A 57,671-nucleotide genomic window follows, 5' to 3' on the forward strand; every position below is an offset into this window, starting at 1 on the left:
CATGTTAGCTGTTCGATACTCGGCATATTGCTCTCTTCTACCCTGTAACACTCTCAAAAAAACACACTTACCTATCTTAATAATAGATAGATACTAACTACAAAGCATCAATAATATGTTTAATATACTTATCAGCACAAACAACAACCCATTGAGAAGTAAGCTAGGAGAACATCGTGGTGAAGGAGATAGCTGATAATACGACGGCCCAAGCGGCCAACACAGCATCTGAGGGAATCGTTACCCGTAGCCGTTTGGACAGGCTGCGTTACACCCTGCTATTTGAAATTTTACTGGTGAGTAGCTCTACGGCTGTGATTGCCTTTATTCTGCAGCGTGACTTTCTGGATATAGGCTATTTAGCACTGATTCTCAGCGGCATCGCCATGTTAACTAACTACTTTTATAACTACGCTTATGATTATTTTGATATCCGCAAGGGTCGCATTCCAACCGAGCGCGCCATAACACAGAGAATTTATCATGCGCTTGGATTTGAGTTGATTTTACTTTTTTTCACTCTGCCATTAATCATGTGGTGGCTAGAACTCAGTTTAATTAATACGCTGCTATTAGATATCGGCATGATGGCAGCTGTCGTGGTTTATACATTCCTTTTCGGGCTGGGTTATGATCGAGCATTCCCGATCAAACAACCAGAACAGCTAATAATAAGCGAAGCTTAAAAATAGGCTGTAAAAGCAGCACTTCGCTACAGCCCTTATATGACGGGGTATAGAAAAGATGTGCAGATGAAACACAGAGACTTATCCACAGATTGTGTGAGTAACTATTTTTTGTTTTATGTCTTGATTTTCTTGACTGAGTAACTATCTACCACATTCTTTGCAAGGCCAAAACTCATTTGAATCTTATTGGTGTATGTAGTTTTCTATTTTGAATAGAGTGTTTCAGAGAACGCTGAATAAAAAAATGCTCGATTTAGATATACAAACCACTTAGATTAAGTACCTCTTTAGATTCTTGATATGAGTATCACACCGGATGAACTATCAACGCAATGCTCAACATGAATTCTGAAAAAAAACACCTGCTACTGGTAATGATCCTACTAGGGATGAGTTTAATCCCCGTAGGAGATTCTGCCGGTAAGCTATTGACAGAAGTGGGTGTTTCACCGGTATTTATTGCCTGGAGTCGGCTGTTAGTCGGCTTTCTATTTATTCTTCCCTTTAGTGGTCTGGTACGTTCAGAACTAAAGCTGCTATATGACTGGCGGCTATTAATACGTGCTGTTCTTTTTAGCAGTGCCATTTTTTGCATGCTCTCTGCCCTCAAAACTGAGCCCATTGCTAACGCCTTTGGTATCTTTTTTATCGGCCCGATTGTTGCCTATTTTCTAGCAGCCGCTGTACTTAAAGAGCGTATAACCGTACTGCGCTCTTTATTATTATTTATTGGCTTTGGTGGTGTGCTGTTGGTGGTCAAACCAGGCTTTGGTATCACAACAGGGATGCTGTTTGCGCTTGTTGCCGGTGTTTGTTATGGCTGTATGTTAGTCGCTAACCGCTGGCTTGCAGGTTTCTTTCGACCACGCCTGATCCTTATATCCACATTGCTGGCCGGGAGCATCGCATTAGCACCTGCTGGTATCAACGCCATTCCACAGGCAATCGATAGCCACATTATCTGGCTGGTATTGATGTCGTCTATTGCATCAGCCTTGGGTAATCTTATTATTATCGAGGCTGGTCGTCGCTTGGATGCCAATATAGTGGCTCCATTCGTGTATTCTCAGTTAGTGGCGGCTGCCGTATTAGGTGTTGTATTATTCAATGACTGGCCAGACACATACAGTTTATTAGGATTGGCAATTATTTTCATATCCGGAGTATTGTCCTTTGTACTTTCAAACCGAAAAACAAAAATAAAACAGGCGCTTTCAAATTAAGTGCTTCGAATTATGTGCTTCGCATTAATAGCATCAGAAAAGGGATCGTTATGGCTGGCCGGCAATTGGATTTCTACTTCGACTATCTGTCTCCATACGCCTATTTTAGTTGGCGCTGGGTACAACCCATGTGCAAAAAATATGGCTTAACTTTGAATGCACATCCCGTCGTGTTTGGAAAATTGCTCGATCACTGGGGGCAACTTGGGCCTGCAGAAGTACCGCCTAAAAAAACAGCGCTCTATAAATACTGCTATCGCTATGCCCAGCTCAATGGCTTTGACTTTGATCCGCCCCGCAGCCACCCATACAACCCATTACCGGCATTACGCTTATCCCTGCCTGATATTGCAGGGGATGCTCAACATCAGGTCATTAGCGCCATCTTTGAAGCAGGCTGGTCTCGCGGAATTGACCTTGCCTCTGAAGCAGATCTTGCCAACGTACTCAACTCACTCGGTTTAAATAGCGGAGCAATGCTCAGTGCGATTAAAACACCTGAGGTAAAAGACCAACTCCAGCAAGAAACTACACACGCCATTACGCGAGGCGTCTTTGGTGTACCCACTTTCATCCTGGACGAAGAGCTTTTCTGGGGAAATGATCAACAAGAGCATTTAGAAATCTACTTACAAGGCAATGATCCGCTGGACCAACAAAAAGTAGAAGAGATGCTTGCCCGTCACCGTGGCATCGACCGAAAGACTTTTGCGCTGCGCAATAAAGAAAAGCGCGTTCAAGAAAAATAGTTATATCTATCTCGGCTTCTTCCGGTTAATCCTTGAAGCATACCTGAGTTGCCGACTATCTTAGTAATGGCAGTCAGGAATATTCTGATTTAACTAGCCGATTAACCAGCGATAGCCCCATAAAAAAATCATTCCGCCCAAAATAGGCCACAGCAGACTTTTAAAATACTTCGCCAGTACCACGGCCACACATCCCGCCAGAATCTGCGCCAGCTCTACCTGTAAACCTTCGGCTTGCTTGCTATACACAATAGGAGGTATGCATAAAGCAGCCAAAATCGCAGGAGGAAGCAATAAGAGCACAGGCTGGCTACGCCTCAGTAACGGCCCGGATTTCCCATGTAACTGGATAAACGAAAGGCGAATCAAGTAAGTGGCCAAACCACACAGAAAAAATAATACCCACAAGTTCAGATCATTCATGTGGCCGCCCCATTATTGAATTAAAAGAGCGCCCTGTTATTCGCGGCAAGAGCAAACCCGTCATAACCCCTATCACGATCGCTAAAATAAAGCCCAGATTGTATGGCAGTCCCTGCAAGAAAATGGCGGCTAACCCTGAAGCTACGGCTACGATCAGCAATAATCGATTGGTAATGGTGGACATTAACATGGCAAGAAACGCGAGTGGGATAGTGAAGCCCAGCATCCATTCAGGCGGAATACTCGCCCCCACCGCAATACCGAGCATGACCGACAGAACCCAGCTCACCCACAATGCCAATACTGTGCCTAAGTAATAGCTGATACGTTCGGCATCGGAGCGTTGTTGTTGGTCAGGCGCACTACACAGGCCATATGCCTGGTCAGATAAGATATATGCCATCGACATCCGGTAACGTTTTTTCAAGGGATAAAACAGAGGAGCGAAGGTCGCGCTATAAATAGCAAAGCGTAAATTAATAACAATGGTGGTTAACACAATCACAACAAACGCCGCATTTTCCTGAATAAGCTGCATTGCGGCTAACTGCGCCGATCCAGCAAAAAACAACAAGGTCATCCCCATGATCAACTCGGGACTCATATCCAAAGCGATACCGTTTGCGCCCACAATCAAACCAAAAGGCAGCACACCCGACACCAAAGGCATAAGATCTCGCACTCCTTGCCAAAACTGCGATCGGCAATCCCTGATATTCATAACGGACTCATACCCTTAATGATACTGAACAAACCTGAGAAGGTTACGCCCCTTGAATACCACACTCAATAACTGAACCAAATAGACGTTAACGAATCGAAACAAAACACTGTTGCGTAAGATTGCGTAAAGAGACAAATGATAAGATAAGGAGATCCACCATGATCAACCATTACCTTAAACTCTCAGTACCCAGAACACTACTCGCCATCACTTTAGGTAGTTTACTGAGCCTGACGGCACAGGCAGATTGGCAACTGGACAATACCCAATCGTCACTTAACTTTATTTCAGTTAAAAATATCAATGCTGCAGAAGTATTCCATATCACACAACTGCAAGGCAGTTTAAGCGATAGCGGTGCACTGGAAATTAAGCTGGATTTAGACAGTATCAAAACCCAGATCGACATCCGCGATGAACGTCTACGTGAACACCTGTTCGATACCGCAAAATTCAAAATGGCAACGCTAAGCACCCAACTATCTGCTGAGACGTTAAGCGTTATTAAACAAGGCGGCGTACTCAACACCAGCATAGAGGGCATGTTGGACTTTCACGGATTACAGCAACCCATTATGGCTGATGTAACCCTACTTTCTGATGGAACAACGGTTCTGGCATCCACCACACAACCTATCATTATAAAGGCCGCTGATTTTGGCTTAGGTGGCGGGATCGAAAAACTACGTGAGCTGGCGGGGCTATCGAATATTGGTCACTCAGTGCCGGTAAGTTTTAACCTAGTCCTGAAGTGATAAAGGGTATGTGAAAAACGTAAGAAATATTATGACGAGGTTAGTATTAGCCTCGTCATCTAATTAATAAAGCTGTACCACTAATTGAGCTTTGAGCATTTTATTATTTGATTTTATCGCCTTACCTCGTTATAAGTCTGCACCTAAGGTGCTTGCAATAAATATTACTGCGCAGCCTGCTAACTGAAGGAAAAAAGGATTTTTAGCTTGCGGCCAATAAAAAATTAAAAATATTAGCGCTACAGGGTACAATAAAAAACAACCTACCCCCCACAAAATACTTGTTTGAAAAGCGGCTATTAAAGTTCCTATCCCACCAAGAATAAAAACACCTACTCCGATATAAACTAAAACTTCCATAATATATTTATCCTTGTTGATTGCCTGTATCGGGTAGATCACAGGACCTCTATGTTAACAGCCTCATCGTACGTTGACCTCCTGATTTCGTTTCATTCACACTAAAAACAGTTGTGTCTTATCCAAAAATAGCTACAGTAATATTTTCATATAGCCAGTACTCTGTAATCTAATTATGCGAACAACTGTTACTCCCATCCTTAAGAAAAAACCCAAAAAACTTTCTCGTCAAGAAAAAAAGTTTCAACACACCTGGCGAAAAATCTCTCTACTTAAAGCTGAAAATACCACGCTGGCAGCCCAACTGGATGATCTCATCCGCTTAACGGATGAAAAGGTTGCACCTATAGAGCACTCTCTGTCGCTTGAATACCATGAATTGATTGATAAAAAGCTGCGTTTTTTAACCATGAAGTCACTCAACCAATGGCAACGCTTTGAGCTTGCCGAATGGATTGAGCAATCCTTCGATACACTGCAGCTATTCAGCCAGGCAGATTTACTGCGTTTTCAGCAACAGGTTAAACGCTATAATGAGATTATTAATCCTGCTGATGAATTTGATAGCGATGATGTGACAAATCATGCCGAACAGCTTGAGTCAGGCCGTACTCAAGAGGCATCGCCCGACGCTGCTTTGCAACAAATGCTGGATGCCTTCATCGCCAAACAAACACAACAGCTGCAAAGTTTCGAGCAACAACAGCAAGCCTCTGGTCAGATCGATTTTATCGCCGACGATGCGCTGGAGCAGTTCACCTGCCAACAGACTGATGAGCTTATCGCATTTAAACAGTTACTGGATAAAATGCGCGATCAGGCGGAAGATGCCACCCCCTTTAGTTCCGAGCATGTAGATGATTCCCGATTTGACCAGGATGATGCTCAAGAACCCTATACTCCGGCAAACCAAGCCCGCCTGAAAACACTCTTTCGCGATGCCAGTCTGAAAGATATTTTCCGCCAGCTCGCCAGGGTTTTGCATCCCGACCGAGAACAAGACCCTGAACGCGCACGCCATAAACAAGTGCTGATGAGTGATGCATTAAAGGCCCGGGATGAGGGCGACATTCTGACGTTATTTGCCATGTATAGCGAACATGTGAGCCAGGATAGTCTCTGCTTTAACGAGTCTGAGCTGGAGGCTCTGAATCAACTACTCATACACCAGGTCACACAACTGCAGGATGAAAAACATCAAATCATCGGACAAAGTCCTGCCCACCGTAAGGCTTTTGAATGTTTCTACGACACTAATAATAAAAAAATTAATAGTAAAATAACTCATTATATTCAGGAAATAGAAGCAGAGAAGACGCTTATCCAAGAGCTGACCGTCTGTCTTTCCAGCCTGAAAAGCCTTAAACCCTTTCTGGAAGAGCGTCGCGAATCCAGCCCCAATAACTTTTATCAAGACTTTAACGAATTCTTCTAAGCGGCGGGTCCGGCACAGGAGCACCCATCAGCTAACGGGTATAAACCTTGATCTACCAGACGATACCCGTCCAATGTGTTAGGTAGTGCTCATTGTCTCCTCTAGCCGCCTGTCGGACTTAACGCTGATTAACGCAATTCCAAACCATTGCCAACAATTTTAACCGCTGAGCCCACCCCAAGACCTTGGGTACTAGCAAGCCTCATAGTACGCTCCCCCCCCTGTTCCATACCTATCAAAAAATCAAAATAGGACACAGAATTTCTCTGCTTTTCAATCTCATTGCCCGCCACAGCACCACCTACAAGGCCCACAATGGTAGCAACATCTTTACCTTTCCCATCACCTACCCCATTACCTAAAAGCCCACCGACCACAGCACCGATGGCACCGCCCGCCCCTGTGCTATTACCCTTAACAGCGACGGACGTAATTGAAATAACGGTACCGCAATTATCGCATTTAGGCGCTTCTTTAGGCTGTACCTTCGGCTTTTCTTGAGTAGCAACAGCGGAATTAGCTGCTGAAGAAGAATTATCAGTACTGCCTGATTCGTTTTTTTCATCACAGGCAGTCAAAGCAAACATGAAGAAGGGAATTATCAATAACATCTTGTGCTTATTCATAAAAAGAATCCTGGTTTATGTATGAAAAATAATGGATTAACGAAAACGTCACTAAGGCGCTTGCTAGTAGAGCACAAGCCTTATGCTAGACACTAGCGAAAAAAAATCATAAGCAACATCCAACCCAGACTTGTCGCCATGGCGATAATTGTGCAGCTTAACCACCCAATCGTTAACTTTTTCTTTTTAGCAGGCACTAAAAAGTACGCCCAAAAAACCGCACCCCATAAACACTTTGACCTAAACGGCTACGGCATTTTCATCAGCATCGACCCTAATTGCGCCCATTTGATATGCACTGTAAAGTAAGTGAAAAATCTTGTAGTGGTATGACGACACTCTATGCGATCAATCAATCTAAAAGGCAAACCCTGGCATGACGAATAAAGAGAGCGCTGCAAACTTGTTTAAAATGGCCGATGAGTTTATTGATGTAGCCAATCGCTTAGTAACATCAGAAAATAAAGAGTTGGAAGATGTAGGGGCGGCATTACGCTATGCGGCTGCACGTTTTAGTGCTCATGAAACAGCGTATAAATCGAAGGATTTAGCCGCAGAACGCAATGACGCACTTGCCTGGTTCTCAAATCAGTATTCTGAAATGCTCGAAGAAAACTTAGATCAACATATTGAGAGCTTTGAAACACTTAACAATAAGACAGAAAGTCATTAACAGCCATTGCTCACTACGCTCGACAAAGATCTGACAGGACGTTAGATCTCAGCCTCTTTTCCGATGAAAAATTACTCAAATTAATATTTAAATAATTGAATTTAAATATATTTTTATAAAATGCGGAAATAATCTTGAGCTCATGGGGAATCATAATTCTATTTTAACGCGATAGTAAACTCTGCTATAGGAACAGGCTTACCAAAAAGATATCCCTGGAACGTTTTACACCCTTTACTTTTAAGTAACTTCAGCTGTTCTTCAGTTTCTACGCCTTCTGCAATAACATCCAGTCCCAGACTGGTAGCCATGGCGATAATAGTACGAACAATCGTTCTATCGTTGCTATCAAAAGCAAGGTCACGCACAAATGACTGGTCAATTTTGAGCTGATCGAGAGGCAAACATTTAAGATATTGCAAAGAAGAGTAGCCAGTACCAAAATCATCTATCGAAAAATTAACGCCTCTGGCTTTTAGACTGATCATTTTTTCTACAATATCTTCCATATTTTCTAACAATATACTTTCTGTAATTTCCAATTTGAGTTTTGTGGGGTTGGCACCGGTACTGTCCAGCAGTGCCAGCACCTCGTCTACGAAGCTAGGCATTCTTATTTGTTTTGCACTGAGATTAACCGCCAGTGTCAAATGAGATGTTTCCGGTTGTTGTGCCCAATCGACCAACTGTTGACAGGCAGTACTCAGCACCCAATAGCCGATAGGTTCAATCAGGCCAGATTCTTCGGCGATACTTATGAAATCCAGAGGAGAAACCATACCCCGCGTGGGTGACATCCAACGAATTAATGCTTCAGCACCGATCACCCGATCACATGAGTCGACCTGTGCTTGATAAAAAAGTTGAAATTGATCTTTCTCAGCAATGGCTTGTCGCAGATCCAAGTCCAGACTAGCTCTGTCCATTATGGTTTGTTGCATACTGTGATCAAAAAAGTACAGTGTTTTTCCACCTGCTTTTTTTGCCTGATACATGGCGATATCGGCTTGTTTCATTAACTCATCGGTATCTCGTAGTGTGTCGTCGAATGAGATAGCGCCTATGCTAGGGTAGATAGTATAACGGCATAGAGAAAGCTGATAAGGCTGACAGAGTGCGGCTAATATTTTTTTGCCAATATGTTCGGTCTGGGTGGCGGTGACTATCGCTTTATCATCCAGATTTGTCAGTAAAACTACAAACTCATCACCGCTTAGCCTTGATACTGTATCACTTTCACGAACACTGGCACTCAAACGTTGTGCTACCTGTTTTAATAGTTGGTCTCCCATTTCATGCCCGTATGAATCATTGAGCGTTTTAAACTTATCCAAATCTATAAACAGTAACGAAGCACCCTTTTTATTATGAGCCATAGAGGCTACTGTCTGCTTCAACCGGTCTAACAATAGTCGCCTATTGGGTAAGAGTGTGAGTGAATCGTAAAAGGCGAGGTTATTAATTTCTTCTTCTATCTGCTTGTGCTCAATAGCGATGCTGGCCAGTCGGGCAGATTGCTCAATAACGTCTAAATCAGATTCAGTGGGCACGCTAATCGCACGATGATAGATAGCAAAAGTACCTAATACCTGACCCGTTGAAGAAAATATAGGCTGCGACCAACAGGATCGTAATTCGGCACTCTGCGCAAGTTCCTGATAATCGGCCCAATAGAGATGCGTTTGAATATCTTCAACAATGACGCGTTGTTTCATAAATGCAGCCGTTCCACAGGAACCTACAGCCACACCTATTTCAATCCCGTCAATTGCGGCATTATAAAATTCAGGCAGACTGGGAGCTGCACCAACACCCAGGTGCTGGCCTTCCTTATCCAGCAATAAAATACTGCATAGTATTTTAGGCTTGAGTAATTCTACACCTTCAACAATAGTGTGAAGAATAATGCCTAACGGTTCCTTTTTCGCCACGAGCTCCAAAGCGTAACTACGATACTTTTCATAACGTTCGATCTTTTCCCGCTCGAATACTTCTTGATTTAACACCTTGTTTTGTTCATTTAAATCGTTCAGCTGATTCAGAATATGAGCCTGCATTTTGCCGATACTACCGGCCAGCAACCCAATCTCATCTTTACTATTAACAGCTATCGGCGTTAGTTTTTGATTATCTGTAAATTGTTGTACGGCTCGCACTAATTGTTTAATAGGCCGGATAACTATTTTGGCTAATACTCCAAACAGGATAATAGCCAGGCAACTAAAAGCGCCGACTATAAGGCTTCCGTTTCTATACAAAATATTGGTTTCAGCCAGTATAAAGTCTAGTGGGGCAGTTAAGCCCAAAATAACAAATCGATTATTCTCAGCTTCACCGAAAACGACCTGAGTAAAGCCACCAATAACTTTTTGGTGTATGTCGGGATCTTCACCTTGCACTGCAACCGCTTGAGATTCTTTAGAAACAATGTCAAGCGTGGATATAAAGTCATCCTGAACCCGATGTTTGAGACCTAAATCAAAACCAAACGTTCGGGATTTGTCAGGATGAATAAGATAATCACCGGCTTGATTCGTTAGATAGAGTTGATGTTGCGAGGATAAATCTGACTTGAGCACTTTAAACATTTGATTCAGATTGACATTAATAACAATTAAGCCAAGAGCGATTCCATCTTTTCCAATAACAGGGGTTGCGACTTGCAATGTAGGCTGATCGTAACCTGTATGAGCCCCCTTTTCATGGTTGATAAATATCTCCGAAAAATAGGTTTTACCCTTTTCTAGTTTGAGTGTTTTGTAGACATAGGAGTAATGTTTTTTTTCCTGTAAATGCTTACCCGTGATGATAGTAAGCTTATCCTCATCACGATCTACCCGAACGAGCTCAATACCGTGTTTTTTAGCACTGATCAGCCGAACCTGAAAATATTCAGAATGCACTGATAACAAGCTGATGAACTCATCTGCCAGAGAGGCCCTTAATAAATCAACATCCTTTATGTCATCGGCGGCTTGTTGAACCAGACTTGTCTGAGCGAAAAACAGAGCATCGTCTGACACGTGTTGCCCCATACTAGAGAATCTCTCTCCGAGAACCTGCGCTGACGTAATCATATTCTGCGTGGCTTTTTTTAACAAAATATCGCGCGTGGTATTAAAAGTGTAATAACCGGTAAGCCCGCTGGTTAGAATCCCGAATAGAGCCAGCAAAATGCCGAGCTTGAGGCCGATGCCCAACGTAAAGTGCTTATCCGATTTAAGAGATGATTGAACCATCGCTAAAACTCACTCAGTGTTTCACCAGACATGATTTTGTCCCACAGCAATTTACGCTTGAGAGAGTTCTCCACCTGCTGCAACCATATGATTTTGTCAGCTTTATTCAAAGTCGGCGGATCCTGGAGGGTATTGGGTAAACCTTGCCGAAGCGTCAGGGCTTGGCTGACCTGTGCTTCAAGTGTGTAATTTATCCATGATTCAGCCAGATCGACATTTTTAGAAAAGCGTGTAACCGACCAGCAGTCCAGCCAGGCCAATGCACCTTCTTTTGGAATAACATAGCCGATATCGGCACCTGCATCTTGTAAGAGGGTTAGCTGTTGTGAACCATAATTAGCAAACAGCAGTGCGATGTTGTTTTGCATAAAAAGAGTAGTCGCCTCTTCTGGTTTTTCATAATAAGTCCGTACATTACGGCGTAGTTCAACCAGATATCCACTAAGGCGATTGAAGTCAGTATCTGGAATATGAAATGGGTTCTTCAGCCCTAACGTAAGGGCCGCCAAAGAAAAATTATGTTCGCTATTCTCATACATTAAAACCCTTCCCTGAAATCGCTTATCCCACATTAATGCAAAGGAATCAGGAGGGATTGGAAACACTTTACGATCGTAGATCAGACCCATTTCCGAATAGGTGTACGGAATGGCATATTCATAACCATTGCGAATCAAGCCTGGTATTTCTGCCCTGTTACGAAAACGCGGAAGTTGCTTTTTAGTATTAGGGATATTCGAAAGCGTGAGAGGAATACTGATACCCACATCAATGTAGCGCTGTAATTGAGCAGTATTAACGGCAAACACATCGAACTTAACGTCTTCCCCCGCTGTCATCCGCTTCCACATAGTATCGTCAGAGTCAATTAACGTCACTTCAACCTTAACCTTGTAACGTTCTTCAAAAGTCTGCACCAGATCAGCATCAGCATAACCAGGCCATGCCAGAATATGCAGTGTTTCCTGGGCAAGAACTGAAACAGAATTCGAGACCAGCAACATAAAGATAAAAAGCTGATGTGTGAATTTAAAGATTTTACACATATTCAAAGATACTCCAGAGCATTTACATCTGACCTAATAAAGTATAGCTAGCAATTGCAAAGAAACTAGGACGACCCTCAATTTATTCATAGCCGGAGTTGTGAAGTCTGCAGGTTTACACATACGTGTGAGTAGCCACTGAGTTTCTCCTGTTAAGTGTACGACCAAAGAGAATAAATAATGCTTATACAGTATTGCAGAATGCATAAATTGAGATTACTTTTCTTACCTATTCGCCACCTTGTAGGCGTCTAAAAAAGGAGTACTCAATGCACACAAAATTTACCGTTCAAATTGGTTCTTTTCGTAAAATCAACCAGATTCCAAATGCATGGTCTAACGAGGATTATCACGCCCTCATGGCCATTATGAATCTTGACGATGGCTTAGAAGAAATGGACGCCTCTGAACTGAGAGAAATGTGCATGATGTCTCTGAATGATATGGAGCCCCATGAAGCCGCCAACGTGGTATTAACCCGTTTATTTTCAAATGAACTACCAGAGGGAAAGATCGATCAATTAAGCCACGATATGCCAGATGACCGCTTATGGGAGGAGCATTCCGATTGCTTATTGCATGAACGCTTTTTTAGTGCGTATGCGTTATTACGAGAAGCCTTTAATGGTATTTTCGCACAACCGACCGGTGTGCAGCTTACCCTTGATGTCACGGCCAAAAGTAGTGAAGATATGGCGATTTTTGATGAGTCACCAGACTCCTCTATGGTACGTTTATTGGCGAGTGGACTCAGTGAAGACGCTCTCATCAATCGTCTATATGAAGATCAAATCCAGGGTGAACAATTTCCTCAGGCCCCCGGTATCGTATGGCAGTTAGAGCAGATAGAGGATAACGGATTAACACGTCAATTTAGCTTAGTCAGTTCATTCTTCTGGTTTGAGCAACTAGGACAGCTTGATGAGTTTGAAGCGACATCTCATGCCGACGTAACGGATGAAGGCGAATAATTCCTAACCGCCAAACAAAAAAAGGGCGATCAATGATCGCCCTTTTTTATTTTCTACAACAGCTCCGCAGGTGTCAAAAAAATCTCTGCGGGTGTCAAAAATAGCTCAGTAGAATTTACATCTTACCGATACTGAAAAACAGAGTTTCGCCGGAGCTATCATCCACACCGTCGTTATCTGTAATGGCAAAACCATTACCCGCAGCATCCACCGTAAAGCCTTCAATCTTATCCTGCACATAACCGTTCAACGACTTCAGGTCAGGCATAAAGTCATGAACCAATACCTTCTTCACCAAAGGTAAATCAGAACCGATAGCCGCGGGCTTCAGCTGATCTTGAGAAACGCTGTAAAGACGCTTCACAACAGCAGACTCACCCAGCTGGTTATCACGTTCGATGATGTAAACCTGATCTCCATGACTCACGATTTCAGACAAACCCACCCAACCAGTGGCTGCGCTCTCCAGTGGATAACGTACAGCGCCCCAGCTGTTTGTCTTGAGGTTATAAGCTAACAGTTTAACCTGATCCGCAGGGTCGTCTTTCCATGGTCGTTGAATCGCGATCCATAAAGTGTCACCGATTAGCGTTATGCCTTCTGCACCATACTTCTTCTCATTAGCCAGCAACGCTTTCGGAAAATCGATAGTACGATCAATCTCACCAGTACTGTTCACATGATGAATAGCATGAGGAATCTCTTTTGACGTTTTACCTTCAGACGCCAGCCAGAAGCCCCCTTGTCCATCTGCGGCAATACCTTCGAGATCCAATTTTTTAGCTGTTTTACCGTCACGCAGAACCAGAGTAGCCGCCGTAATTTTTGCCGGAGTCTGGTTCGCATCAATGGTGAATATAGTGGGCTGGTTAGCATAGAAGCTATCATTCACGGCATACAGCATACCCGGCTTAGCAGGATCTGCAGTAAGGCCGGATAATGCGCCCCAGCCAATGGGCGTCCCTTCGCTAGTGCGTGTAGAGATTATCTGTGGGTAAGCAGCAGGTGCGTCGGTCAGGCTATACAGCATGACGTGAGCACGCGGGCCTTTGTCTTCAATCAGATCTTTCTCGTTAGCGCTCACCAACAGGTTACGCTGAGGGATCACCACGGCAGATTCAGGCGCCATACCCGATGGCAACAACTGAACAAATTCTGGAGCATCACCGGTATCACGGTAAACACCAATCACAGAAGCACGTTCAGAAAGGATAAAGATGTAAGTCTCCCCATCAAACTGACCGATAGCCACACCTTCTGGCTCGCTACCTTTTTTGCCAGAACGCTTTTCAGGATAGTGCCCGGCTAAAATGACCTGATGCTCAAAAGAGGCACCGGATTCAAACAGCATACGACCATCTTTATGGAAGATAGTGAAGCCACGCGCACCACCGTTCATATCGCCTTCATTGGCGATAACAAAACGGTTATCGTCAAGCCATTTAACGGAATCAGGCTCCCGCAGACGGGTCTGGCTGTCGGTGAAATCCAGCATCTTATCTTTCTTAGTATCAATTCCTTGCAGCTCTACACTTCCGGCAGAGAAATGGTTCACAAGCTTACCGCTGGCCGCATCGATAATCGCCAGATAGTTGTTTTCCTGCAGCGTAACTACAATTTCGTTACGGCTATTAAAATCAACAAACTCCGGCTCAGGATCAGTAGCGCCAATCTCCGCCAGACCCGTCATATCTACTTTGGTCATTTTATCGCACTGAAGCTGACCATTTTCAACCGGCACGATAGTGACCCAACCCGCGGGTAACTGTGGCATTTCACCGTCATTCAGGTCTTCATCACGCTCATTCTCGATGGCCACTGCAACATAACGACCATCTTTTGATACCGCTACAGAGTCAGGCTGACCACCCAAGTCACAACGCACCAATTCATCTCGTTCTTGCAAACCCAGCGCCATCAGATAGCCTGAAGGTTGCGTATAGCTTTTAGAGGTATTAACCGCGGTAAAAACTGTCTTGCCACCAATGGCAACAGAAGTAGGCTCACCATCCAACTTAACGATACCACCCGCAACCGGGTTTTTCGCATCACTGATGTCAACAAACCCAAGTGCTTCAAACGGGCTATCAGAATAAACCAGCGTGTTACCATCTTCACTGGCAGCAATGATCTCTGGCGACGTTTCCTGACTCTGCTCAGTTCCTTCGGGCAGATTGTGGATAACACCAAAACTGGCAATACGGTTGAAGGACTCAGCATGGGCAACCGTTGCTGAAGCAGCAATGGACAGTACCAAAAGTGATTTTTTGAAACGGCGGACGAGCATAGCAAACTTCCAGGATTAGTTTTAAAGATCCAAGATGCTATAGCCTGACAATGGCAGAAACATGACGATAATATGACGAATAAAAGTCGCCGCAGGCACTTTATGGCTTCACTTCTACTTTCAACATCCCGGTTAAAAATGGAATGAGTACCAAACAGTGGGTGTGGAACAGATGTGTTTGTAGGCAGGGGGTGCCAGATATTGGAGCTTGTTGGCACTGAGGGCTAGAACCCTCAGTGCCCGATGAGCTACATTGAGCTAGGATCGCTTAACGATACTGATTATATACAACAAGATAATAGCGCCCACAGTGGCTGTAACGATAGAGCCTATTAAACCACCTGCCGATAAGCCCAGCAAACTGAAGACAAAGCCACCCAATACCGCACCAACAATACCCACAAGAATATTACCGATGACGCCAAACCCTCTTCCTTTCATTATGTTGCCGGCCAGCCACCCGGCTAGCGCGCCAATGGCTAAAAAGATTACTAAGCTAGTTATATCCATGATGCCTCCAGTCTTACTTTTTTGTGAAAAGGTATAAGCCAATAAAAAAACTAACAGCACCCGTAATGTAGAAAGTCATTACTTTGTCTGTATCTGAGCCTGTAACCGCTTGTGTTAGTTGTGATTCGACAGAATCCGATAACTGAAATCCCCATAGTGCAAAGCCAATGCCTATAACCACGAGGGCAATGCCAATAATTTTCATCATACTCTTTTCTCAAACCTCAGCTGTATTTACTTGTTATGTAGTGTTTGAAACTACGTTACGAATTTAACTCGGATCTTTCATAACCCAGCGTGGGAACATTGACTTTAGCACACCATCTTTGAGCACGTAGTAATGAAAGAGACCCGCGACCGCATGCGCATCTGCGAGCCATACAATGGCACAGCAAAAAGAAGAAATAGAGCACGAATTGCATAACCTTGGCAGTCAGCCAATGCAGGGTTTGCGCTATTACGCTATACCTGAGGGGGGCGTTACGTTCCATAGTTAATTCTCTAATATCTATCAATGTGTACCAGAACCGTGAGGTCTGGTGTTTTTTCATTTCTTTCGTAGCCATGGCCTGAACGACTGCGCCCATACCCGTATGATAAATACCTTCTATTACATCATGCTCAAGCTCGATTAGATGCTTAAAATTTAAGCTACCCAGCTCATAGTTTAGAGACGCTTTAGATTGCAGCACACACCTGTTTATCGCTCATTTGCTGGAATGACCTTAATGCCAGCAGCAAAATTTTTATGCGCTTTTACATCCACCGGCCTGTATTTAACAATGATTGACGCGGGGTCATTGCCGAGATAATTATTATTTATTAGATTATGTTTCGGTCTTATCGGTCTGGAGACAAAACCACCACCGCAATTCGGACAGACATTTTCTAGGAGTTGTTCTACGCAACCTCTGCAAAAGGTGCACTCATATGTACAAATCATGGCCTCGGTAGAATCAGGAGGCAAACTCTTATTGCAGTTCTCACACGTTGGTCTTAATTCGAGCACAGTACACTCCAGCCTCCGCAGTAGCGGGAAGGTGCTAAACTAACAAAGGAGAAAACTCATCAATTTATACATTATCACTTATCTTCATTTTTGTAGAATCGATGCACTCTTTAAATCAGGGGCTTCTGTATTTTTTCTGATGTGTGGATAAGCCTTTTCTTAACTCTATCGAGATGAATAGCATAGCCATTACCACCAATCCCATTAAACACCTCATCGGTAAACACAATAACCTCATTGTTATAAAATGTTACCGCCTCTTTTTGAGTCACTATACCAAGATCAATCTGATACGCATCCCCAGAAAAAAAATCATCACCCTTCCAGTTTTCAAATAGCCACAAGCGCTCTGAATCAAGTAACACAAGCTTGGTTCTATCAGGGCTAAGAGCAGCAGACGTGACCCAACACAATTCTTTGATGGTGGCGCAGGTTGAAAACTCATTAATGTATTCAGCTTGAAAGTTGGCAGCATGATCGCCTATGCGATAAAGCCGCGTTTTGCCATCAAAAGGGCTGGAACGATTTTTGCTAAAAAGGTAAAGGCCGCGTTTATAGTAAATAAACGCTTCAACATCGTAATGAGCATTTTTACTAATTTTTATGCCCTTTACTGATTTGAATTCAGGATTGGTAAATTTGATTATTTCTGCGCGGGTTTTATCAGATTTAATATCGATGGGGTTTTCAATTTTGTAGATAGTTAGCCATTCGCGATCGTTATCATTATTACCAAAATCACCAATAAAAAAATGGCCGAAATCATCTTGGGTCATGTCTTCCCAATCCCAATTTTTGGCATTTTCAATTTCGATACTGCGCTCAATTTTTCCTGTTGCGCCTAACTGATATAGCCTGGGTGAATCACCCCCGTCATTGATGGCCCATAGCTGCTGTTTTTTATCAAATTCAATACCTGAGATTTCTTCTAATTGCGTATCAAAACTGATGAATTTAGTGCTATTAAGCAGCCATGTTCTGTAGGCCAGCATACCAAAAAAAGCAACGAAGCAGATAAGTACAAGACGAGAGATTGATTTTTTGGTTAGCATCAAGAGTACGACATATACATCTGAGAAATAAGCATGCCATTCTAACGTAAAAAAGCAATGGATAAGCGTGCAACCATGAAATCAGCAACAACGCTAACCTTTATGCGTCCGAATAAGAGCCCGTGCTATGTTTATTTTTTATCCCAGGAAATAACAACTTTTTGTTTCCCCCATTCTTTGGCGGCCTCGATGTCTGTTCCCATATAAATATCAATTTTTTTCTTCCACCTCTTATTCATTTTATCAAGTACCGTATATTCCCCCTTCAGCCCCTCTATGGAAACATTAACGCCATGCGACAAGCCCTTTTTTATCAAATCCCGTGATACTGAAATTGCCTTCATTTCTGGACTAAGAGTATCTCCCCATGCAGCCAGAAAAGGGGTGGAATCTGTTTCATCGACGTGTGAAGTATATGCCGTAGCCGTTACTTCCAATGAATGCGTGTTTTTATCGCAGCCAATTATTGACATAATTCCCACAAACAAAATAAACCGACTTACCACTCTCATCCCTCCCCCGATTTTTTTATCATAGCGCCTTGTTGGTAAGAAACTGCCTTAACTCCCGTATTTCCTGGCGCAACAGCTTCAATTCCCCCTGCAGGTCATTATCTAGCACGTTGACCGCATCGATGGTTTCTTTGCGCTCTTCTTCATTAAAGCTTTGCATGGCATTGACGATAATCGCAATGAATAAATTCAGCATGGTAAAGGTTGCGACTAAAATGAACGGAATAAAAAAAGCCCACGCGTAGGGAAAGGTTTCCATAACGGGCCGCGCTATGCCCATAGACCAGCTTTCAAGCGTCATGATTTGAAACAGGGTATATAACGAAAGGCCTAGACTACCAAACCATTGCGGATATTGTTCAGCGAACAAGTTCGTGGAGATTACCGCAAAGACATAGTAAATAATCAGTAACACCATGGCGATTGAGATAAGGCCCGGAACGGCACTGAGCAAAGCCCCCACCACTCGACGCATAGAAGGTACCATCGTAAGCAGACGCAAAACACGTAATACACGCAGCGCACGCAATACGGAAAACGCGCCGCTCGAAGGAACAATCGCAATGGACACTACCGCAAAATCAAACAGGCTCCAGGGGTCTTTCCAGAAATTGAGCCGGTAGATATATATGCGGCTCACAATTTCTACTACAAACACACCTAGGATTGCCTTATCAAGCAATACAATATACGTACCCGCTGCAGCCATAATCGCGCCGGAGGTCTCCAACCCCAAAAGGACGGCGTTTATGACGATCAGAGAAATGATAATTCTTTGCGTTACCGGATTTTCGATGAGTAACTTTAGCTTTGCGTGCAAAGGTGATTCTCCAATACGCGAAATATTAAGGCCTGGGTATTGTAGCTAAGCTCCCTCCTTAAATATAAAGAAAACACCAAGGGTCCCCAAACCAGCCTCGATGTTTAATCGAGGCTAAAAGTCAGGAAAATGTAATCATTTTTATTTAGCATTCGCTTACCCACACACCTACATCAAGCTTGGACTCAGCCGAACCAGCGTAAGACCCAGAGATGGGAGGGACGGATACCGCCAATCGCGATACGGCTACGGGTATATGATCCGTGCCGACAATATCGCCTATCGTCGGGTCAAATCCTTTCCAGCCTCCGCCGGGCAAATAAACCTCAGCCCAGGCATGAGTGGATCCAACCTGACTCGACATCAGCGGCGCATGTAAATATCCACTGACGAAACGGGAGGCAAGGCCCAGGCACTTTACGGCCTCCATAAAGAGTAAGGCAAAATCACGACAAGACCCAGAACCGAGCGACAGTGTTTCCTCGGCAGATTGGACTCCGGGTTCTTCTCTCACCTTGTAAACCAATGTTTTGTAGATAGTGGCAGCAAGCCGCTGTAATAGCGTATAGGTTTGAACCTGTTCGCCAGACTTCCATACTTGAAATATCCAGTTATTTAAAAGCTCTCTGGTCTTTTGATCGGGTAACACACGATAAGGTGACAATGAAAACTGATCTCCCTCGTTATAAGCAAAAGGATAGTTAATAGCGTAATCCTCAACGATAAAATCCAATGGAGATTCATTATATTGCTGAATGATGACTTCACTTTCAACCGTAAGCTGTTGCGTTGGACGAGTAAAATTAGCGATAGCCACTGAATTGTCTTCAACATCGCGATGCCAATATATTTTTGCATCGGGTGTAATTTTCAGCACAAAAGACTCGATACGGAGGTCATGACCTTCCCGTGGACGCAACAGTAAATGATGCGCCCCAAGCGTCACAGTCTCCGTATAATTGTAATAGGTACGATGAATAATTTTATAACGTTTCATGATTACCCCGAAATGGAAGTTTCTCAAGCATCATATCCTAGGCGCACTTCGTAGGGAAAAAAAACACACAAAGAGCCATATATGGTTAGTCTCACGATTAACAATAATCAACGTACCGCAACTCAAACCCTACTGCTATACTGCGCTCTACTTTCCTTTTGACGACCTATCCGAGCCTCTATGACATTTTCAAATCTAGGATTGTGTAATCCTATTCTACAAGCTATTGAAGACTCGGGTTATACAACCCCTACCCCGATCCAGAAACAAGCCATTCCCATCATTCTTTCTGGTAAAGACCTCATTGCCACGGCTCAAACCGGTACCGGCAAAACTGCCGCATTTGTTCTGCCGATTTTAGAGATATTTAATAAAGAACGAACATTACGTGGTAAACGCATACGCGCACTTATTCTTACCCCGACACGCGAATTAGCGGTGCAGGTTGCTGCCAATGTTACTGCGTACAGTAAACATCTGAACCTTAGCTCTCTGGCTGTTTATGGGGGTGTTGATTCTGAGGCTCAAAAACAGCGTTTAATAGAAGGCGTTGATATTTTAGTCGCTACGCCGGGCAGATTGCTTGATTTGGCTCATCAGCGGGCACTGCATTTTGATGAACTTGAAGTACTGGTATTAGACGAAGCAGACAGAATGGTAGATATGGGTTTTGTTGATGATATCTATAAGATCATTGACCGCTTACCCAAAGCCCGTCAAAACCTATTGTTTTCGGCCACGATGACAGACGACGTTCGCGCCCTCGCCTTTGAATTTTCTGATAGCAAAACGAGCAATCCAGCCGTTGAGATATCGACTTCGCCAATATCCACAACGGCACCCACTATAGACCAGTGGTTAATCACGGTAGATAAAGACACCAAGTCCGCCTTGCTGAGTCATTTAATTAACGACCAACAGTGGAATCAGGCGCTCATTTTTATCGAGAAAAAACACGGTGCCGCCAAACTGGTCGCACAGCTTGCAAAACGCGGTATTGAAGCGGATGCCATTCATGGTGATAAAAGCCAAGCCATGCGTGAAAAGATTCTGGCCGATTTCAAATCGGGTAAACTAAAATATTTAGTCGCCACAGGGGTTGCCGCCCGCGGTTTAGATATTGGTGATCTCAGTCGCGTTGTTAATTACGACCTGCCTTTTAAACCAGAAGAATACATCCACCGCATTGGCCGAACCGGTCGTGCGGGTGCGACAGGTGAAGCCATTTCGTTTGTTGCCATGGGCGATTTTAAAAATCTATGCGCCATTGAAAGCCGTTTAGACCATATAATCACCCGAAAAGAAGTTGAAGGCTTTCCGGTGAGAAAAGTGGTGCCCGTTTCAATTTTGAACTATGTTCGCAAAAGCGAACGGTAATCTAAAGTCGCATCAAAACCTAAACAAACTAAAAGGGTCAGGTAAGCAGTGATTAGCAAACTGATTAGCAAACTATGAAAGATTGTAATCAATGTGGTAAATGCTGCATCAAATATGGCGGTGGTGATTTAGCGGCGACTAAAGAAGAAATTGGCCTATGGGAGTTATTTAACCCGGATATCTTCGAATACGTTAGAAACAACGAAATATGGTTCGATCCTGAATCCGGTGAGAGACTTAAAAGATGTCCATTTCTCGAAGTTGTTCCAAAAAAAACTCCTCTGGCACCCGATAAATACACATGTAGTATTTACTTAAATAGACCGCAAGACTGTCGTCATTATCCTAGCCTAATCGATGAAATGGTTCGGGATGAATGTGAAATGATTGAAATAATAGATTTAAAGAACCCTAAAAAAGCCCAGAAAAATCTGGATTTATTGATGAAAGATAGTCGATATTCAAGTTTCTGATAGGGTAAATTAGTGATTGTATACAACGTATGCAAATCACCGACGGTTAGCGGCGAACTGTAACATAGTGAAAGCCGCGCCCTTCATTGCAAGACCATCGCATTACGTTTTCGAGTAAACTAGCGGAATTTTTGTATCAAATTAAGTAGGAACTCATAATTTTGCATACACTTTCTCAGCTTAGATCTGGCGAACTATCTGGCATTCGGCACTTAACATTATCAGAAAATTTAACATCATTCCCTTTGGATATTTTATCACTCGCTGATAGCTTAGAAATTCTTGATTTATCAAATAACCAGTTAACGTCATTGCCAAAAGAAATCATAAAGTTACACAACCTTAAAATATTTTTTGCCTCAAACAACCATTTCGAAACAGTACCAGAAGCACTTGGCCAATGTATCAACTTAGAAATGGTTGGTTTTAAATCAAATAAAATTAATCATGTCCCTGAAAATTCATTGCCACCAAAATTACGCTGGCTCATTTTAACTGATAACCAGATTAGCGCACTGCCTGACTCTTTGGGCGAGCGACCCAGACTACAAAAATTAGCGTTAGCGGGTAATCGCTTAACACACCTACCTCAAACCTTAGCTCAATCGAAAAATCTGGAGTTAGTGCGCATTTCAGCCAACCAACTGGTTGAATGCCCTGAACAATTGCTAAGCTTACCTAAACTTGCCTGGTTTGCTTTTTCTGGCAATCCATTTAGCCAGTCCGATGCTGATATCCGGTCAGTTCCGGAAATGCCATCATCGAGCTTCACATTACAAAAAGTACTTGGACAAGGTGCCTCTGGTGTTATTTCAAAGGCGCATTGGAACCAACCTCAAGCACTATTTCCTGATGATATTGCTGTTAAAGTATTTAAGGGCGAAGTCACCAGCGATGGTTATCCAAAAGACGAATTACAGGCGTGCCTGAAAGTAGGCCAGCATGCAAATCTAGTGACGTCTTTGGCCCAGGTGAATGAGAATGGATACCTGGCATTAATCATGAGCTTGATACCCGCTCACTATAATAATTTAGGCTTACCACCCTGCTTTCAAAGCTGTACACGTGATACCTTCCCACCTGATTTTACGTTATCAATTGAGAAGATTGAAAAGATAGTTACTCAAATGGAAGCTGTGTTTACACATTTACATGCGAACCAAGTATGCCATGGCGACTTATACGCGCATAACGCCCTGTTTGATGATGAAGCCAATCTCATTGTTGGCGACTTTGGTGCAGCAACCATGTACCACATGCTTAATCAAAAACAACAAGCGCAAATCAAGCAGATTGAACATCGGGCACTGCACCATTTCATTGACGACTTATTAAGTATTTGCACAGAAGAAGATAAACTCAGCACAAAATTTATGCTTCTCAAACAGCAAATTACTCATTAGTACATCAAGAGAAAACAGGCATTGTTATCGTTTCTAACGTTGCCTGGCTCAATCAATAAAAAATACTCCAAGTCCATATATTCCGTAGTTCTGAAAGGCCTAGACACTTAATTCCGGCAAACAAAGCTCCCATGTTTGCATCAGCTGCGCAAACACTTCTATTCCGTCAAGTTCGCTACACAAAATTTTCCAACGAGCCAGATCGAACGAATCCAGATACAAGAAAGCGATCCAATCCGCCAGTAGCACTGCTGCATAAGTCTCTGTATCACTCCTATTGCAGAGCAAAAGTCCTGCGCTGTGCTGGTATCCGGCGACAATGATCGCCTCGTCATAACCCCAGCGATGCAGTGCAATCGCAGCCGTTCCTGCACGAAATGTTATATCCTCGGGTAGGTTCAATTCGGCATCCGAGGCAATAGGGTTCAGTGCGGCCGGTAACTCTGAGAAATGCAGGTTGGCAAACAGGGTTTGAAGGTGCGCCGCAAGCTCGACTGTATTCGCCACATGCCAGAAATTGAAGACGACTGTTTGTCGCGGCTGGGAAACCTCAGTGACACCATGATATGACTCCGCGTGAAGCGCAAAACCAAACGCTGCGTTGTATTCAGGATCAAGTCTGAAAGACGCTGCACTCTCTGGTGATGAAAATAGTTCCAGAACACCGCCGTGATCAGGCTGCCATTCCTTATTGAGTTGTACCACCAGTCGAACAAACTCATAGCCCAACAGCGGCCGGTCGCTATGTAACCCAATCACGTGTCCGGGCAGCATGCGTTGAGTCGTGACCAAAACACGGTTTACGAGTGGCAATCCAGTAATCTCGCGCATTCTAACGAGCACTTCGGTCTGAAACGTTGCTGGAATATTTTCGGTAACATCCTTAAGGGCACAGCGGTAAAAATCACCATCATGATGCTGCCACTCACCGGCTTGCACAAATAGACATTCAAGCGCGGCACACTGTTCTTCGGAAAATGCAGAAGCTACAGAAAAAAAGGAAAACGGCTTATCGTGATGCTTGGGCTGCAAGAGCAACGGCTAAACTCCTATATTAATAACTCAGTGTACTTATTGAAGTGCGATGGATGCCATTTTCATAGTACTTTCAAATGATTCTGCACCTGCAATAAATAAACCATTATGACAGAACATGGCATCATCAATACCTGTTAAGTCTTGAAGCGCTTGACCGGATAATCCGCCCCATTGTTTAGGCAGCGATTTTTTATCTTCGAAGGAACCTAGCTCAACAGGTACTGCTTGAATTCTCCATTGGCCAGACGGCGATGGAAAAATAATAAATAAAGCCTTTTCGGATAAGGCGTGAACCGTTGTTTTCCACGGTGTATATTTTTCTAATACGATCACTCTTGGATCTTCTGCATTATCAATAGCGTTAGCCACAATGGCTTTCGCACTAATACCACCGTTCGCTGATGCAATAAAGCGTGTTAAAACGCGTGATGCAAAATCAACGGCCTCATCAAAACAGCTATCAAAGCCACTCTCTTCTTGCCACGTAGGATTAAACATTGAAATAGTTCGGCTAAGGCTAATACCTTTAGAAACACCTTCCACATGACCACAATCGATGGCATCAATCGTTGATACCAGACCAGTATCAACAGCATTGGCTACCTCTTGGTTACCCTGACATATTTCTACGCCATATTTCTGCCACATTAAACCAAATGACGAATAGGGAATACCATTGTCGCGTGCACCTGCACCACCACGTTGATGATGATCAAAACGGCCTGCATCCGGGTCATATTCACCACCGACATCAATCACAATATCAGCCTTACCGATAAGCTCTAAATCACGTGTGCGTATGAGTTTAAAAGAAGGGTAAATGCTCTTAAGCGCAGCGATACTGAAAACATCATCAGCATGAAAATTACCGTTATGAGTTGCTATAGTTTTATCATTCATTGTTTTTGAGTCATTTCAGAAAGAGATAAGAAGGTGTCGCTGGTTAATTTTAACAACAACGGAGGACAGATGAAACTTATGCGCCTTCATCATCGCTACATCGCAGTTATTTTACGGGATGGTTACTGCGTGAGTTAGAGTAAGGCTAGTAAGGCGCCGACTAAGTAGAAGAGAGCGACGGGACATCAGATGTTCTCATAAATGAGGACAGGGTATTGATTCAAGTCCGACAGCCTGCTAAATAGCAGGCTGTTTAGAAGACCTTAGCCAAGCGGTTTAATTAATTTGACTGAATAGGAAAATTATAATGGAAGAGCTCACTCAAGGCGCTAACTGTGTTATTAAAAATAAGACCATCGACGTTGCGGTACAATGCACACTGACATCGGGTTCCTCTAATGAACTCGATGTTTCTGCATTCATGCTCAACGCTTCCGATAAAGTGCTGCAAGATGAAAGTTTCATTTTTTATAATCAGCCCACGTCTCCCGATGGTGCTGTTACATTAAACTGCCAACAACCCGAGCACCAAATCTTCAGTATCAACCTTTTAAAAGTGGCTACTGACGTACAAAAAATTGCCATTGTTATTACGGCTCCACAAGCATTTTCACAAGCGAAACTGTTACGCATTGATGTCGGCGGTGAGCTATTTTATCAGCCTGTAAAAGCCAGCTTAGAAGAAAAATCTCTTATTCTTGCCGAGATTTACCGACACAATGATAATTGGAAATTCCGCGCAGTAGGTCAGGGCTATAAAGGTGGCCTGGCTCCGCTTGCCACGCGTTTTGGCGTTGATATTTCTGACGAACCTGAGCAGGCAATAGTCCCACCACCTGTGAATATTCAGAAAACCTCCATTAGCCTGGAAAAGTCTGGTGAAAAAGCCACCATCTCGCTGAAAAAAGGACAAAAGCTCACCGCTCGCCTGAAGTGGGACACCAAGGCAGACTTAGACCTCTATTGCTTTTACGTGGACAACTCTGGAAAAGAAGACAAGGTGTACTACAGACGCATGGGCGATCTTAACAAACCACCCTTTATCAAACTCCTGGGCGACAGCATGGATGCGGGCGAAGAGGTTATTGAGATCTCCAAACCAGAAAATATCAAGTATGCCCTTATTGCGGCCTATAGCGCGGTGAGTAATGGTACTGGTAGTTTCTTTTCCTATCGCGCGCGTATTGTTGTAACCAACAATGATACACAAGAAGTAACCTCTCATCTTGCGCACGATGATCCGCGTTCCTACTGGGTTTCATTTGCTTTGATTGATTTTACTAATCCTGAAAAGATTGAGATTAAGAATGTAGAGTCTTACTCAAACAAGGAGCATTTCAAAGAAGCTTTTATGGCACGTACCGGACATAAGCCCGCAAGCTTATTCGGAGGCAGTAAAAGCAACGTCAACGGCATTAGTTCTTATAACCCTGAATGTTCTCCGCATCTATTTCAAGACGGCTCCTTTATGATGTCCGTGGGGGAAATAGAGTTTAAGTAACGGCTCACATTGCATTCGCACGCATGACTTTAGTCGACTATACGTTGTCCGTGCCGATGCTATGCTGATAGTAAATCCATTAAGAATGGGGAAGATATCATGAACAACGCTATTCCCAGCATCGTGGTCGCTTGCGACGGTTCAGATCAAGCATTGCAGGCAGCAAAAATGGCAGCCGAACTGGCAAAAGCCACCGGTTACACTTTGAAGTTATTGTCTGTATTTCCGGAGTCGAAGGCAGAAAGAATGGTTATCAGCGGTGTATCGCCCAGCGACCTTGAGGAAGAGCAAAAGGACTATGGTCGCAAAGTTTTCGACGCCGCGAAAAAAGTCGTGAGTGGAAAACTCAATCCAACCGAAGAGATCCTACTCAAAGGCGACCCCGCTCATGCAATCATTGAGTATCTGGACGCCAATCCGGGTACTCATCTGGTGCTGGGAAGGCGCGGTCATTCGGCAGTGCGCAGCCTGACTTTAGGCAGCGTCAGTGAAAAGGTCGTCAGACACGCCACCGTTCCGGTTACTGTGGTAAGCGCGTAACAGCGCGCAAGGTACTTTTTTGGTCCGCCCCATATGGCAATATAAGTGATGCTGCTGGCAATCCGCTCTATGTACGTTGGTATGTTTTTATTATATCAGTGCTAAAGCAAAATCTTTGACTACAGATGACGCAGTTCCTAAGCGTTCAGATAAAATAGCCTTTTTTCTATTTTCATCTGCGGCTTCATTAACAGCCTCAATTAGTCTGTTTAACTCAGACTGATCTGCCCTTTCTGGCAATAGTTCTGAGATCTGTTCGTCAGTTAATACTCCCAACTTACTAATTATACCTGCTAGCTCTCTATCAGTAGCAGCTGCTTCTTCATCTAGATTGTATCTACTCATCACATTTATCCTTAACAATATTTGATTAGTTAGATATTTTTTGAATACTTTCTTTAGATTTTTTCATCTGTTCTAAAAATTGGTCTGTGATACTTTCTGCTCCATCCTTTGCCTTAAGAATTTTACTTAGTTTGTCATTAGTCTCTGTGACAGCCCCCATGACCTTTTCAACTTTTTTTAGTGCGCCTAGTTTTTCAAGCACTTCCCCCTGTTTTTCTTTTAAATCTACGGCTGAAGCCAGGTAACCTTTTATAGTTGCCTGAGATCTCTGTAAATCCAAAAAAGCACCATTAATCTCATTAACGACGAGCCTTTCTTGCTCAGCTACGGGCTTCAATAACTCTGCTCTCTTTTTGTTTATTTGACGCTGAGCTTCTTCAGACCAATCAAGCAATACTTGTCCCATTTTGCTCTTTTCATCAGTTACCGCTTGTTTAATGCCTTTTAGAACAACGCTTTTCTGTGGTTCTTCCAAATTATTGCCTTTCCATTTCACAGATACATCACTCTCATCAATAGAGCTGGTTATATATGCACCATCTAAATCGGAACGAAAGAGTTTATGCTTTACTGCTTTTGATAAAAATAATGGAGCCCATGTCTCATCAATAAAATCATTTACATCCTCTCGGATTTTTTCATAGTATAAATTAACAAATTTTATATGTGATTTATGTAATTCAGCAATTTGATGGCCAGTCACCTCAGATAACTCAACTGTTTCTTTTGGTGCTGATGCACATCCTGATAACACTACAAATAACGTAGTGACTAGAAACGAATTAAATATTTTCATTTTAATTTTATCCTTTGTTAGGAGGTACAAAAGGTCTTTTATCTTGAAATTTTTATAATTTATCGACCACAGTCTAATAACTAACATAGGCAATCTCACCAAAACAATCACCTACTTATGTCATAGTATAACGATGACGTCTATATGCCATAATCATTGCCACATCGCAGTCTTTATATTACCCGGCATAATAAGTAAGCTATTTGTGGTCCTCTATTCCCTTAACCATAGGCTAACAATAAATTCACATATCCAAAGCTGCACAATGCAAAATTATCTAATTTATTCAGTCAACGAATAACTGTTAGTATTTGATGATGTCAAAAATCGGTCCACCGTTTGTTTTTTCCACACATATAAGATTCGCCCCGCCAGCATAGTCAGCGGGTGCTACATGAGGCGCAGGAGATATCCATGCTATCGACAGCCTGTGTTTGAGCGGCTTTTCAGCCGCCATCAATGATATTACAGGCTGTGATCTATACGCTAAAATTTAAATTGGCAGATCAGTTCATTTTGCTCTCTTCCCATAGTTGTCATCTCATCACTCAACTTAGCGGACTCTTTGGCCAGGTCGGTCACTTGATCGGCAACACGGCGGATATTGTGCAGAGTCTGACTGATATCACCGGCGACCATGCTCTGCTCTTCTGCAGCCGCGGCAATTTGTGTTGACCGTTGGGTAATCTCTTCCACGGCACAGCCAATGGTATCAAACATGTTGCTGGCATCCTGAACCTGCAGGGCGGAATCTTTTGCTAAAGATGAGCTTTCCTGAATGCTGTTAACCACGGAGTCCGTGGCTTTTTGCAGGTTGTTTATCACAGTTTCAATTTCGCTGACTGACGTGGCGGTGCGTGCGGCCAGTGCTCTGACTTCATCCGCGACAACGGCAAATCCACGCCCATGATCACCGGCTCTTGCCGCTTCAATCGCCGCGTTGAGTGCCAGCAGGTTGGTTTGCTCAGCCACCGAGCGGATCACCAGCAACACGGTTGATATATTTTCACTGTCGGCCGCCAGCCCCTCCACCTGAGACATGGATTCCTGCATCTGTTGAGCCAGTGTTTCGATGTTCCTGGTAGTTGTTTTGATCGCTTGACGTCCCGCCTGAGAGGCTTGTTCTGCCCGATTAGATGCGTCTGAGGCGTGAACCGCGTTTTTAGCCACATCAACCGATGACTGGGACATCTCTTCAGAAGCGGTAGCGACCATCACAATTTGCTGCTGTTGTTGCTCTACTTCGTTGTTTGTCCTGAAGGCAAGCTTTGTTCCACTCTCGGATGTGACCAGCGCCACCTTAATGGAGCGAGCCATGCTCTCTATCATTTCTGCGAGCTGACTGACAAACTGGTTAAAGTGCCCGGACAGAATGCCAACTTCATCCTGCGACTGCACCATAATTCGCTGAGTCAGATCGCCTTCACCACTAGATATCTGTTCCAGTGCGGATGCTACCTGCCGCAGCGGTTTGGTAATGCGGATGGCCAGCCAGATTATTACCAGGGTGCCAAATAGAACGATCAATAATCCGGCAACGACAACGCCCATCGTCTGATTATTTTGCCCCTGCTTTAAGACGGAAATAACAGAATCGACCTGTTGCATAACATAGCTGGAAGGAACATCGATATACAATTTCCAGGTGGCGAGCTTATGCAGATTCAAGTGCCGGACCAGAGTATAGTGAGCATCGTTTTTTTGCGTTAAAGGTTGGTTTAGCTGGACGTCATCCGGTAGTAGGACAGTTACATTTTGTCCTGCAACTCCCTTTTTTTGGCTGTCAGCTACCAGGGTGTTCGACCCTGAAATCAGCATAACCCGGCCCTGACCATCAGCCAGTTTTCGGCCAAACGCTTCGACCGACGTCTGCATCTGCGACAGAGGCAGGTCTATACCTATCACGCCTACCAGACGATCTTCGAAATAGATGGGAGCCGCGACTGATGTCATTAGAGTCTGTTTGCCATTAACTTCATCGGTATAAGGATCAATAATGCAGATGGCTTTGCGTTCAATCGGACAGCTGTACCAGCTATTGTAAGGCTGCCCACTGCTGCTTGGCGTGGTATCGCTGATCATCTGTTCGGTGAGAACCTCTTGTACTGCTGCTCCTTTAGCGTCATGGGCCCAATACACGGCGAAACGACCCGCTTCGTTAGAGGCCAGATCATCTTCCCCTTTATGCTCGTCATCGGCACCATCAAGAGCTTTAGGTAGGAATACAGCGTAAATGCCCAGTACATCAGGATTGTTCTGCAGAGCTCCGGCAATACGTTGGTTGATGATATAGCGGACATCATCAGACGATGTATAAAGCGAACGAAACTGGGTACGCAGAAACGCTATATCACGAGCATAACTCGAGGTAGCCAGAACGTTTGATGTAAATAGCTGTTCAATACGCGTCTGTTCGGCATTGGCAAAGGTTTCCATCTTTTCCTGAGCTGCACTACTAAGGGCAGGCTCAATGGTTTGACGCAGTTGCTCAGACGTTGAATTGATTAGCAGGGTTGAAATGATTAGCTGGATGATCACCGTCAGGCCCAGTAAAAGCGCAACCGGAAGGGAAATTTTTCGGACTAAAGAGGCCCAGTTCATATATCACCTATTTTTATAACAAGCAGAAGATCCTCTTATCTATCGGGTGGGTATTCAATACCCATCATAGGGTATAACGAGTGACCATCATCGCAGGTCTAGCGCGCCGGCAGCGATGGACCTGCCCAGCCCATTCGCATAACGTTTAGCATAAGTAGTGATGCACTTGATGCATTTAATTTAACAACGGACGGAAGAAACTACGCTCGTAGCTCACCACGCAATGTGTCTCTTTTGCGTACTCAAATGCAGCCAAGCACTCTTGATCTTTAAATGAGTCTATTCGGTATTGCTCATACTCAGCCAAGCTTGGAAATGTAAACAAAGCTCAAGCAATGTTATTAGCGCCTTCAGAGGGAAGGAAGTAGCCGTGGTGTTGCCCGCCGAACTTTCCTACGAGGGGAATCCATAGTTTTGCATAGTGCTCAAACTCATTGACCTTTGCTGGGTCTATAACATAGCGCAAATAACATGTGACCAACTTGATATCCCTCTCTGACTTTCAAGTAACTTCTTTGCACGTTTAATTGCTTCTTCAGACATTTAATTTACACCAAACTCCTGAAATGTATAACGCGCGTTAACGGAACGCCTTGTTATACACAACTGAGCACTTCACTTGATGAACAGACCGTACAGTACTCATTATCCAAATTGCTTAAAAATGTCCAATGAACATCGTCGGCGCTTAGATGCTTACCATTAAGTAAATCTAAAGCGAAAGCTGCCGTAGCGTCATGTGGTACGAACACTTTAAAGCCAAGCGCACGCGCAATTCGTACTGTTGCATCGATTGAGTTGTTGGTAAGGACGCCGCATACCACTAACTCTGAAACACCATGTTCTGATAGGAACTGTTTCAGATCAGTGTCGATAAAGGCACAATTTTCACGCTTCGTGACAACGTGTTCGGTAGTTGCTGGTAGCACTTGGCTTTTAAATGAAAAGTGCTCAGATGACGAATGATAGGGCGAACTTTCGGATGTTGAAGAGTGGCGAACATGAACTACAGATAAGCCGCTACTCCGCCACGAAGCCAGCATAGTTGCCATGATCTCTTCGGCATTTACATTATTCCTCTCATGATCAGAGAAACAATCAATAGCATCTTGAACATCGACAATGATCAGTGCTGGATTTTTCGACTCAAACATAAATCCTTCCATGGTGTATCACCGGGCCAGCGGAGTGGAGCTATTTTTGTGGTAAAAGAGCGAAGCGAAACCACAAAAATTGTGCAACGTAGCTGGCTCCACGTGCATGGGCTTATTAGATATTTTCACGCTCATTTAAAGCAACAAATAGACTTTGAATAGAGTCATCTATAGAACTTCTAGCCGTATCTACAACTATGCGATCTGATCTCCACGGGTGGTATTCACGATCTACCACGCATTTCCAGCTGGTCGATTTCAGCCCTGGAACTTCAGGTGCTCGTGTCTCGACACGCCTCCTATGCTCGCTGACGTCATAGCATATAACTTCAATATTTACATATTCGGAGCAAGCAATAACTACAACTTCATTCCATTCGATACGGCTGAGCTCTATAGGATTACACGAATCAGCAATGACACTATTTCCTAAAACCAAATTATCTGCTGCGATCCTATATGAAAGTCTGTATCCCTCACCTTCAACTTTGAAATCGCATAAGTCTCGAATAGCTTGCTCTATCGTATCTATTCTTAGAAACACAGCCCTGTTTTCTTGGCCAATTCTTTTGCCAAGGTCGACTTCCCTGAACCGGGCAATCCGGAAAATATATATAATGTCGAACTCTTCATCTCATTTAACGCCAGCCATCACGCGCTTGTCGCGTGATGGCATTGTTATGCAATGTTATGCAATGTTTCCCATTGCTTCTGGGTCAGACGGTATAGCCTTACTGAACGACAATGGAACTCCAACTCATCGAAGCTGGAAAATCCCGCTTTCTCAGCGACTTTTAATGATGCCACATGCTCAGGCTCTATGATCACGACCACTGAATCGACTAGTCTCTTTCCGAAAGCATAATTCAGAACTGCTTTGGCCGCCTCAGATGCCAGCCCCATGCTCCAAAAGCGCCGGGCAAGTCGATAGCCCAAGTTGATTTCCTCAACCTCTGCAACCATTTCTGGTCCAACGCTGCAAAAACCTATAAATTCAGAAGATTTTTTGTCTATTAGTGCCCATGGCCCCACACCATGTGACTCGTAGCAAGCTAAACACCACTCAATGAACTTGCGAGTAGCGGCTTCATCACAAACGCCAGTAACCGAGTACTTCATCACGTCAGGATCGCTGAGAATTTCGGTCAATGCGGGAACATCCTCGAGGGATAACCGCCGTAAAATCAACCTCTCTGTTTCACAAATCTGCACCATAGCCTCCCTGTGCATAACAGCTAATTATAAAGACCGGGGCCTTATAACTAGTTGGCCCCCTTAACAAGGAAAACAACATTAAGACTCGTGGAACATAGTTTTATAAATCAATAACTTGAAGGCGTAATGAGTATAACGTTGATTGACAAATGAAGCCTCCGTGCTCTTGCTGTTATTCATTCCTTTATCATGAGCGCAAACTACTTTCTTTAAAGATCAATAAGTTAACACTTTTTTCCTTGTTAAAGGGAAAGGGGTCCACTGAACAAAGGCTGCAGAACTACCGACAGCCTCAACACCTTTGTCCAGTTGAAATTTTGGTCTACGCTCCATTTTGTGAATAGATTGTATAAGCCTCGTTACTCAACCTTAGCACCATAGGCCTTCAATTTATTTACGTCATCAATTTCAATGGCAATACCACCAACAAAGGGCGCCGCCCACGAAAATGCAGCAACAGTTCTGCCACCTTTAACGTTTATAACTGCATTGGCGCCAACTTTTCTCGCTTCTTCGGCTAGAAGAGGATACAGGCTTTGAACACTGCCATACCCTTGGCGATCATTTGCTTTGACGTGACCAATAACCCTATAGCCTACACTCTCAGGAACGGTGGCTGTTGTCATGTATATTTGTCCGCTAACGCGTTTACTTTCAGACACATGGGGAACAGATGATGAAGAAACTGATGCACAACCAGATAAAAAGAAGACTATGAAAGCGGCACACGATACTAATTTTATATACACAAATATTTTCCTTTTGATTGATGATTTCTAACGTATTACAGCTAATTATAAATCCCATAGCCTCACAACTATTCACCCCTTTAACAAGGGGAAAATCCATAAAGCACGAAGAATATAATATTATAAATCAATAACTTGAAGTACACAGGAGTGTTGTCGGCTGACAAATGAAGCTTCCATGCGCTTACCGTTATTCATTCCGTTGCGATGATCATAAACTACTGACTTTAAAGATCAATAAGTTATCGATAAATGGGAGCCCCACTTATTTGAGCCCTCAATCACGCAATATGACAATTATTCCGTCCATTATTTTTGGCAATATACATCGCGCTATCGGCTCGTGTTATAAGCGCATCCAGGCTTTCAATCCCGGCGTCAAACACACTAACCCCAATACTTATTGTAATGCGGCTCTCTATTTGAGGAAGCGTAATTTCACTCACTATATTACGAAGTCGTTCAGCAATCAGCGTGGCTTGGGTTGCATCGGTCTCTTCAAGCAGCACCACGAACTCTTCACCGCCAAACCTTGCCGGCAAGTCCGTTTCCCTACACATTTTCCGAATACAGCTCGCTACCTTAATTAAAACGGCATCACCAATAGCATGTCCGTATTGATCATTAAATTGTTTAAAATTATCAATATCCAGCATCAATATAGATATACAACGTTGATAACGTTTAGTTTTACTGAAGACTCTTTTTGCTTCGAGGTAAAAAGCGCGACGGTTCATTAATGACGTTAACGAATCCGTTGATGCTATCCGTTTGAGTTCAGCCGTTCTATCGTCAACTTTTTGTTCCAATGTTGCATTCAGCTCTTTGAGCTCTTTTTGGACGACAGCAAAGTGTTTCAACGAAACGGCAACCATGGTGATGGAAAACAGGAGCAAACCCACGGCGATGGGCATCCTTGTCCAGGGAATAAAACTGTGCGCTACACCCATATCAATAAGTAAAAAAATGCTGAATATCGCGAAAGTGGATATTAGTATTTTTACCACCCCGCTAACCTGCTTAAATTGCATAAATGTGTTAACAAATAAAATAAGCAGACTCACCGTTAATAAAATATCAAACAGTAAATACATGGTCGATAGCTCAGCTATCCCTGTAAGCGATCCGCCAATAGCTAAAATGACGAAGACGAGGTGAAAGATCCAAACCGCCTTAATGACTTTAGTAAATTTCCATCGGTGCCACGAATCAAACAGCATGGCCATGGCAATGGGCAGAACAAAATAGGCGGTAGCAGCAAGATAGTCCCACAGTAGCGGAGCATTGATAAGAAGTTGCTTAGCCTGACTTTGCGCAAACAACATGACACTCGATGCAAACGTAAAAAAGGAAATGAGTAAGAATGACTGCCTGTTCGACTGAACGAAGGCAAAGATTAAAGCCAAAAGGGAAATCAACAAAGACAAGCCACTGACGACTATATCGGTTAACGAATTGTCGATAACATAACGGAGTAAATCTATTCGCTCCATCAGCTTAACCTGACCCCACAAACCGATGTCCGTAGATGAAGAAAATATCCGAAAGTAGATCACTTTACCTGCAAAATCATTAGGCAAAGCAATCATATGCCACGGCCACCCTTCAAAGCGTCCCTGTCCATTTTGATCAAATGAGCCGTAGTGATAAATTTGCTGTCCATCGATATAGACTTCGGTAATCAGGTCGACACTATAAATATAAATAACAGGGTCGCGCCATTCACCGTTGTCTGACAGAACTGTTCGATACCATACGTTTGTCTTTCCCTTTCGGCCGGGTGGATTAGAAGGAAAATCAACGTTTTTCCACTGAGCTGAATCCGACTCCCCCACTGTCCATTCTGGAATACCATTCGCAGTAAAAGGGGAATCACCCCAGCGATATTGCCAATTAGAGTCAATATTTTGGGTTTCTCCCTGGGCTGCAACAAAACAAGGAAGCAAAATAAGGGTAAGGCAGGTTACGACATGCAAAATACATCGTCGAAATAAATGAAATGGATTAACTGATAATCCTGATCGGATACCTTTATGATAAAAAAAAGACAATCTTAAATCCTTTTAAGTAGGGCCAAACCATCTTAGACAAACATCTTATGAAAATTATTATCTTATTTTTCAACAGACTGGAGCAGTTTTAATTTATTTAAAACTCATGCCAGTACGCCTCTACACATGATGTTTTTCACCATCATTATAAGGATAGCAGATTTTCCAGAGCAGACCCGGTATACAGGTTGCGCTTTAGCTACCGAAAGGCAGATAAAAAATCACTCAACATATCCAAAGCAGAAAAATGCAAGACCAGCCCACTAGACCCTCTCAAAAAATACCCATTAGTTAATGAGTCTCTTTTAGTTTAATGATTCACTCGGCTCTATATGTTCGTTATTTATTGTCAGAAAATGGATAATACGCTGCTCTAGATAGAAGCGTGGCTTAAATAGAGTACCACCATCTATAAAGCCGACATGGCCACCATGTTGATGCAGTTCATAAGTCACATCTGCAGAGAACTGGCTAGCTGAGGGAATCACATCTGCATTCATAAACGGATCATCAGCAGCATGTATCACTAACGTTGGCCGATTAATTTTACTTAAATAGCCAAGCCCGCTTGCCTTGGCATAATAATCATCGGCACCCTCGAAACCATGCAGTGGTGCAGTGACCTGATGATCAAACTGATAAAATGTTTTCAGTGTGCAAACTTGTTTCAGTGTGATGGCGGCTTGATTAACAATCGTTCGATTATTAAATTTATCGGTGGCCTTCTGCCGGAGCTGCTTAATCAAATGCCATTGATAAAGAGTCGAAAACCCTTTTTCCAGCCGTTTGGCGCAGGCTGATAATTGCAAAGGCGCCGAGACAACAACGGCGCGGTCTATGGCGCTATTATCGTGCAGCTCTCCAAGATATTTGGCCAATACATTACCGCCTAAGCTATAACCGACAGCGTTCAGTTTTGCTTGAGGAAAATGCTGTTGGAGATACGCTAAGGTAGCGCTAATATCCTGAGTATCCCCACTATGATAACTACGAGCCAAACGGTTGGCTTCGCCAGAACAACCACGATGATGATGTACAACAGCGCATAAGCCTGATCGGTAACAATCCCGCAGTAAGCGGCGCACATAGTGGGAATCAGAGCTACCTTCCAGCCCGTGCAAAATAACAACAATGCTGCTGGCGTTACAGGGATCGCCTAACCAATCAAGATCGATAAAATCACCATCGCTTAATTCCAGACGTTGACGCGATAGCGCTGGGGATTCAACCTTTGTAAGCACAGGTAAAATCGTCTGCACATGTGGATTTTTTGCCCACCAAGGGGGTGAAAAAGGTCTCATCAAGTCTGTCATAGCTGCTTTTCTTTTTTGTGCAAATAGCTGATCCCATTTATCAAAACGCTCGCACCTGCACAATTAAGCTTTGCCGGAGCATAAGACGACCCTCGTTTAAAATCACTCCCACATGACGTTAGATTCTGCCTTCGCTGCAGCAGCAAGAAGATCAATCAGCGGCAGCGCCCGATTCGCCATATTCACCTCAACCTCCTCTGCGTCCTTATCCGGAACGGGCGGTGGCGTTGTACCCGCATCAATCGCGGCGGTTAACTTGCTCAGCGCGGCAGGTACGTCTGCCGCCAGGATCGCGCCTGGCACGGTGGCGCTGTGGCCCATCATCTTAAGCATAGCAAGCGCTACATCGCCAAACATCGTAATACTGCCATAGGCATCGGTTGTAAAAGTCACCAGCATGACGTACTCCTCGAATATATTAGTGTATAAAGATTTTTTACTGCACTATTTTTCAATTAAATCATTTACGTCTTTAATAATGTCGCTGCGATGTGCCGCTAATTCTAATTATTCAATCTGCGCCATACTAATTCACCTTGGTCAGCGTTGATCTGTAGGTACATGCTAAGACATTACTTACCTCCATTCATTGCGACAACGAGCAGAATAAAGGTAATAGTCTTTACATAGGTGACCTCTGGCATTCTTTGAATAAGGCTTATCGTCATTATTATTCTGCGGAGTAAAAGTGCACTTTGGCTGCCAATGATATACGTAAATCGGAGTTTGGTAGACATCTTTAAGTCTGATGACTTTTGTAGGATGGCATGAAGGTAAAGCGAATGTATTACTCACAATGAGAATCTCATTGAATAACTCGCGGTCCAGTTTTTCATGAAGAGTAACCATACCTTCAGGGAAAAGATAACAGAATAGAATAGAAGCATGACTGAGTTCAGCATTCTTAAAATCTTTGCGATAGAGAGTAAGGTTATCCAGACGTAAACTATATTTCCGGATTATTGAGACCAACCATGGCAACCAGGATAATTCGTAGCCGAGTACCTGTTGGTGTGGGTACTTACGGGCAACAGCGATAACCAGCGTTCCCCAACCAGAACCGAGATCAATTAAAGGTCCATTGGCAGGCCTATCGATGGAAGTAAGCATGGCTTGGCAAGCGCTGTCTGAGCTCATCATGGGGGAAATACCCGTTTGCAGCGTGCTCCAAACAATGGATAAGGCAGTGAGAAGGACGAAAACAAAAAGTATTAGCTCAAGAATATCCATGTTAACGAGGATCCTGGATCTGTTGAATGTTCATGATTTTATTCAATCAGCAACCCGCTTGCGCGTTAGCGCTATGCCTAAAATTATTAATAACATCGCCGCCAGGCTGTGCCATTCAATTGCTTCGTCTAAAATAAGCGCGCCAGTAAAATACGCCACGACAGGAATCACGTAATTAATGTACGAAAGAAACGTAGGACCTGCCGTGGCGATAACTGCAAACAAAATAATGGTGGCAAACGCAGTCGGGCCGATACCCAACCACAATACGGATAATGTGGCCTTTAAAGAGTAGCTTTGTTGCCACGGTAAATCTTGCCACAGCCACAATGGCACTATAGCGATGCTGGAAACTATCATCACGCCAGCCGCCGTTACAACAGGGTTATAGGAGGGCAATCGCCTCACCAAAATGGCATTTATCGCATAGCTAAAAGTGGCGAGCAAAATCAGCAGACCACTCAGTAAGTTACTGTGAGTTCCCACTAACGACGGCCAAAGCACAACCGCCACGCCAGTAATACCCAACACAAATCCGAGTATTTTAAAGCGATTGAGGTTTTCCCCTGACACAAAATAATGTGCCAAAATCATTGTCGCCAGCGGCATAAATGCCATCAATAATCCCGCAATGCCCGAGCTAACATCCTTCTGACCTATGGAGATCAGAAGAAAGGGTAACAGGTTGCCCATAACACCCAGCAGCAAAAACACCGCCCAAGCCAACGGGTCGACAGGCAAACGCAAACCCCTGGCATATATAAAAATAATTAGGATGACCGCTGCAACCAACACTCTAAGAGAGACTATACCCACAGGGCTAAAGCTTTGCAGTGAGACAGCGGTAAACATAAATGACGTACCCCACAGCAGCATGAGCAGCAGCAGAGAAAGCCAGTCTTTAACAGTAGGAGTGTAGTTGTGAGTCATGTGTTTGCATCGATTAGATAAATGGGGACAGAGTACATTTTTCTTAGGCCTACCCTTTATACCTTCTTTTAACCGTCGGCCACAAAGCGTTTCCAAATTATCGACAAAGCAATCATTGCCTAAAACCAAAGTGACCGGTACTTCGCCTGACGCTATGCCGGATTATCATCTAGCTCCACGTACAACTCATGCGGAGCTAATAAAGAGCTTTTACGCCCCAAGCAGTTACATTAATAACTTGACCAAACAGGTTTTAAAAAGACGGGGCTAGATAAATATACTCGGACCCCGTTTACTAAATGCATTGGCTGGAAACGCAACAGGCCCACGGTGCAAAGGTGCGCTGTGGGCCTGCGATTAAGAAGAAATGTGAGGCCTTAGAAGAGGAAGCGCGTCAATTTGGCGCGCTTGCAGGGTAATACTGAACGCATCGCCGATATCATCACATCAGGAAATCATCGACACTGAGGTTGGCGTCCGCTATGCCAATGAACGTCAGAGACTGGGCGTCATTTGTCGTTAAGACAGTGTTTCCGTTGTCTATTTGCGTAGTCCATGCTGTGTGATCGACCACATCGATATTGTCATCGACGTCAATTTCCCAGTTGTTGATGGTTGTATTGAACACTGTTCCCAGAAAGGTCACGCTGTCTTGATCTTGGTCACCGACACCAAGGTCTAGAGTCAGATTATTAACATTAGATCCGAAAATAAACGTATCTGCGCCCGCGCCGCCGTCTGCGGTGACAGAACCACCTTCGATGCCCGCGTTGTTCCCAAAGGTGATCGTATCGTTGCCGTCGCCGCCCTCTGCGATGGCAGTGCCGTCAACTCGGCCCTTGGTGTTCGGCCCAAAGGTGCGGCCCGCGCCGGTCCCAAAGGTGATCATATCGTCGCCCGCGCCGCCCTCTGCGATGGCAGTGCCGCGGTTGCCCGCGTTGGCCCCAAAGGTGATCGTATCGTCGCCCGCACCGCCCTCTGCGATGGCAGAGCCGTTTTGGAGGGCCGCGCCGCGCCCAAAGGTGATCGTATCGTCGCCCGCGCCGCCCAATGCGATGGCACGGCCATAATCGTAGGCCGGGGCATGGCCAAAGGTGATCGTATCGTCGCCCGCGCCGCCCTCTGCGGTGACAGAACCACGATGCATGGCTACCCAATCGCCATATTCGATTGTTATTCCCGGCACGACGGTTAGGTCGATCTCGTCACCATCTACGATGACGTTCAGGTTTTCGAACTGGCTCGCCGCAAGACCAGAGCCGAATACAAACGGATCAGAACTCCCGCTCGCCAAGTGATCTTGGTAATCCGCAATGTCAGTTTGAACGTCGGCACTGAGCCATTCCGCTGCCGTAAACTCCAGCGTCAGCGTATCAACGCCCGCGCCGCCCTGATAGACATCGGTCGCGCCGGTGTTTGTGGCCATTGTATAGATGGCTTCGTCATCACCGCCGCCAAGATTGACGGTATCGCTGCCCGCGCCCGCGTGAACAACGTCGGTGCCGTCGCCTGTCGTGATGGTATCGTCGAAACTGCCTGAGGTTATCTCGAAGTTCTCAACGCCTGTGAAGGTCGCTATGCCTAGTCCGGAGATGTTCCCAGCGTAACTACCAGCAGCCGTTCCCGCCAGAGCATTGATGCTAACAGCACTGGTCGCCAAAGAAAGATCCGCGATCAGCGTGTCGCTACCCGCTCCGGCAGTAATTGTATCCGTGCCACCTTTGATGTGGATCGTATCGTCTCCAGCACCGGTGATGATCGTATCAACATCAACACCCGAGTAGACAGTGTCACTTCCGGCCCCGGTTGTGACCGTGTTGGCCCCGTTTCCGGCATGAACTTCGTTATCGCCGTCACCCGCGGTGATCGTATCGACACCGTCACCGCCCCAAATTTCGTCATCTCCAGCCCCGGTTGTGACTGTGTTGGCACCGCCGCCCGCCGTAATCGTATTACCGCCTCCAGCTAAACCACCTGTGGTGATGGTATCGGCACCGTCACCGGTGGTGATGTTGTTTATGCCAGATGTCGCAGTAATCGTGTTCGCGCCAGCGCCCGCATTGATCGTGTTATTTCCGGATGTAACAGTGATCGTGTCCGCGCCAGCACCGGCATTGATCTCGTTGTCACCTGAGGTACCCGTGATTGTATTCGCGCCTTCGCCGGCATTAACAGTCGTGCTTGCGGCCGTAAAGGTTACCGTGTCAGCGGCAGCGGTTCCATCGATAGTATTTTCAGTAGGCATTATGTATTCCTCAGCGCAGGCAACGAGAGAATTTTTCATCTCTTACGGGTACGCATTTAAGATTTGTTGGATATATAGTTATTGTTTTAGATACTTCAGCCATTCCATTCATTAAGTCTTTGTTTCATTGTATTTCTAACAAGGCTACAAGGTTATAAGCAGGGGTTATGCCAAGATAATAAAATTGAGTTATTTCAATCGGATAAAAACCCCCGTTGGGCTAAAGCACTGGAAGTGTAAAAAAAACTGACACTTATAGCCTGTCTGGCCACTATTCCTGGTAATAGCGACTGAATAATCTCGATTGATTAAGAATTTTGTGTCTTTAGTGACTTTTTACTAATAATAAGTGTAAAAAAAACTGACGTTAGAATGGTTTATCGGGCCACTATACTTTTTCATAACGACTAAAAAGTAGCGCTTATATTCAGCGCAGTTATGCTTGCTTATAAACATATTATTGTTATGGAAATACTATTTTTTGTATTGATTATTTTAGATAAAATTTTCAGATAATAGGGAAAGTTTATTTTATTCGTTTAGCTAATTGACTAGGTGAGTATAAGAAAAAAATGCCCTTTTCTTGACCACCACACAGTGAGCAATCTACCGCTTTGCTAAAGGACAAATAATAGGTTTACTATAATGCGCGCAGCGATCTGGCGCAGCATTGTCTTAGCTTGTCAGGTGATTTACTAACCGCTTTGACGGAGGCGGGTTAAGCGCTGCTCAACTTGCAAAATGTTATAGCAATTATGTCGACGCACAAAGGCGTTAACTGCCTTGGCTGAAAACGCAACAGGCCCACGGTGCAAAAAGTGCGCTGTGGGCCTGCGATTGAGAACGAGTACGCGATCTTAGGCGAAGATAAAATCGCTACTATCAAGGCTCGCCACACCGACAACGGATACGGTATCGCCTGCGCCAAAGTCGATGACCGAGGCTTCGGTTCCGACATCGATGGTCAGTGCGTTGAAGTCCACGAACCCGTAGCCGGAGACATCGATGATATCGACACCTTGCTCAAAGTCGCTGATCACATCGTTTCCGCTGCCCACTTTAAAGAAGAAGGTGTCGGCATTCTCGCCACCGGACAGAATATCGTCGCCTGCACCGCCGTTGATAAGGTCTTCACCGACCCCGCCTGACAGCCGATCATCGCCGGCCAGTCCCACAAGCACATCCGGGCCATTGTGGCCGATCAGAATATCGGCATCGTTGGTTCCTGTCAGGCTCGAACCCGGAGGGCTAAGATCTGCGCCCCAGAGCGAACTTTCGTAATAGCCCGAGAGAGCGAAGGCGACAAAACTTCCATCGTCGCTGATGGAGGGGTACGAATTGTCGGGATAATTGCTGTAATAGTCTGGGTCATCGATTTGGATGATGTCGCCCGTCTGCAGGTCTTTCACGAAGATATCGGAGTCACCACCATCAGCATCCGTCACACCATCGATCAAGTTAGACGCATCGCTGGCAAAGGTCACGAAGCGCCCATCTGCTGTCACTTCGGCACCCCCGGTATAGTCATTCGACGCAACACCGCTCGCGCTTTCCGAGACAGTCGTGATGACGCCCGTCGTCATGTCCTTGGCGTATATCTGGCCGGATCCCGAACCGCCGAAATTCGTCGCATAGCTCGTAAAGACCACAATGTTTCCGTCCGCGCTCAGGGAAACCTCTTCTGAGAAACTGTTTCCTCCGACCCCGGCAACCTCGCTGACCCGGGTTGTCACGCCCGTGGTCAGATCGCGAACGAACACGTCTGTTTGTCCTTCGGTGTCGCCTGCGACCAGATCGCTAGCATGGCTTGCAAACGCCACGTGCGTTCCGTCGTCACTGATCTGCGAGGAATAGCCGGTGCCGCCACTCACGCCCGATAGGTTTACGGATACCAGTTCGGTGATACCCGTGGTCAGGTCGTGAACAAATAGGTCACTGGTTGTATCGGTATCATTCGCAGTCAGATTGGATGAGCGGCTGCTAAACGCCGCCTTGGTGCCATCCGCGGACAGGGTCACACCGTTAGAGGAGCCATTCCCCAGCGTGCCATCCGTGGCCTTCGAAACCAGTTCGATCGCGCCAGTTTCCAAGTTTTTCACGAATACGTCTTCTGTTCCGTTGGTATCGTCAAGTACAAGGTTATTGGCATAGCTGTTAAACCCGACAGATGCTCCATTCGCACTGATAGAGGGCCCGTAGGAATAGCTGTTCGCAATAACACCGTTTGCGTCACGCGAAACAAGTTCAACCTCGCCCGTCTGGCGGTCTTTGACATAGACCATAGACTGGTATGGCGACTCGCTCAGCAGGCCTACGCCATAATAATCGTCATTGGAAAACGCGACCAGATTACCGTCGCCACTGACCGAAGGGTTATAGCTTACAGAATAAGATGGCGTGTTACCGTCGGCATCTGTATCTAGCTTCTGCATGGGGTCATCACGACCGGCCGTCTGGACATTGATCAGTTCCTCGGAAACGACCGTGGCACCCTCCGTCACGGTGACGCTTGCCACTGTGGTTACCCCGGAATCGTATTCGCCGCGCAGGCGGTAAACATCACCTGCGGTTGTGCCAACGACATCTGACGTTTCGCCATTGCCCCAGTCAATCTGAATATCCTGACCGGTGCCCGGCGCGGTTACGTCAATCGCGACCTGATCGAAATCAGTGGCCAGACCTTGGTTTGCGATAAGACTGGCAACGTCCACTACTTTGACCGTGCTGGGCTGAACTTCGTAATAATCGTAGACGTTATAGGTTACAGTATTTCCATCACTGCTTATGCTGAGATCACCAACGTATTGTCCTGATGGAACATCCTCGGAAATCATTAGCAAACTTCCGCTCAGAACATCTTTTATGTAGACCCGCCCATAGTTGGCTTCGGGATCAGAACTCAGATTGGACGACGAACTTGTAAAGACAATAAACTGTCCGTCATCACTTATTTTAGGGGAGTTAGCATCGAATTTTACGCCGTCTGAATCTGTCGAGACATGCAAAATCTCGCCCGTCAGCATGTCTTTTCGGAACACCTGGTTGTTTCCATTGTAACTGTCCGCGACAAGATTGTCGGCATAGCTGCCCATCACCAAATAGCGGCCGTCAGCGCTTATATCGTGAACCCAGGTGTTGTGGTTTCCAAACTCCCCCGCCTGCGTAGTCGAGGCGACGGTGATGGCACCTGTGCCCAGGTTCTTGACATAAACGTCCGCCCTGCCGTTTATATCATTCACGTCGAAATTCGTGGCCTGTGAGGTAAACGCCGCCCATTCTCCGTTACCACTGACGATGCCGTCATTGGAGTGTCCATTGCCTTCGACACCCGTTGAAGAGGTTGAGGCGCGAACCAGGTCTCCGGTTGCCATATCCCTTACAAAGACGTCCACAACATTGTTCAGGTCATTGGATACTAGATCTGAGGCACGTGAGTTGAAGCCAACCTTTGTGCCATCATCACTTATCGAAACATCATTTGAATTTTGGTTTCCGCTGCCTCCTGTGGAGCTTTCGCTCACACGTGTCAGGACGCCGGTATCAAGGTTCTTGACAAAAACATCTTGACCGTACGACCCATTGTTGTCGCCTGGGATAGCCGTGCTGTCACTGCTGGAGAACGCAACCACCCGGCCATTGCCACTTACAGCCGCTTCACCAAAGTAACCGTTTAGTTGCACCCCGGCTGCGGTTTTTGAGACAAGCGTAACAGTACCTGTCTCCACGTCAGTGACAAAAAGGTCACGGTCTCCGTTTGTATCATTAGGCACCAAGTCAGTGGCATCACTCAAAAACGCAACGGTGCCCCCGTCAGAGCTTATTGACGGTTTGGAATAGGCGGTACCGCTTGTATCCACGGTCTGAGCACTCGGCTCGATATCGTCCAGGGCGAAAACATAGTTACTTGGCGCGTAGTCACTCGGATCCAATTCAACCCCGTCCACAATAACACTCAGCGCTTCAAATTCGCTCGCGTCCAGACCAAACGCCTGGAACTGGAACACTGCAGAATCCGCCTCGCCTGACGCGTTGCCTGCTTGATCAGCCAGAAACACTTGATAGCGGGCAATGTCAGCCTGAACGCCAGCACTGAGCCATTCCGCTGCCGTAAACTCCAGCGTCAGCGTATCAACGCCCGCGCCGCCCTGATAAACGTCGGTCGCGCCGGCATTGTCGGCCATTGTATAGATAGCTTCGTCAGCGCCGCCGGCAAGATTAATAGTATCGTCGCCTGCGCCCGCGTGAACGACGTCCGTGCCGTCGCCCGTCGTAATGGTATCGTTGAAATCGCCTGAGGTTATCTCAAAGTTCTCAACGCCGGCAAAGGTCGCGATGCCAAGTCCAGAGAGGTTCCCCGCATACCCAGTGGCAGCCGTGCCCGCCAGGGCATTGAGGCTAACAGCACTGGTCGCCAAAGAAAGATTCGCGATCAGCGTGTCGTTATCCGCCCCGGCAGCAATGGTATCCGTGCCACCCAGGATGTGGATCGTATCGTCTCCAGCACCGGTAGTGATGGTATCGATATCAACACCCGAGTAGACAGTGTCACTTCCGGCCCCGGTTGTGATCGTATTGGCGCCGTTGCCAGCATGAACCACATCATCACCCGCACCTGTGGTGACGGTATCGACACCACTGCCGCCGGTTACTGTGTCGTCCCCGGCCCCGGTAGTGATCGTGTTGGCACCGCCGCCCGCGTTAATCGTATTACCGCCTCCAGCTAAACCGCCTGTGGTGATGGTATCGGCACCGTCACCGGTGGTGATTTCGTTTATGCCAGATGTCGCAACGATCGTGTTCGCGCCAGCGCCAGCATTGATCGTGTTGTTTCCGGAAGTGACGGTAATAGTATCAGCGCCATCACCAGCGCTGATCACGTTGTTACCTGAGGTACCCGTTATGGTATTCGCGCCTTCGCCGGCATTAACAGTCGTGCTTGCGGCCGTAAAGGTTACCGTGTCAGCGGCAGCGGTTCCGTTGATAGTATTTTCAGTCGACATTATCTACTCCTTAAACGTCGGCAGCGAGGGCAATGCGTTATCTCTCGCCGGGTATGCATTTAATATTTGTTGAGGCTATAGTTATTGTTTTAGATACTTCAGCCATTCCATTCATTAAGTCTTTGTTTCATTGTATTTCTAACAAGGCTACAAGGTTATAAGCAGGGGTTATGCCAAGATAATAAAATTGAGTTATTTCAATCGGATAAAAACCCCCGTTGGGCTAAAGCATTAGAAGTGTAAAAAAAACTGACACTTATAGTCTGTCTGGCTACTATTCTTGGTAATATCGACTGAATAATCTCGATTGGTTAAGAATTTTGTGTCTTTAGTGACTTTTTACTAATAATAAGTGTAAAGAAAACTGACATTAGAATGGTTTATCGGGCCACTATACTTTTTCATAACGACTAAAAAGTAGCGCTTATATTCAGCGCAGTTATGCTTGCTTATAAACATATTATTGTTATGGAAATACTATTTTTTGTATTGATTATTTTAGATAAAATTTTCCAATAATATGAAAAATTTATTTAGCTAATTGACTAGGTGTGTATAAGAAAAAAAACCCTTTTATTGACCACTACATTGAGATAAACCCTAGGGGTAAGGTCTTAAGATTAATGCTCAATACAAGACCCCTAGGATTAATTCAGCAGTATAGAATCAGGCGGCAGAGAGCGGGTCTGTAGTCTGGTGACGCGCCATAAAGCGGGCTATTTCGGCGTCCGTCGGATAGCTTGCGGTCAAGCTCTCCACGTAATCCGGTATCCGTTTCAGGCGCTCTGCCATAGGTTCTTCCACCATCATCGAGATATAGCCTACCTGGGTATAGTAGGCGGTACGTGCGCGGGTTTCGGACTGCTGCGGCGTAAACCCAAAGCGTGAAAACATCTCCCCTATTGCGGTTAATCGCTGCCGATCGTTCTGCTCCATCAGCGTCTTAAGGGCTGGCGTTTGCTGGGCCCAGTTACGGATCGCAAAGTCCATCCTGGCATCAAATAGTTGTGGGTTAATCCAGCAGTCGAACAGATTGAGTACCGCCTCGTTGATCGTCTGGGCATAACGTTCGGTCTGTGCCACCAGCTGGCCGGTGTTCTGTCTCTCCCAGCGCTTTATCAAGGCATCGAGCAGCGCGTCGCGGTCCGCAAAATGCCAGTAAAAACTGGTACGCGACAGGTTCAGTGCCTTGGCCAGCGGCATCACCTTGACAGAGGCGACCCCGGATTCAACCAGCAGGTTGTAAGCGGCATCAAGCCAGAGATCTTCGGATCCGCGCCAACCGCTCTGTTTGGGTTTGGGTTTGGGTTCGGGTGCTTTTTGCATGGTTTATCAGGCACTCATTAGTAAGGTATTAATACAGGTATCGTCTCTTAAAGAGATGCTATTTAAGTAAAATAATAGCTAAAAACGACACTGCAGACAATTATATTGACACTAGTGTCGATTTTGCTAATGTTCGAATGATCGGTAAGGCTGTAGCGGTTACAGATCATACCCCTATTGTCGGCTTTTTATAAAAACCTGTTTATATAAAACAAGAACTGAGTCTCAGAGGTCACCATGTCCCAGGATCCGCTGCTGCAACCCTTCACCCTGAAACATCTGCGGTTAAAGAACCGGATCATGATCACCAGTCATGAGCCGGCCTATCCGGAAGACGGCATGCCCAAGGCGCGTTATCGTGCCTATCACCAGGAGCGAGCGAAGGCGGGTGTGGCCTTGACGATGACCGCAGGCTCGGCATCGGTTTCGCGGGACAGTCCACCGGTGTTCAATAATATCCTGGCCTACAAGGATGAGGTGGTGCCCTGGATGAGGCAGGTCGCCGATGCCTGTCATGAACACGAGTGCGCGGTGATGATACAGCTCACCCATCTGGGGCGGCGTACCGGTTGGAACAAGGGCGACTGGCTGCCGGTGGTGTCGCCGTCACATCGCCGCGAAGCCTCGCATCGCGCCTTTCCCAAGCAGATGGAAGGCTGGGATATCGAGCGCATCATCGTCGATTATGCCGATGCGGCAGAACGGATGCAGGCCGCGGGACTCGATGGCATCGAGCTGCAGGCTTATGGTCATCTGATGGATCAGTTCTGGTCACCGCTGACCAATACCTTGGAGGGAAATAGCCTGGAGGGGTCCTACGGCGGCTCGTTGCAGAATCGCTTGCGCTTCACCACCGAAGTCCTGGCCGCAATACGTCAGCGGGTCGGGGATGCGTTTATCGTCGGGGTGCGCTATACCGCCGATGAGACGCTCGCCGGGGGGATCTCTGCCGTCGAGGGGATCGAGATATCGAAACTGTTGCGCGATACCGGTCAGGTCGATTTTCTGAATGTGATCCGGGGTCATATAGATACCGATGCCGGGCTGACCGATGTGATTCCGGTACAGGGGATGCCCAGTGCCCCGCATCTGAATTTTGCCGGCGCGGTGCGCAAAGCTACCGGGATGCCGACTTTCCATGCGGCACGCATCAATGATGTGGCCACGGCGCGCCATGCCGTGGCAGCAGGGTTGGTCGATATGGTGGGGATGACCCGCGCACATATGGCGGATCCGCATCTGGTCAGAAAAATCATCCAGGGCCGCGAGACCGATATCCGTCCCTGTGTCGGTGCGACCTACTGTCTGGACCGCATCTATCAGGGCGGCGATGCGCTCTGTATTCATAACGCGGCAACGGGACGCGAACTGAGTATGCCGCACGAGATTACGCCGGCGTCGACGCCCAGAAATCTGGTGATTATCGGGGCGGGGCCTGCGGGACTGGAAGCGGCACGGGTTGCCGCCGAGCGCGGCCATAAGGTAACTCTACTCGAGGCGGCACCTGAGCCGGGTGGGCAGGTGCGTCTCTGTGCTCAGAATCCACGCCGCCGCGAGATGCTGGCGATCATCGACTGGCGCATGGCGCAGTGTACGGCCCTGGGGGTGACATTTCATTTTAATGTCCTGGCGGAGGCGGCCGATGTGATCGCCCTCAATCCCGATGTGGTAATCATCGCCACGGGTGGGTTGCCGGACACAGAGGTATTGGCCAGTGGTAATGAGCTGGTGGTGTCGAGTTGGGATATTATCTCCGGTGATGTCAAACCCGGCCAGAATGTACTGGTCTACGACGATGCCGGTGATCACGTCGGCCTGCAGGCCGCCGAGCAGATTGCGGCCACCGGCGCCAGAGTCGAGATTATGACTCCCGATCGCAGTTTCGCCCCTGAGGTGATGGCGATGAATCTGGTGCCATATATGCGCGCCCTGCAGGCTAAGGAGGTAACCTTTACCGTCACCTACCGACTGCTCAGCGTCACCCGAACAGATACGAGAGCGGGTGCGGAGCTCTGCGCCAGCATCGGCACCGATTACTCAGAGCTGCGCCAACAACGCAGCTTTGATCAGATCGTTATCAACCATGGTACCCTGCCGCTGGAAGATCTGTACTTCGAACTCAGGCCGCACTCGAGCAATCTGGGTGCGGTGGATCAGGAGGCCCTGCTTGCCGGGCGTCAGCAGACCAGGAACGACAATCCCGACGGCAGGTTTCAGCTGTTTAGAATCGGCGACGCCGTCTCCTCGCGCAATACGCATGCCGCGATCTATGACGCGCTGCGTCTGGTTAAGGACATCTAGTAGATGAGAGATGGAGAGAACGCATGATAGAAACTCTGGGTATTCTGGGTGTGGGACATCTTGCCAGCTTAGTGGTGGCGGGATTGCGACATGGCGACCTCTAATGCGGATATGCCGAGGAACTATCGATGAGTTATAAAACCGCTTCAGCCGCTTGGTGGGCCGGAATCAAGGCGCTGTTGCCGATAGTGCCGGGTGTCGCGCCCTTCGGCCTGATCACCGGCGTTACGGCGGTGAAAATGGGGTTGTCGCCAGAGTTATCGCTGGGGATGACCGGCCTTTTTTATGCCGGGTCCTCACAGCTCGCCGCTCTGCAGCTGTTGAATGATCAGGCCGCGTTGCCTGTTATTCTGCTGACCGCGCTGGTTATCAATATGCGCTTTGTGATGTACAGCGCCTCCCTGGCGCCCTATCTGGGTCCGTTGCCCTGGTTCTGGAAATGGCCGCTGTGCTACCTGCTCACCGATCATGCCTATGCCCTGAGTATCCTGAAATACCGCAATAATACCATGGGGGATTATGGGCACTACTTCGTTGCCGCTGTATCGACGTGCATGTGGCTGGTGTGGATGTCTACGGCGGTCATCGGGATCGTCTTAGGCGCTCAGATACCGGCGAGTTGGGCGCTCGACTTTGCCATTCCGCTGATGTTTTTAGCGTTGCTGATTCCGGTGATTCAAGACTCCCCCTCCCTGGCGGCGGCTCTGGTTGCGGGCACGGTCGCGGTCTGTGCCTACAGCCTGCCCTACAACAGCGGCCTGATGCTGGCCGCGATCAGTGGCATCTGTTCAGGAATTTGGCTTGAATCACGCCAGCAGCGCCGCGCTCAGGCAGCTACGGACCTTGCAACCCGTGATCTGGGGGCAGACACATGAGCGACACTAATCTGTGGATATTCTTTGTGATTATCGGCGTCGGAACTTTTCTACTGCGAGGCTGCTTTATTCTGCTCCCCGGGAGTCAGCGTCAGCCCGTCTGGCTGAACAGGGCGCTGCATTATGTGCCCGCCAGTGTCTTGGCGGCACTGGTGTTTCCTGCATTGATAAGGCTCCAGAGCGAGGGTCTGGAGTATGACTGGCATCGCTTGCTGGCCGCACTGGTCGCGGCTCTGGTTGCCTGGAAAAGCAAGAATATGCTGCTGACGCTGGGGATCGGTATGGGCGTGCTCTGGGGGACCGAGTTTATCACCTGATCCCCGGAGCCGAATCAAAGGAGTCAAAGCCCTTTAATTTCAGAGAAATAGTTTCTTAGCGTAAAAACACTGAGCAACCCGGCATTCTGGTCTATAGCCATACGTTTTGGGCCGGGAGGAATGGGGGTTGGCGGTACACTCACTAGCAGGCCCTAACAATTCGATGGCGAGTTTAGCGCCATGAATTTTTCAATATGATGGAAGGCTTCCTGAGCTTCTGGCATTTTATCGTGAAACAAATGCCACACATGGATCATGTGAGGCCAGGTTTCCAGGGAAGCGTCGGTTCCACTACTGATTGCCTTATTGACATAGCGGCGAGAATCATCGAGAAGCATTTCCGCCTCACTGGCATGGATAAGAATTGGCGGTAGATTAGACAGATCACCATGAACCGGTGACAGCCTGGGATCGCAAGGGCGCAAGCGGTTGCTAAAAAATGCAAACCAGAGGAACAGCCAATTAGGCATCGTCATCAATTTACCAAAATCGGGTCCGAGCATAGGGTCTGTCGACAGGTTCGCTCTGAGGCTGGGACTTGAACAGGTTCCATCAGCAGCGGGAGAAAGCGCGATGGCCCCATTGGCCATTTTCAATCCTTCATTCCGGGCCCAGGCAATTACAGCCAGGACCAGATTTCCGCCAGCGGAATCACCAGCCACAAAGAGTGTTTTTACCTGACCGGGACCGTCCGGGCCATTGTCAAGAATCCAGCGGTAAGCCGTTTGGCAATCGGCAAGGCAATCCAGACGTTTATGCTCCGGCAACAGTCGGTAGTCAATCGCCAGTACTGACATGCCCTGGGATCTTGCCAATCGTGTGGTTATTGAGCGATGACTATTGGGACTTCCCAAAATAAAGGCGCCACCGTGAATGTAAAGCAGACGCCTCTTGGGATCAGCATCTTCAGCTAAAATCCATTCCGCCGGGACGCCCCCGACGTCGACGGCCTGTATGCGAATCCCATCCAGAGAGACGCCTTCACTCCACTGCTCGGCGCTAGCACGCATGGCGGGTATCAGCTTTGTAAAAGAGCCTCTGGGCCTGTTGCTTTGCATCTCATTGAACATATCCACAGCGTCGAAATGAGCCTTACTGGGTTCTGTATCAAGAGGCCTCATCAGAGAGCCTGCAGCTTGGTCGTAGCTGCTCAAATTTTCACCTCGCAGATAAAAGCGGGTAAAAACCCAGAGCAGAAAAAAAATAATAATGACGGGTAAAAAGCTCGCGATTGACAAGATATTTCCTTATGGATAAATGGGGTCAGGGATAAATAGAGCCAGAGTAAAATGGCACTTACTTAAGAGGTAATATACTGAAATAAAATAGAAAACATGGTTACAAGTGATAGGTTACCAGTCGCCAAAAAACCCCCTATCAAACAAGAAACCAGCCTTCACATGTATACTAATCAGCGCCCCTCAAGTTTAACAGCAATCTATTATTCATTACGCAAAAACACACGATCCTTATACTTTTATAGATATTCTCAACAGCCCTGAATATATTGATCACATTAAAGGGGTCAAAGCCCTTTTTGACTTGGACCTGTAAGTTTTATCGGTCTTCCACGCCTAGCCAGACTTACTTTACACGTTAACCGTCGCTCGACTTTCTCGCGAAAAAAATCACTGCCTAACGGGGTTCAATTCGATATAACGCCCCTCCCATATTGATCCACTTCTACCTTATTTATAATTAATGTAAGGAACATAACGCCTACCGATATATGCATAAACAAACTGATATCCCGGCCCTCCAGGGGAGTAACCAGTGAATGGATATGATTAGTCATTAACACAAAAGCATGCAGGCTAGCTCGATATTTTTCGCCTGCTTCTTTCTACCAATACGCATAAGTCGCATAGTCCTGAGCTTCAAAAAATATAGGTTCTTTCGAATGACCTCGATGAACAATATGAACCGGCACGTCCGGCAGGTAAAACCTTGGCCTCATCTGCATTATTTATTATTTTAAATCAATTACTTACCAATAAACTCAATGATCTAAAAGGGCTTTAACCCCTTTAATTAAAGGCCGAATATATGGGAGCAATACTCTTTTAGTCACCCAGCAACTTTACCTTGCATCGTGGAGCGGACCATATATGACCCTGTCATTCCGTTATCAGAGCACGGGATCATAAATCAAAGACCTGACCCCGTCATTTTATTTTAAATCTAACAAGAGTGACGCCGCAGATGCCGAAGCGATCTGCGAAGCCGCACAGCGCCCTACTATGCGCTTTGTACCCGCGAAAAGTATTCAACAGCAGGATATTCAGAGTGTGCACCGGATCAGGAGCCAGGCGGTGGCCAGAAGAACTGCGCTGGCAAACCAAATTCGAGGATTGTTAACGGAATATGGGGTCATTATGCCTCAGGGAATTTCGTATATTCGTAAACATATACCGATGATCCTAGAGGATGCGGAAAACGATTTGACCGCGCTGTTTCGAGAACTTCTCAGTGAACTTTACGATGAGATGGTTCACCTGGATCAGCGTGTCGACATGCTGGAACAGAAGCTGGTAGTCATTTCCGTCCAGAATCCAGACTGCCAGCGACTGCTGACAATTCCAGGGATAGGGTTACTCACGGCAACGGCATTAGTGGCCGCCATAGGCGATATTTCGGTATTCAAGAATGGTCGCGAGCTGGCCGCCTGGCTCGGATTGGTTCCGAGACAGCATTCTACGGGAGGCATGCCGACGTTACTGGGCATCAGCAAGCGAGGTGATACTTACTTGCGAACGCTGCTGATCCACGGCGGCAGAACCGTGGTACGGGTTGCGCATAAATATGAAGACCGCCGTAATCAATGGATCAAGGAGTTGGACCAACGACGTGGTAAGAACATCTCAGCGGTAGCCGTCGCCAATAAGAATGCGCGCATTGCCTGGGCTGTATTGAGCAAGAAGGAGTCTTACCAAGCGGCTGCATAAGCACTCACTGGGCAGGCTGATTAACGGCTGTAAGATTTATCGTTTAACTAGAAAATCAACGAGTTGCGCGGATAAAGTTCAAGTGATGGCATAAAAGGTAACACCTGCGCTCCTGAGAACCTGCTGGGGTCTAGGGCCCATTGAGGCCGAAGACCTGATGAGGTGGGAGCGCGCGGATTCCATCAGGGCCAGAGATGCTTAGCCATCTCATCCCAAGGCCGGATATAGGGGAGCAATACTCTTTTAGTCACCCAGTAACTTTACCTTGCATCGCGGGGCGGACCATATATGACCCCGTCATTTTTTTAGGGTATATTTATAAATGTGTTTAGCTTGATACAGTTCTTTACTCGCCATTCAACGGAACCCGAATTCTTATTCCTGCGGTTCCAATTTGGTCTTGTATCATTAAGTATGTGCTGTTCTAAAGACTTACTTATATTAAGTTTCCCATGGCTTTCTATATTGCAATATGGTTCTACTGCAAGCCAAATATAAAGCTCTTGGTTAGATTCCAAAAAATCATTGATATTACTATACATGTGATGATTTACGTACCCACGAGTTAACCATCGATCTCTTAGGTTATAACTAAACTCACCAACATATAATATATTTTCACCTGTAGTAACAACGTAAACCGTCTCATCAGCACGCTCATAGCGTTTATCGAAAAAATTGATTTTTATATATGAATCCCATCTTTTAAGATTGCATGGTATATCTGTTTTTACAAACTCACCGGCTTTAACAAATTCAAAGCCTGAGATATTTCTGAATTCCATAATTACCGAGCCCTAACGCCAACATATGGGGCGGCTGTAACAGAGCGAGGAACGAGTGGCGTGTAAGCCGTCCCAGCAGCCGCAGGCTGCGAACATAATGTTCTTGTTAGCCTTTTCAGAATCGATCAACCAGTTCAGCAATATCTTCAATATTACCAATTTTAATAGTTAGGCATTCTAAATTGGATTGCCTACCCATTAAAGGCAACCAACAAAATCGCCATTCATGCTGAAATAAATATTTGAATGGTTTTGAGTATGACGGCCCATGCTGGCTACTTTGCCCATAGATTACTCTCGCATCATGAGGAACCCAATTTTTCAGATATAACTCTGAAGTTTGAAATATTCTTTCAGAAAACTCATTGGGATCATGGATAATCAAACATGAATCAGACTCTTTAAATTCATCAAATAAGTAAGAATCCTTTTTTATGCTTAGACAGAGCATAAAATAATCAGTTTCTAACTCATCTGTTATAATCACATTCGAAGATGGTATGATTGGCCTTCCAGTGGTAAGGCAAGTTATATCAACGTCTTCTTGGGGTAATGATAACTCAAAGCACATTTCATCATCTTGTCTTGGCGCATCTCCTTGGAGTGACTTTATATAAGTCGCAGATACCAGCCTGAATTCGCCTTCATAAAGCGATTTTTCAAGCCATTTTCTCTTAGAATAGCGAAATAGTTTTTCTGGCCGCTTTTCAATTAAAATCGAACGAGTCATTACTTTCCTTTATAAGGCTAACGCCTCGTTAAGCGGATAAAAATGGTTGGTTAAAATCGCGAAGCTATAATCAACTGTTTTTATTCCGTTTAAGCGACTTATTATACATTTTTTGCGATTAGACTACGAATGCGTTTTAAGCCTTCATCGGGATTAGCGTATACGCCTTCCGATAGCAGGACATCTCCTGATTTTGACAATACTACTAACCTACAGTTTTCCAAAGGGTCATCCTCTGGAATATATTGCATAACCTTTTTACTAGAAGATTTAACTATTGCAGGTATAAAATGATCTTCAACCAAATTTTTGGTTGTGAAATAATCCATAAAACACCCTAAAGAATAAAATAATTTACTTTTAGTTGGGTGGTTGTCATCATAAATAACTAAAAAAACCATTTTACCATTTTGACCTGCAAGTTTAATTGCAGAAGAAATGTCATAGCACGGGTCTCAGGGTCGGACCTAGGCAACTCATTGATTACATTTAGAAATCATCCCACAAAAATCTGTTATCCTGCCTTAAACAGGTATTTACAGCACTAGAAACGATATTGTAACTCGCTGACTGTTCACGTAGTGCATGTTTGCCTGCTATTTCTATTACCTTCCTTTTAGTAGCCTTTGCGCCAAGTAAGGTTTGTACTTTTTCAACAAACTCTTCACTCCCAACGGCCAGGCTTTCCGACCAGGCTTTATCCCGTATACTGTTTTTTATTTCCAGCTCTTCATTCAGCCATTGTCGAAGTTGCTGTTGCATAGTCGCTATATCATTAAATCCACCTAGTGCCATCAATGCCGGGATATCAATAATACGGTAGCGTTTGAGTGGTTGCTGGATTGCCCGGTAACCACCATGCGCCCATTCTGCAGGGTGTTGGACAACACCGGCACGGACCATATTCATGTCAATATATACCAGGCATCGAAGGAAATGCTCGTCGGATGCAATCGCAGTGGCATGGTAGCGATCCTCCCAAAATGCGCCTTTGCGTTGCTTACGCTGATTGTATTCCTGAGCCGTCCGTCCTGCGATGAGCTGTAGACTTTTGGCGATGACGTGCGGGTTTGTGTCTTTCACCAGTAAATGTATATGGTTGGAGGTCACAACGTAATTTAATACACACAACCCATAGCGTTTTTTTGCTTCGAATAGCCAGCCGAGCCAGCATTCACGATCGCGGGCAAATTTCAGCAGGAATTCTTTCTTGTGACACCGGTGGGTAATATGCCATATAAGGCCAGGTAAAAAATATCGATTTGCTCGAGGCATAGTCTTTTTCCTTAAAGAGGGTATTTTCCTTATGAAACAGGTTGTTTAAACGCAAAACCATAGGGTTAATTAAGTTATAAATATATATAATCAATAAGATAGGCTGGTCCGACCCTGCCTTTCTGTGTGGATAGCGCCCCTATCTTCATACCTTTT

General features: G+C 45.7%; 55 protein-coding genes and 1 pseudogene (2 of these 56 cut by a window edge). 16 read left to right on the forward strand and 40 right to left on the reverse strand.

Going from position 1 to position 57,671, the window contains the following annotated elements:
* Nucleotides 1-26, reverse strand: the start of a protein-coding gene (locus Nant_RS06020) for a LysR family transcriptional regulator (protein WP_054340739.1). 862 nt of this gene lie to the left of the window's left edge; the window shows 26 of its 888 coding nt (coding positions 1-26); its start codon is at nucleotides 24-26; the stop codon falls past the left edge of the window.
* A 150-nt stretch (nucleotides 27-176) separates the two neighbouring features.
* On the opposite strand from Nant_RS06020, the gene Nant_RS06025 reads away from it, so the two are divergent.
* The 3 genes from Nant_RS06025 (at nucleotide 177) to Nant_RS06035 (ending at nucleotide 2,661) form a co-directional block, all read left to right on the forward strand.
* Nucleotides 177-686, forward strand: a complete 510-nt coding sequence (locus tag Nant_RS06025; protein WP_054340740.1) for a PACE efflux transporter — start codon at nucleotides 177-179, stop codon at nucleotides 684-686.
* A gap of 344 nt (nucleotides 687-1,030) precedes the next feature.
* Entirely contained in the window at nucleotides 1,031-1,912 is an 882-nt protein-coding gene (locus tag Nant_RS06030) for a DMT family transporter (RefSeq protein ID WP_054340741.1), read from the forward strand.
* Between the two features lie 50 nt (nucleotides 1,913-1,962).
* Nucleotides 1,963-2,661: a 2-hydroxychromene-2-carboxylate isomerase gene (locus Nant_RS06035; protein ID WP_054340742.1), complete on the forward strand. Its 699-nt coding sequence runs from the start codon at nucleotides 1,963-1,965 to the stop codon at nucleotides 2,659-2,661.
* Nucleotides 2,662-2,754: 93 nt separating this feature from the next.
* Here Nant_RS06035 and Nant_RS06040 read toward each other — a convergent pair whose 3' ends face one another.
* Together Nant_RS06040 and Nant_RS06045 are read right to left on the reverse strand one after the other, a co-directional pair.
* Nucleotides 2,755-3,084, reverse strand: a complete 330-nt coding sequence (locus tag Nant_RS06040) for an AzlD domain-containing protein (RefSeq protein ID WP_054340743.1) — start codon at nucleotides 3,082-3,084, stop codon at nucleotides 2,755-2,757.
* Nucleotides 3,077-3,805 carry an AzlC family ABC transporter permease gene (locus Nant_RS06045; RefSeq protein WP_082400109.1) on the reverse strand — a complete coding sequence of 243 codons (729 nt, stop codon included), beginning with the start codon at nucleotides 3,803-3,805 and terminating at the stop codon, nucleotides 3,077-3,079. Before Nant_RS06045 ends, Nant_RS06040 begins: the two co-directional genes overlap by 8 nt.
* Nucleotides 3,806-3,966: 161 nt before the next feature.
* Between Nant_RS06045 and Nant_RS06050 the strand changes: the two genes are divergently transcribed.
* Nucleotides 3,967-4,563 carry a YceI family protein gene (locus Nant_RS06050; protein WP_054340745.1) on the forward strand — a complete coding sequence of 199 codons (597 nt, stop codon included), beginning with the start codon at nucleotides 3,967-3,969 and terminating at the stop codon, nucleotides 4,561-4,563.
* 129 nt (nucleotides 4,564-4,692) lie between these two features.
* Here the strand turns inward: Nant_RS06050 and Nant_RS06055 are convergent, their stop codons facing one another.
* Nucleotides 4,693-4,923, reverse strand: coding sequence for a hypothetical protein (locus tag Nant_RS06055; RefSeq protein ID WP_054340746.1), 231 nt, complete (start codon nucleotides 4,921-4,923; stop codon nucleotides 4,693-4,695).
* A 175-nt stretch (nucleotides 4,924-5,098) separates the two neighbouring features.
* On the opposite strand from Nant_RS06055, the gene Nant_RS06060 reads away from it, so the two are divergent.
* Nucleotides 5,099-6,358 (forward strand): J domain-containing protein, encoded by a 1,260-nt coding sequence (locus Nant_RS06060; protein WP_054340747.1) that lies wholly within the window; start codon nucleotides 5,099-5,101, stop codon nucleotides 6,356-6,358.
* Nucleotides 6,359-6,486: 128 nt separating this feature from the next.
* Here Nant_RS06060 and Nant_RS06065 read toward each other — a convergent pair whose 3' ends face one another.
* Nucleotides 6,487-6,984: a glycine zipper 2TM domain-containing protein gene (locus tag Nant_RS06065; protein ID WP_054340748.1), complete on the reverse strand. Its 498-nt coding sequence runs from the start codon at nucleotides 6,982-6,984 to the stop codon at nucleotides 6,487-6,489.
* Between the two features lie 376 nt (nucleotides 6,985-7,360).
* Between Nant_RS06065 and Nant_RS06070 the strand changes: the two genes are divergently transcribed.
* Nucleotides 7,361-7,657 (forward strand): DUF3144 domain-containing protein, encoded by a 297-nt coding sequence (locus tag Nant_RS06070; protein ID WP_054340749.1) that lies wholly within the window; start codon nucleotides 7,361-7,363, stop codon nucleotides 7,655-7,657.
* Nucleotides 7,658-7,815: 158 nt separating this feature from the next.
* On the opposite strand, the gene Nant_RS06075 is transcribed toward Nant_RS06070, so the two are convergent.
* Nucleotides 7,816-10,896, reverse strand: a complete 3,081-nt coding sequence (locus Nant_RS06075; protein WP_054340750.1) for an EAL domain-containing protein — start codon at nucleotides 10,894-10,896, stop codon at nucleotides 7,816-7,818.
* Nucleotides 10,897-10,898: 2 nt separating this feature from the next.
* Nucleotides 10,899-11,942 (reverse strand): extracellular solute-binding protein, encoded by a 1,044-nt coding sequence (locus Nant_RS06080; RefSeq protein WP_054340751.1) that lies wholly within the window; start codon nucleotides 11,940-11,942, stop codon nucleotides 10,899-10,901.
* A 269-nt stretch (nucleotides 11,943-12,211) separates the two neighbouring features.
* Between Nant_RS06080 and Nant_RS06085 the strand changes: the two genes are divergently transcribed.
* On the forward strand, nucleotides 12,212-12,913 hold the full coding sequence (locus Nant_RS06085) for a hypothetical protein (protein ID WP_054340752.1): 702 nt from the start codon (nucleotides 12,212-12,214) through the stop codon (nucleotides 12,911-12,913).
* A 115-nt stretch (nucleotides 12,914-13,028) separates the two neighbouring features.
* Here Nant_RS06085 and Nant_RS06090 read toward each other — a convergent pair whose 3' ends face one another.
* The 8 genes from Nant_RS06090 to Nant_RS06125 all read right to left on the reverse strand — a co-directional run bounded on the left by Nant_RS06090 (nucleotide 13,029) and on the right by Nant_RS06125 (nucleotide 20,100).
* Nucleotides 13,029-15,200 (reverse strand): esterase-like activity of phytase family protein, encoded by a 2,172-nt coding sequence (locus tag Nant_RS06090; RefSeq protein ID WP_054340753.1) that lies wholly within the window; start codon nucleotides 15,198-15,200, stop codon nucleotides 13,029-13,031.
* Between the two features lie 258 nt (nucleotides 15,201-15,458).
* A complete protein-coding gene (locus tag Nant_RS06095) occupies nucleotides 15,459-15,710 on the reverse strand; it encodes a GlsB/YeaQ/YmgE family stress response membrane protein (RefSeq protein WP_054340754.1) in 252 nt (83 codons plus the stop codon).
* A 13-nt stretch (nucleotides 15,711-15,723) separates the two neighbouring features.
* On the reverse strand, nucleotides 15,724-15,918 hold the full coding sequence (locus tag Nant_RS06100) for a DUF3185 family protein (RefSeq protein ID WP_202904956.1): 195 nt from the start codon (nucleotides 15,916-15,918) through the stop codon (nucleotides 15,724-15,726).
* Nucleotides 15,919-16,410: 492 nt separating this feature from the next.
* Nucleotides 16,411-16,719: a DUF1272 domain-containing protein gene (locus tag Nant_RS20995; protein WP_076496063.1), complete on the reverse strand. Its 309-nt coding sequence runs from the start codon at nucleotides 16,717-16,719 to the stop codon at nucleotides 16,411-16,413.
* A 110-nt stretch (nucleotides 16,720-16,829) separates the two neighbouring features.
* Nucleotides 16,830-17,771 carry a hypothetical protein gene (locus Nant_RS06110; protein ID WP_054340757.1) on the reverse strand — a complete coding sequence of 314 codons (942 nt, stop codon included), beginning with the start codon at nucleotides 17,769-17,771 and terminating at the stop codon, nucleotides 16,830-16,832.
* A gap of 131 nt (nucleotides 17,772-17,902) precedes the next feature.
* Nucleotides 17,903-18,283, reverse strand: a complete 381-nt coding sequence (locus Nant_RS06115) for an RlpA-like double-psi beta-barrel domain-containing protein (protein WP_054340758.1) — start codon at nucleotides 18,281-18,283, stop codon at nucleotides 17,903-17,905.
* Between the two features lie 19 nt (nucleotides 18,284-18,302).
* Complete coding sequence (locus tag Nant_RS06120) at nucleotides 18,303-19,103, reverse strand: ion transporter (protein ID WP_238377078.1); 801 nt, start codon at nucleotides 19,101-19,103, stop codon at nucleotides 18,303-18,305.
* Nucleotides 19,104-19,248: 145 nt separating this feature from the next.
* Nucleotides 19,249-20,100 (reverse strand): transglutaminase family protein, encoded by an 852-nt coding sequence (locus tag Nant_RS06125; protein WP_054340760.1) that lies wholly within the window; start codon nucleotides 20,098-20,100, stop codon nucleotides 19,249-19,251.
* 180 nt (nucleotides 20,101-20,280) lie between these two features.
* On the opposite strand from Nant_RS06125, the gene Nant_RS06130 reads away from it, so the two are divergent.
* From Nant_RS06130 to Nant_RS06140, 3 genes are all read left to right on the forward strand, one after another.
* Nucleotides 20,281-21,477, forward strand: coding sequence for a DEAD/DEAH box helicase (locus Nant_RS06130; protein WP_054340761.1), 1,197 nt, complete (start codon nucleotides 20,281-20,283; stop codon nucleotides 21,475-21,477).
* 74 nt (nucleotides 21,478-21,551) lie between these two features.
* On the forward strand, nucleotides 21,552-21,950 hold the full coding sequence (locus Nant_RS06135) for a YkgJ family cysteine cluster protein (protein ID WP_054340762.1): 399 nt from the start codon (nucleotides 21,552-21,554) through the stop codon (nucleotides 21,948-21,950).
* 161 nt (nucleotides 21,951-22,111) lie between these two features.
* Nucleotides 22,112-23,353 (forward strand): leucine-rich repeat-containing protein kinase family protein, encoded by a 1,242-nt coding sequence (locus tag Nant_RS06140; RefSeq protein ID WP_054340763.1) that lies wholly within the window; start codon nucleotides 22,112-22,114, stop codon nucleotides 23,351-23,353.
* A gap of 99 nt (nucleotides 23,354-23,452) precedes the next feature.
* On the opposite strand, the gene Nant_RS06145 is transcribed toward Nant_RS06140, so the two are convergent.
* Both Nant_RS06145 and Nant_RS06150 read right to left on the reverse strand, forming a co-directional pair.
* Nucleotides 23,453-24,391: a 2OG-Fe(II) oxygenase family protein gene (locus Nant_RS06145; RefSeq protein WP_054340764.1), complete on the reverse strand. Its 939-nt coding sequence runs from the start codon at nucleotides 24,389-24,391 to the stop codon at nucleotides 23,453-23,455.
* 33 nt (nucleotides 24,392-24,424) lie between these two features.
* A complete protein-coding gene (locus tag Nant_RS06150) occupies nucleotides 24,425-25,291 on the reverse strand; it encodes an MYG1 family protein (protein WP_054340765.1) in 867 nt (288 codons plus the stop codon).
* 307 nt (nucleotides 25,292-25,598) lie between these two features.
* Here Nant_RS06150 and Nant_RS06155 point away from each other — a divergent pair, with 307 nt between their 5' ends.
* Nucleotides 25,599-26,792 (forward strand): TerD family protein, encoded by a 1,194-nt coding sequence (locus tag Nant_RS06155; RefSeq protein WP_054340766.1) that lies wholly within the window; start codon nucleotides 25,599-25,601, stop codon nucleotides 26,790-26,792.
* A 99-nt stretch (nucleotides 26,793-26,891) separates the two neighbouring features.
* A complete protein-coding gene (locus tag Nant_RS06160) occupies nucleotides 26,892-27,332 on the forward strand; it encodes a universal stress protein (RefSeq protein WP_076496064.1) in 441 nt (146 codons plus the stop codon).
* Nucleotides 27,333-27,422: 90 nt separating this feature from the next.
* Here Nant_RS06160 and Nant_RS06165 read toward each other — a convergent pair whose 3' ends face one another.
* The 17 genes from Nant_RS06165 to Nant_RS06235 all read right to left on the reverse strand — a co-directional run bounded on the left by Nant_RS06165 (nucleotide 27,423) and on the right by Nant_RS06235 (nucleotide 48,287).
* Nucleotides 27,423-27,677 carry a hypothetical protein gene (locus Nant_RS06165; protein WP_054340767.1) on the reverse strand — a complete coding sequence of 85 codons (255 nt, stop codon included), beginning with the start codon at nucleotides 27,675-27,677 and terminating at the stop codon, nucleotides 27,423-27,425.
* Nucleotides 27,678-27,702: 25 nt separating this feature from the next.
* Nucleotides 27,703-28,473 (reverse strand): hypothetical protein, encoded by a 771-nt coding sequence (locus Nant_RS06170; RefSeq protein ID WP_054340768.1) that lies wholly within the window; start codon nucleotides 28,471-28,473, stop codon nucleotides 27,703-27,705.
* A gap of 486 nt (nucleotides 28,474-28,959) precedes the next feature.
* Nucleotides 28,960-31,074 (reverse strand): methyl-accepting chemotaxis protein, encoded by a 2,115-nt coding sequence (locus tag Nant_RS06175; protein WP_054340769.1) that lies wholly within the window; start codon nucleotides 31,072-31,074, stop codon nucleotides 28,960-28,962.
* A gap of 328 nt (nucleotides 31,075-31,402) precedes the next feature.
* Complete coding sequence (locus tag Nant_RS21970; protein ID WP_425319952.1) at nucleotides 31,403-31,555, reverse strand: NIPSNAP family protein; 153 nt, start codon at nucleotides 31,553-31,555, stop codon at nucleotides 31,403-31,405.
* A gap of 115 nt (nucleotides 31,556-31,670) precedes the next feature.
* Nucleotides 31,671-32,240: an isochorismatase family protein gene (locus tag Nant_RS06180; protein WP_054340770.1), complete on the reverse strand. Its 570-nt coding sequence runs from the start codon at nucleotides 32,238-32,240 to the stop codon at nucleotides 31,671-31,673.
* A gap of 103 nt (nucleotides 32,241-32,343) precedes the next feature.
* Nucleotides 32,344-32,772 carry an ATP-binding protein gene (locus Nant_RS06185; RefSeq protein ID WP_202904957.1) on the reverse strand — a complete coding sequence of 143 codons (429 nt, stop codon included), beginning with the start codon at nucleotides 32,770-32,772 and terminating at the stop codon, nucleotides 32,344-32,346.
* Nucleotides 32,763-32,861: a P-loop nucleotide/nucleoside kinase family protein gene (locus Nant_RS21880; RefSeq protein WP_202904958.1), complete on the reverse strand. Its 99-nt coding sequence runs from the start codon at nucleotides 32,859-32,861 to the stop codon at nucleotides 32,763-32,765. The genes Nant_RS06185 and Nant_RS21880 overlap by 10 nt, the downstream gene beginning before the upstream one ends.
* 45 nt (nucleotides 32,862-32,906) lie before the next feature.
* Entirely contained in the window at nucleotides 32,907-33,458 is a 552-nt protein-coding gene (locus Nant_RS06190) for a GNAT family N-acetyltransferase (RefSeq protein ID WP_238377079.1), read from the reverse strand.
* 344 nt (nucleotides 33,459-33,802) lie between these two features.
* Complete coding sequence (locus Nant_RS06195; RefSeq protein ID WP_054340771.1) at nucleotides 33,803-34,192, reverse strand: hypothetical protein; 390 nt, start codon at nucleotides 34,190-34,192, stop codon at nucleotides 33,803-33,805.
* Between the two features lie 281 nt (nucleotides 34,193-34,473).
* Nucleotides 34,474-36,243, reverse strand: coding sequence for a GGDEF domain-containing protein (locus Nant_RS06200; protein WP_054340772.1), 1,770 nt, complete (start codon nucleotides 36,241-36,243; stop codon nucleotides 34,474-34,476).
* Between the two features lie 305 nt (nucleotides 36,244-36,548).
* Nucleotides 36,549-37,556, reverse strand: coding sequence for a hydrolase (locus Nant_RS06205; protein WP_238377080.1), 1,008 nt, complete (start codon nucleotides 37,554-37,556; stop codon nucleotides 36,549-36,551).
* Nucleotides 37,557-37,658: 102 nt separating this feature from the next.
* Complete coding sequence (locus Nant_RS06210) at nucleotides 37,659-37,955, reverse strand: DUF1840 domain-containing protein (protein WP_054340773.1); 297 nt, start codon at nucleotides 37,953-37,955, stop codon at nucleotides 37,659-37,661.
* A 177-nt stretch (nucleotides 37,956-38,132) separates the two neighbouring features.
* The gene (locus tag Nant_RS06215; RefSeq protein ID WP_202904959.1) at nucleotides 38,133-38,696 is read right to left on the reverse strand and encodes a methyltransferase; all 564 of its coding nucleotides are present in this window, start codon (nucleotides 38,694-38,696) and stop codon (nucleotides 38,133-38,135) included.
* A gap of 132 nt (nucleotides 38,697-38,828) precedes the next feature.
* Nucleotides 38,829-39,716 carry a DMT family transporter gene (locus Nant_RS06220; protein ID WP_076496065.1) on the reverse strand — a complete coding sequence of 296 codons (888 nt, stop codon included), beginning with the start codon at nucleotides 39,714-39,716 and terminating at the stop codon, nucleotides 38,829-38,831.
* 442 nt (nucleotides 39,717-40,158) lie between these two features.
* Nucleotides 40,159-41,961 carry a beta strand repeat-containing protein gene (locus Nant_RS06225; protein ID WP_054340774.1) on the reverse strand — a complete coding sequence of 601 codons (1,803 nt, stop codon included), beginning with the start codon at nucleotides 41,959-41,961 and terminating at the stop codon, nucleotides 40,159-40,161.
* Between the two features lie 857 nt (nucleotides 41,962-42,818).
* On the reverse strand, nucleotides 42,819-46,961 hold the full coding sequence (locus tag Nant_RS06230) for a beta strand repeat-containing protein (protein WP_054340775.1): 4,143 nt from the start codon (nucleotides 46,959-46,961) through the stop codon (nucleotides 42,819-42,821).
* A 666-nt stretch (nucleotides 46,962-47,627) separates the two neighbouring features.
* A complete protein-coding gene (locus Nant_RS06235; protein ID WP_054340776.1) occupies nucleotides 47,628-48,287 on the reverse strand; it encodes a TetR/AcrR family transcriptional regulator in 660 nt (219 codons plus the stop codon).
* Nucleotides 48,288-48,524: 237 nt separating this feature from the next.
* On the opposite strand from Nant_RS06235, the gene Nant_RS06240 reads away from it, so the two are divergent.
* The 3 genes from Nant_RS06240 (at nucleotide 48,525) to Nant_RS06250 (ending at nucleotide 51,780) form a co-directional block, all read left to right on the forward strand.
* Nucleotides 48,525-50,588 (forward strand): NADH:flavin oxidoreductase, encoded by a 2,064-nt coding sequence (locus tag Nant_RS06240; RefSeq protein ID WP_054340777.1) that lies wholly within the window; start codon nucleotides 48,525-48,527, stop codon nucleotides 50,586-50,588.
* Between the two features lie 128 nt (nucleotides 50,589-50,716).
* Complete coding sequence (locus tag Nant_RS06245) at nucleotides 50,717-51,463, forward strand: AzlC family ABC transporter permease (protein ID WP_054340778.1); 747 nt, start codon at nucleotides 50,717-50,719, stop codon at nucleotides 51,461-51,463.
* A complete protein-coding gene (locus tag Nant_RS06250) occupies nucleotides 51,460-51,780 on the forward strand; it encodes an AzlD domain-containing protein (protein ID WP_054340779.1) in 321 nt (106 codons plus the stop codon). The genes Nant_RS06245 and Nant_RS06250 overlap by 4 nt, the downstream gene beginning before the upstream one ends.
* 152 nt (nucleotides 51,781-51,932) lie before the next feature.
* Here the strand turns inward: Nant_RS06250 and Nant_RS06255 are convergent, their stop codons facing one another.
* On the reverse strand, nucleotides 51,933-53,018 hold the full coding sequence (locus tag Nant_RS06255) for an alpha/beta hydrolase (protein WP_054340780.1): 1,086 nt from the start codon (nucleotides 53,016-53,018) through the stop codon (nucleotides 51,933-51,935).
* A 918-nt stretch (nucleotides 53,019-53,936) separates the two neighbouring features.
* On the opposite strand from Nant_RS06255, the gene Nant_RS06260 reads away from it, so the two are divergent.
* Nucleotides 53,937-54,725 carry an IS110 family RNA-guided transposase gene (locus Nant_RS06260; RefSeq protein ID WP_274378324.1) on the forward strand — a complete coding sequence of 263 codons (789 nt, stop codon included), beginning with the start codon at nucleotides 53,937-53,939 and terminating at the stop codon, nucleotides 54,723-54,725.
* A gap of 305 nt (nucleotides 54,726-55,030) precedes the next feature.
* Here Nant_RS06260 and Nant_RS06265 read toward each other — a convergent pair whose 3' ends face one another.
* The 5 genes and pseudogenes from Nant_RS06265 to Nant_RS06285 form a co-directional block, all read right to left on the reverse strand.
* Entirely contained in the window at nucleotides 55,031-55,510 is a 480-nt protein-coding gene (locus tag Nant_RS06265) for a hypothetical protein (RefSeq protein WP_054340781.1), read from the reverse strand.
* Between the two features lie 115 nt (nucleotides 55,511-55,625).
* The gene (locus tag Nant_RS06270) at nucleotides 55,626-56,240 is read right to left on the reverse strand and encodes a hypothetical protein (protein ID WP_054340782.1); all 615 of its coding nucleotides are present in this window, start codon (nucleotides 56,238-56,240) and stop codon (nucleotides 55,626-55,628) included.
* Between the two features lie 101 nt (nucleotides 56,241-56,341).
* On the reverse strand, nucleotides 56,342-56,641 hold the full coding sequence (locus Nant_RS06275; RefSeq protein WP_054340783.1) for a hypothetical protein: 300 nt from the start codon (nucleotides 56,639-56,641) through the stop codon (nucleotides 56,342-56,344).
* Nucleotides 56,642-56,729: 88 nt separating this feature from the next.
* Nucleotides 56,730-57,515, reverse strand: a complete 786-nt coding sequence (locus Nant_RS06280; RefSeq protein WP_054340784.1) for a transposase — start codon at nucleotides 57,513-57,515, stop codon at nucleotides 56,730-56,732.
* A gap of 119 nt (nucleotides 57,516-57,634) precedes the next feature.
* A pseudogene (locus tag Nant_RS06285) lies at nucleotides 57,635-57,671 on the reverse strand (IS30 family transposase) (its annotated part continues 241 nt past the right edge of the window); the annotation flags it as partial.

The sequence above is a fragment of the Neptunomonas antarctica genome, from assembly GCF_001305295.1.
In the GTDB taxonomy this organism is placed as follows: domain Bacteria; phylum Pseudomonadota; class Gammaproteobacteria; order Pseudomonadales; family Balneatricaceae; genus Neptunomonas; species Neptunomonas antarctica.

What these genes read in the sequence shown, in the direction of transcription:
- Nant_RS06030 (WP_054340741.1), top strand. Translation starts at nt 1,031, where the DNA reads ATGAATTCTGAAAAAAAACACCTGCTACTGGTAATGATCCTACTAGGG.
- Nant_RS06035 (WP_054340742.1), top strand. Translation starts at nt 1,963, where the DNA reads ATGGCTGGCCGGCAATTGGATTTCTACTTCGACTATCTGTCTCCATAC.
- Nant_RS06040 (WP_054340743.1), bottom strand. Translation starts at nt 3,084, where the DNA reads ATGAATGATCTGAACTTGTGGGTATTATTTTTTCTGTGTGGTTTGGCC.
- Nant_RS06045 (WP_082400109.1), bottom strand. Translation starts at nt 3,805, where the DNA reads ATGAATATCAGGGATTGCCGATCGCAGTTTTGGCAAGGAGTGCGAGAT.
- Nant_RS06050 (WP_054340745.1), top strand. Translation starts at nt 3,967, where the DNA reads ATGATCAACCATTACCTTAAACTCTCAGTACCCAGAACACTACTCGCC.
- Nant_RS06055 (WP_054340746.1), bottom strand. Translation starts at nt 4,923, where the DNA reads ATGGAAGTTTTAGTTTATATCGGAGTAGGTGTTTTTATTCTTGGTGGG.
- Nant_RS06060 (WP_054340747.1), top strand. Translation starts at nt 5,099, where the DNA reads ATGCGAACAACTGTTACTCCCATCCTTAAGAAAAAACCCAAAAAACTT.
- Nant_RS06065 (WP_054340748.1), bottom strand. Translation starts at nt 6,984, where the DNA reads ATGAATAAGCACAAGATGTTATTGATAATTCCCTTCTTCATGTTTGCT.
- Nant_RS06070 (WP_054340749.1), top strand. Translation starts at nt 7,361, where the DNA reads ATGACGAATAAAGAGAGCGCTGCAAACTTGTTTAAAATGGCCGATGAG.
- Nant_RS06075 (WP_054340750.1), bottom strand. Translation starts at nt 10,896, where the DNA reads ATGGTTCAATCATCTCTTAAATCGGATAAGCACTTTACGTTGGGCATC.
- Nant_RS06080 (WP_054340751.1), bottom strand. Translation starts at nt 11,942, where the DNA reads ATGTGTAAAATCTTTAAATTCACACATCAGCTTTTTATCTTTATGTTG.
- Nant_RS06085 (WP_054340752.1), top strand. Translation starts at nt 12,212, where the DNA reads ATGCACACAAAATTTACCGTTCAAATTGGTTCTTTTCGTAAAATCAAC.
- Nant_RS06090 (WP_054340753.1), bottom strand. Translation starts at nt 15,200, where the DNA reads ATGCTCGTCCGCCGTTTCAAAAAATCACTTTTGGTACTGTCCATTGCT.
- Nant_RS06095 (WP_054340754.1), bottom strand. Translation starts at nt 15,710, where the DNA reads ATGGATATAACTAGCTTAGTAATCTTTTTAGCCATTGGCGCGCTAGCC.
- Nant_RS06100 (WP_202904956.1), bottom strand. Translation starts at nt 15,918, where the DNA reads ATGATGAAAATTATTGGCATTGCCCTCGTGGTTATAGGCATTGGCTTT.
- Nant_RS06110 (WP_054340757.1), bottom strand. Translation starts at nt 17,771, where the DNA reads ATGCTAACCAAAAAATCAATCTCTCGTCTTGTACTTATCTGCTTCGTT.
- Nant_RS06115 (WP_054340758.1), bottom strand. Translation starts at nt 18,283, where the DNA reads ATGAGAGTGGTAAGTCGGTTTATTTTGTTTGTGGGAATTATGTCAATA.
- Nant_RS06125 (WP_054340760.1), bottom strand. Translation starts at nt 20,100, where the DNA reads ATGAAACGTTATAAAATTATTCATCGTACCTATTACAATTATACGGAG.
- Nant_RS06130 (WP_054340761.1), top strand. Translation starts at nt 20,281, where the DNA reads ATGACATTTTCAAATCTAGGATTGTGTAATCCTATTCTACAAGCTATT.
- Nant_RS06135 (WP_054340762.1), top strand. Translation starts at nt 21,552, where the DNA reads ATGAAAGATTGTAATCAATGTGGTAAATGCTGCATCAAATATGGCGGT.
- Nant_RS06150 (WP_054340765.1), bottom strand. Translation starts at nt 25,291, where the DNA reads ATGAATGATAAAACTATAGCAACTCATAACGGTAATTTTCATGCTGAT.
- Nant_RS06155 (WP_054340766.1), top strand. Translation starts at nt 25,599, where the DNA reads ATGGAAGAGCTCACTCAAGGCGCTAACTGTGTTATTAAAAATAAGACC.
- Nant_RS06160 (WP_076496064.1), top strand. Translation starts at nt 26,892, where the DNA reads ATGAACAACGCTATTCCCAGCATCGTGGTCGCTTGCGACGGTTCAGAT.
- Nant_RS06165 (WP_054340767.1), bottom strand. Translation starts at nt 27,677, where the DNA reads ATGAGTAGATACAATCTAGATGAAGAAGCAGCTGCTACTGATAGAGAG.
- Nant_RS06170 (WP_054340768.1), bottom strand. Translation starts at nt 28,473, where the DNA reads ATGAAAATATTTAATTCGTTTCTAGTCACTACGTTATTTGTAGTGTTA.
- Nant_RS06175 (WP_054340769.1), bottom strand. Translation starts at nt 31,074, where the DNA reads ATGAACTGGGCCTCTTTAGTCCGAAAAATTTCCCTTCCGGTTGCGCTT.
- Nant_RS06180 (WP_054340770.1), bottom strand. Translation starts at nt 32,240, where the DNA reads ATGGAAGGATTTATGTTTGAGTCGAAAAATCCAGCACTGATCATTGTC.
- Nant_RS21880 (WP_202904958.1), bottom strand. Translation starts at nt 32,861, where the DNA reads ATGAAGAGTTCGACATTATATATATTTTCCGGATTGCCCGGTTCAGGG.
- Nant_RS06190 (WP_238377079.1), bottom strand. Translation starts at nt 33,458, where the DNA reads ATGCACAGGGAGGCTATGGTGCAGATTTGTGAAACAGAGAGGTTGATT.
- Nant_RS06205 (WP_238377080.1), bottom strand. Translation starts at nt 37,556, where the DNA reads ATGACAGACTTGATGAGACCTTTTTCACCCCCTTGGTGGGCAAAAAAT.
- Nant_RS06210 (WP_054340773.1), bottom strand. Translation starts at nt 37,955, where the DNA reads ATGCTGGTGACTTTTACAACCGATGCCTATGGCAGTATTACGATGTTT.
- Nant_RS06215 (WP_202904959.1), bottom strand. Translation starts at nt 38,696, where the DNA reads ATGATGAGCTCAGACAGCGCTTGCCAAGCCATGCTTACTTCCATCGAT.
- Nant_RS06220 (WP_076496065.1), bottom strand. Translation starts at nt 39,716, where the DNA reads ATGACTCACAACTACACTCCTACTGTTAAAGACTGGCTTTCTCTGCTG.
- Nant_RS06225 (WP_054340774.1), bottom strand. Translation starts at nt 41,961, where the DNA reads ATGCCTACTGAAAATACTATCGATGGAACCGCTGCCGCTGACACGGTA.
- Nant_RS06230 (WP_054340775.1), bottom strand. Translation starts at nt 46,961, where the DNA reads ATGTCGACTGAAAATACTATCAACGGAACCGCTGCCGCTGACACGGTA.
- Nant_RS06235 (WP_054340776.1), bottom strand. Translation starts at nt 48,287, where the DNA reads ATGCAAAAAGCACCCGAACCCAAACCCAAACCCAAACAGAGCGGTTGG.
- Nant_RS06240 (WP_054340777.1), top strand. Translation starts at nt 48,525, where the DNA reads ATGTCCCAGGATCCGCTGCTGCAACCCTTCACCCTGAAACATCTGCGG.
- Nant_RS06245 (WP_054340778.1), top strand. Translation starts at nt 50,717, where the DNA reads ATGAGTTATAAAACCGCTTCAGCCGCTTGGTGGGCCGGAATCAAGGCG.
- Nant_RS06250 (WP_054340779.1), top strand. Translation starts at nt 51,460, where the DNA reads ATGAGCGACACTAATCTGTGGATATTCTTTGTGATTATCGGCGTCGGA.
- Nant_RS06265 (WP_054340781.1), bottom strand. Translation starts at nt 55,510, where the DNA reads ATGGAATTCAGAAATATCTCAGGCTTTGAATTTGTTAAAGCCGGTGAG.
- Nant_RS06270 (WP_054340782.1), bottom strand. Translation starts at nt 56,240, where the DNA reads ATGACTCGTTCGATTTTAATTGAAAAGCGGCCAGAAAAACTATTTCGC.
- Nant_RS06275 (WP_054340783.1), bottom strand. Translation starts at nt 56,641, where the DNA reads ATGGTTTTTTTAGTTATTTATGATGACAACCACCCAACTAAAAGTAAA.
- Nant_RS06280 (WP_054340784.1), bottom strand. Translation starts at nt 57,515, where the DNA reads ATGCCTCGAGCAAATCGATATTTTTTACCTGGCCTTATATGGCATATT.